The 56,584-nt window shown below is 56.1% G+C and carries 56 protein-coding genes (2 of these 56 only partly in view); 29 read left to right on the forward strand and 27 right to left on the reverse strand.

The window, feature by feature from the left end; translation table 11 throughout:
- The 6 genes in view from AAIE02_RS02675 to sctW are tightly spaced (at most 27 nt apart) and all read right to left on the reverse strand, a layout consistent with a single transcriptional unit that may run on beyond the window.
- Positions 1–458: the 5' portion of a type III secretion system HrpP C-terminal domain-containing protein gene (locus AAIE02_RS02675; protein ID WP_498531926.1), read on the reverse strand. It extends 166 nt beyond the left edge of the window; the window shows 458 of its 624 coding nt (coding positions 1–458); it begins with the start codon at positions 456–458; the stop codon falls past the left edge of the window.
- A complete protein-coding gene (locus tag AAIE02_RS02680; protein WP_498531927.1) occupies positions 455–922 on the reverse strand; it encodes a type III secretion protein in 468 nt (155 codons plus the stop codon). The genes AAIE02_RS02675 and AAIE02_RS02680 overlap by 4 nt, the downstream gene beginning before the upstream one ends.
- Positions 909–2,273, reverse strand: a complete 1,365-nt coding sequence (sctN, locus tag AAIE02_RS02685) for a type III secretion system ATPase SctN (protein ID WP_008460994.1) — start codon at positions 2,271–2,273, stop codon at positions 909–911. Before sctN ends, AAIE02_RS02680 begins: the two co-directional genes overlap by 14 nt.
- Complete coding sequence (locus AAIE02_RS02690) at positions 2,267–3,211, reverse strand: FHA domain-containing protein (protein WP_336982284.1); 945 nt, start codon at positions 3,209–3,211, stop codon at positions 2,267–2,269. The genes sctN and AAIE02_RS02690 overlap by 7 nt, the downstream gene beginning before the upstream one ends.
- 11 nt (positions 3,212–3,222) lie before the next feature.
- Positions 3,223–5,319 (reverse strand): type III secretion system export apparatus subunit SctV, encoded by a 2,097-nt coding sequence (gene sctV, locus AAIE02_RS02695; protein ID WP_213716011.1) that lies wholly within the window; start codon positions 5,317–5,319, stop codon positions 3,223–3,225.
- A gap of 27 nt (positions 5,320–5,346) precedes the next feature.
- Entirely contained in the window at positions 5,347–6,522 is a 1,176-nt protein-coding gene (gene sctW, locus AAIE02_RS02700) for a type III secretion system gatekeeper subunit SctW (RefSeq protein WP_166875588.1), read from the reverse strand.
- 262 nt (positions 6,523–6,784) lie between these two features.
- Between sctW and AAIE02_RS02705 the strand changes: the two genes are divergently transcribed.
- Together AAIE02_RS02705 and AAIE02_RS02710 are read left to right on the forward strand one after the other, a co-directional pair.
- On the forward strand, positions 6,785–7,378 hold the full coding sequence (locus tag AAIE02_RS02705) for an RNA polymerase sigma factor (protein ID WP_008461001.1): 594 nt from the start codon (positions 6,785–6,787) through the stop codon (positions 7,376–7,378).
- 45 nt (positions 7,379–7,423) lie between these two features.
- Positions 7,424–8,911: a histidine kinase gene (locus tag AAIE02_RS02710; RefSeq protein ID WP_008461002.1), complete on the forward strand. Its 1,488-nt coding sequence runs from the start codon at positions 7,424–7,426 to the stop codon at positions 8,909–8,911.
- On the opposite strand, the gene AAIE02_RS02715 is transcribed toward AAIE02_RS02710, so the two are convergent.
- Positions 8,889–9,521 carry a response regulator gene (locus tag AAIE02_RS02715; RefSeq protein WP_008461003.1) on the reverse strand — a complete coding sequence of 211 codons (633 nt, stop codon included), beginning with the start codon at positions 9,519–9,521 and terminating at the stop codon, positions 8,889–8,891. The two genes, AAIE02_RS02710 and AAIE02_RS02715, sit on opposite strands and share 23 nt — an antisense overlap.
- Positions 9,522–9,746: 225 nt before the next feature.
- Here AAIE02_RS02715 and AAIE02_RS02720 point away from each other — a divergent pair, with 225 nt between their 5' ends.
- From AAIE02_RS02720 to ybiB, 6 genes are all read left to right on the forward strand, one after another.
- On the forward strand, positions 9,747–10,229 hold the full coding sequence (locus tag AAIE02_RS02720) for a CesT family type III secretion system chaperone (protein WP_498531928.1): 483 nt from the start codon (positions 9,747–9,749) through the stop codon (positions 10,227–10,229).
- A 20-nt stretch (positions 10,230–10,249) separates the two neighbouring features.
- Positions 10,250–10,885, forward strand: coding sequence for a XopG/HopH/AvrPtoH family type III secretion system effector (xopG, locus tag AAIE02_RS02725; RefSeq protein WP_008461005.1), 636 nt, complete (start codon positions 10,250–10,252; stop codon positions 10,883–10,885).
- Between the two features lie 77 nt (positions 10,886–10,962).
- Positions 10,963–12,342, forward strand: coding sequence for a hypothetical protein (locus tag AAIE02_RS02730; protein WP_498531929.1), 1,380 nt, complete (start codon positions 10,963–10,965; stop codon positions 12,340–12,342).
- Positions 12,343–12,344: 2 nt separating this feature from the next.
- Positions 12,345–12,743: a CesT family type III secretion system chaperone gene (locus AAIE02_RS02735; RefSeq protein WP_008461007.1), complete on the forward strand. Its 399-nt coding sequence runs from the start codon at positions 12,345–12,347 to the stop codon at positions 12,741–12,743.
- A gap of 195 nt (positions 12,744–12,938) precedes the next feature.
- Positions 12,939–15,098: an ATP-dependent DNA helicase DinG gene (dinG, locus tag AAIE02_RS02740; protein WP_498531930.1), complete on the forward strand. Its 2,160-nt coding sequence runs from the start codon at positions 12,939–12,941 to the stop codon at positions 15,096–15,098.
- A gap of 14 nt (positions 15,099–15,112) precedes the next feature.
- Positions 15,113–16,075 (forward strand): DNA-binding protein YbiB, encoded by a 963-nt coding sequence (ybiB, locus tag AAIE02_RS02745; protein ID WP_166995427.1) that lies wholly within the window; start codon positions 15,113–15,115, stop codon positions 16,073–16,075.
- A gap of 129 nt (positions 16,076–16,204) precedes the next feature.
- Here ybiB and ybiJ read toward each other — a convergent pair whose 3' ends face one another.
- Complete coding sequence (gene ybiJ, locus AAIE02_RS02750; protein ID WP_008461011.1) at positions 16,205–16,465, reverse strand: DUF1471 family protein YbiJ; 261 nt, start codon at positions 16,463–16,465, stop codon at positions 16,205–16,207.
- 361 nt (positions 16,466–16,826) lie between these two features.
- Here ybiJ and AAIE02_RS02755 point away from each other — a divergent pair, with 361 nt between their 5' ends.
- Positions 16,827–17,660, forward strand: a complete 834-nt coding sequence (locus AAIE02_RS02755) for a transposase family protein (RefSeq protein ID WP_498531931.1) — start codon at positions 16,827–16,829, stop codon at positions 17,658–17,660.
- A gap of 34 nt (positions 17,661–17,694) precedes the next feature.
- Here AAIE02_RS02755 and AAIE02_RS02760 read toward each other — a convergent pair whose 3' ends face one another.
- The 5 genes from AAIE02_RS02760 to AAIE02_RS02780 all read right to left on the reverse strand — a co-directional run bounded on the left by AAIE02_RS02760 (position 17,695) and on the right by AAIE02_RS02780 (position 22,685).
- Positions 17,695–19,137, reverse strand: a complete 1,443-nt coding sequence (locus AAIE02_RS02760; protein ID WP_166995432.1) for a leucyl aminopeptidase — start codon at positions 19,135–19,137, stop codon at positions 17,695–17,697.
- A complete protein-coding gene (locus tag AAIE02_RS02765; protein WP_336982288.1) occupies positions 19,134–20,102 on the reverse strand; it encodes a glycosylasparaginase in 969 nt (322 codons plus the stop codon). Before AAIE02_RS02765 ends, AAIE02_RS02760 begins: the two co-directional genes overlap by 4 nt.
- A gap of 6 nt (positions 20,103–20,108) precedes the next feature.
- A complete protein-coding gene (celB, locus tag AAIE02_RS02770) occupies positions 20,109–21,416 on the reverse strand; it encodes a PTS cellobiose transporter subunit IIC (protein ID WP_213715999.1) in 1,308 nt (435 codons plus the stop codon).
- A 192-nt stretch (positions 21,417–21,608) separates the two neighbouring features.
- A complete protein-coding gene (gene mcbA / locus AAIE02_RS02775; protein WP_008461021.1) occupies positions 21,609–21,866 on the reverse strand; it encodes a DUF1471 family periplasmic protein McbA in 258 nt (85 codons plus the stop codon).
- A gap of 192 nt (positions 21,867–22,058) precedes the next feature.
- Positions 22,059–22,685: a flavin reductase family protein gene (locus AAIE02_RS02780; protein ID WP_166995436.1), complete on the reverse strand. Its 627-nt coding sequence runs from the start codon at positions 22,683–22,685 to the stop codon at positions 22,059–22,061.
- A 101-nt stretch (positions 22,686–22,786) separates the two neighbouring features.
- Here AAIE02_RS02780 and rlmF point away from each other — a divergent pair, with 101 nt between their 5' ends.
- Entirely contained in the window at positions 22,787–23,728 is a 942-nt protein-coding gene (rlmF, locus tag AAIE02_RS02785) for a 23S rRNA (adenine(1618)-N(6))-methyltransferase RlmF (RefSeq protein ID WP_498531932.1), read from the forward strand.
- On the opposite strand, the gene ybiO is transcribed toward rlmF, so the two are convergent.
- The 6 genes from ybiO to rhtA form a co-directional block, all read right to left on the reverse strand.
- Entirely contained in the window at positions 23,729–25,984 is a 2,256-nt protein-coding gene (gene ybiO / locus AAIE02_RS02790; protein WP_498531933.1) for a mechanosensitive channel protein, read from the reverse strand.
- Positions 25,985–26,111: 127 nt separating this feature from the next.
- Positions 26,112–26,834 carry a glutamine ABC transporter ATP-binding protein GlnQ gene (gene glnQ / locus AAIE02_RS02795; RefSeq protein ID WP_008461025.1) on the reverse strand — a complete coding sequence of 241 codons (723 nt, stop codon included), beginning with the start codon at positions 26,832–26,834 and terminating at the stop codon, positions 26,112–26,114.
- Positions 26,831–27,490, reverse strand: a complete 660-nt coding sequence (glnP, locus tag AAIE02_RS02800) for a glutamine ABC transporter permease GlnP (RefSeq protein ID WP_008461026.1) — start codon at positions 27,488–27,490, stop codon at positions 26,831–26,833. Before glnP ends, glnQ begins: the two co-directional genes overlap by 4 nt.
- Before the next feature lie 127 nt (positions 27,491–27,617).
- Entirely contained in the window at positions 27,618–28,364 is a 747-nt protein-coding gene (gene glnH, locus AAIE02_RS02805) for a glutamine ABC transporter substrate-binding protein GlnH (RefSeq protein WP_008461028.1), read from the reverse strand.
- Positions 28,365–28,725: 361 nt separating this feature from the next.
- Complete coding sequence (gene dps, locus AAIE02_RS02810) at positions 28,726–29,229, reverse strand: DNA starvation/stationary phase protection protein Dps (RefSeq protein ID WP_039301421.1); 504 nt, start codon at positions 29,227–29,229, stop codon at positions 28,726–28,728.
- Positions 29,230–29,538: 309 nt separating this feature from the next.
- A complete protein-coding gene (gene rhtA, locus AAIE02_RS02815; RefSeq protein ID WP_008461030.1) occupies positions 29,539–30,426 on the reverse strand; it encodes a threonine/homoserine exporter RhtA in 888 nt (295 codons plus the stop codon).
- A gap of 371 nt (positions 30,427–30,797) precedes the next feature.
- Here rhtA and ompX point away from each other — a divergent pair, with 371 nt between their 5' ends.
- Entirely contained in the window at positions 30,798–31,307 is a 510-nt protein-coding gene (ompX, locus tag AAIE02_RS02820; protein ID WP_008461031.1) for an outer membrane protein OmpX, read from the forward strand.
- 71 nt (positions 31,308–31,378) lie between these two features.
- Here ompX and AAIE02_RS02825 read toward each other — a convergent pair whose 3' ends face one another.
- Both AAIE02_RS02825 and mntS read right to left on the reverse strand, forming a co-directional pair.
- On the reverse strand, positions 31,379–32,962 hold the full coding sequence (locus AAIE02_RS02825) for a phosphoethanolamine transferase family protein (protein WP_498531934.1): 1,584 nt from the start codon (positions 32,960–32,962) through the stop codon (positions 31,379–31,381).
- Positions 32,963–33,283: 321 nt separating this feature from the next.
- Entirely contained in the window at positions 33,284–33,412 is a 129-nt protein-coding gene (gene mntS / locus AAIE02_RS02830) for a manganase accumulation protein MntS (protein WP_008461033.1), read from the reverse strand.
- Positions 33,413–33,602: 190 nt separating this feature from the next.
- Here mntS and mntR point away from each other — a divergent pair, with 190 nt between their 5' ends.
- The 3 genes from mntR to AAIE02_RS02845 all read left to right on the forward strand — a co-directional run bounded on the left by mntR (position 33,603) and on the right by AAIE02_RS02845 (position 36,352).
- Positions 33,603–34,070, forward strand: a complete 468-nt coding sequence (gene mntR, locus AAIE02_RS02835) for a manganese-binding transcriptional regulator MntR (RefSeq protein ID WP_008461034.1) — start codon at positions 33,603–33,605, stop codon at positions 34,068–34,070.
- Between the two features lie 2 nt (positions 34,071–34,072).
- Complete coding sequence (locus AAIE02_RS02840) at positions 34,073–35,185, forward strand: SLC13 family permease (RefSeq protein WP_498531935.1); 1,113 nt, start codon at positions 34,073–34,075, stop codon at positions 35,183–35,185.
- A 123-nt stretch (positions 35,186–35,308) separates the two neighbouring features.
- Positions 35,309–36,352, forward strand: coding sequence for an aldo/keto reductase (locus AAIE02_RS02845; protein WP_166995444.1), 1,044 nt, complete (start codon positions 35,309–35,311; stop codon positions 36,350–36,352).
- Between the two features lie 60 nt (positions 36,353–36,412).
- Here AAIE02_RS02845 and AAIE02_RS02850 read toward each other — a convergent pair whose 3' ends face one another.
- From AAIE02_RS02850 to AAIE02_RS02860, 3 genes are read right to left on the reverse strand one after another with little or no spacing between them, the layout of a single operon-like run.
- Positions 36,413–36,853 carry an acetyltransferase gene (locus AAIE02_RS02850; RefSeq protein WP_498531936.1) on the reverse strand — a complete coding sequence of 147 codons (441 nt, stop codon included), beginning with the start codon at positions 36,851–36,853 and terminating at the stop codon, positions 36,413–36,415.
- Between the two features lie 17 nt (positions 36,854–36,870).
- The gene (locus AAIE02_RS02855; RefSeq protein WP_336982292.1) at positions 36,871–37,683 is read right to left on the reverse strand and encodes a Cof-type HAD-IIB family hydrolase; all 813 of its coding nucleotides are present in this window, start codon (positions 37,681–37,683) and stop codon (positions 36,871–36,873) included.
- 11 nt (positions 37,684–37,694) lie between these two features.
- Positions 37,695–38,900, reverse strand: a complete 1,206-nt coding sequence (locus AAIE02_RS02860) for an MFS transporter (protein WP_008461044.1) — start codon at positions 38,898–38,900, stop codon at positions 37,695–37,697.
- Positions 38,901–39,010: 110 nt separating this feature from the next.
- Between AAIE02_RS02860 and AAIE02_RS02865 the strand changes: the two genes are divergently transcribed.
- Positions 39,011–39,571, forward strand: coding sequence for a TetR/AcrR family transcriptional regulator (locus tag AAIE02_RS02865; RefSeq protein WP_008461046.1), 561 nt, complete (start codon positions 39,011–39,013; stop codon positions 39,569–39,571).
- A gap of 205 nt (positions 39,572–39,776) precedes the next feature.
- Here AAIE02_RS02865 and AAIE02_RS02870 read toward each other — a convergent pair whose 3' ends face one another.
- Positions 39,777–41,459: an aspartate:alanine antiporter gene (locus AAIE02_RS02870; RefSeq protein WP_008461047.1), complete on the reverse strand. Its 1,683-nt coding sequence runs from the start codon at positions 41,457–41,459 to the stop codon at positions 39,777–39,779.
- A gap of 297 nt (positions 41,460–41,756) precedes the next feature.
- On the opposite strand from AAIE02_RS02870, the gene ybjM reads away from it, so the two are divergent.
- Positions 41,757–42,146: an inner membrane protein YbjM gene (gene ybjM / locus AAIE02_RS02875; RefSeq protein ID WP_166995450.1), complete on the forward strand. Its 390-nt coding sequence runs from the start codon at positions 41,757–41,759 to the stop codon at positions 42,144–42,146.
- A 26-nt stretch (positions 42,147–42,172) separates the two neighbouring features.
- Here the strand turns inward: ybjM and AAIE02_RS02880 are convergent, their stop codons facing one another.
- Complete coding sequence (locus AAIE02_RS02880) at positions 42,173–42,445, reverse strand: GrxA family glutaredoxin (RefSeq protein WP_498531937.1); 273 nt, start codon at positions 42,443–42,445, stop codon at positions 42,173–42,175.
- A gap of 175 nt (positions 42,446–42,620) precedes the next feature.
- Here AAIE02_RS02880 and AAIE02_RS02885 point away from each other — a divergent pair, with 175 nt between their 5' ends.
- From AAIE02_RS02885 to rlmC, 13 genes are all read left to right on the forward strand, one after another.
- A complete protein-coding gene (locus AAIE02_RS02885) occupies positions 42,621–42,920 on the forward strand; it encodes a DUF1418 family protein (RefSeq protein WP_166995451.1) in 300 nt (99 codons plus the stop codon).
- The gene (nfsA, locus tag AAIE02_RS02890) at positions 42,904–43,626 is read left to right on the forward strand and encodes an oxygen-insensitive NADPH nitroreductase (protein WP_498531938.1); all 723 of its coding nucleotides are present in this window, start codon (positions 42,904–42,906) and stop codon (positions 43,624–43,626) included. The genes AAIE02_RS02885 and nfsA overlap by 17 nt, the downstream gene beginning before the upstream one ends.
- 140 nt (positions 43,627–43,766) lie before the next feature.
- The gene (gene xapA, locus AAIE02_RS02895; RefSeq protein WP_336708549.1) at positions 43,767–44,600 is read left to right on the forward strand and encodes a xanthosine phosphorylase; all 834 of its coding nucleotides are present in this window, start codon (positions 43,767–43,769) and stop codon (positions 44,598–44,600) included.
- A gap of 28 nt (positions 44,601–44,628) precedes the next feature.
- Positions 44,629–45,885, forward strand: coding sequence for a nucleoside permease (locus AAIE02_RS02900; RefSeq protein ID WP_336983295.1), 1,257 nt, complete (start codon positions 44,629–44,631; stop codon positions 45,883–45,885).
- Positions 45,886–45,950: 65 nt separating this feature from the next.
- A complete protein-coding gene (locus AAIE02_RS02905) occupies positions 45,951–46,856 on the forward strand; it encodes a LysR family transcriptional regulator (protein ID WP_008461056.1) in 906 nt (301 codons plus the stop codon).
- A gap of 75 nt (positions 46,857–46,931) precedes the next feature.
- The gene (rimK, locus tag AAIE02_RS02910) at positions 46,932–47,834 is read left to right on the forward strand and encodes a 30S ribosomal protein S6--L-glutamate ligase (RefSeq protein ID WP_008461057.1); all 903 of its coding nucleotides are present in this window, start codon (positions 46,932–46,934) and stop codon (positions 47,832–47,834) included.
- A gap of 92 nt (positions 47,835–47,926) precedes the next feature.
- Complete coding sequence (locus AAIE02_RS02915) at positions 47,927–48,406, forward strand: YbjN domain-containing protein (protein ID WP_008461058.1); 480 nt, start codon at positions 47,927–47,929, stop codon at positions 48,404–48,406.
- A 383-nt stretch (positions 48,407–48,789) separates the two neighbouring features.
- Positions 48,790–49,902 carry a spermidine/putrescine ABC transporter substrate-binding protein PotF gene (gene potF, locus AAIE02_RS02920; protein WP_498531939.1) on the forward strand — a complete coding sequence of 371 codons (1,113 nt, stop codon included), beginning with the start codon at positions 48,790–48,792 and terminating at the stop codon, positions 49,900–49,902.
- A 141-nt stretch (positions 49,903–50,043) separates the two neighbouring features.
- A complete protein-coding gene (gene potG, locus AAIE02_RS02925) occupies positions 50,044–51,177 on the forward strand; it encodes a putrescine ABC transporter ATP-binding subunit PotG (protein ID WP_498531940.1) in 1,134 nt (377 codons plus the stop codon).
- Between the two features lie 9 nt (positions 51,178–51,186).
- On the forward strand, positions 51,187–52,149 hold the full coding sequence (gene potH, locus AAIE02_RS02930) for a putrescine ABC transporter permease PotH (protein ID WP_008461062.1): 963 nt from the start codon (positions 51,187–51,189) through the stop codon (positions 52,147–52,149).
- Positions 52,146–52,991: a putrescine ABC transporter permease PotI gene (potI, locus tag AAIE02_RS02935; protein ID WP_008461065.1), complete on the forward strand. Its 846-nt coding sequence runs from the start codon at positions 52,146–52,148 to the stop codon at positions 52,989–52,991. The genes potH and potI overlap by 4 nt, the downstream gene beginning before the upstream one ends.
- A gap of 75 nt (positions 52,992–53,066) precedes the next feature.
- The gene (locus AAIE02_RS02940; protein WP_166995456.1) at positions 53,067–53,540 is read left to right on the forward strand and encodes a YbjO family protein; all 474 of its coding nucleotides are present in this window, start codon (positions 53,067–53,069) and stop codon (positions 53,538–53,540) included.
- Between the two features lie 48 nt (positions 53,541–53,588).
- Positions 53,589–54,716, forward strand: a complete 1,128-nt coding sequence (rlmC, locus tag AAIE02_RS02945) for a 23S rRNA (uracil(747)-C(5))-methyltransferase RlmC (protein WP_498531941.1) — start codon at positions 53,589–53,591, stop codon at positions 54,714–54,716.
- Positions 54,717–54,793: 77 nt separating this feature from the next.
- Here the strand turns inward: rlmC and AAIE02_RS02950 are convergent, their stop codons facing one another.
- Positions 54,794–56,584, reverse strand: the 3' portion of a protein-coding gene (locus AAIE02_RS02950) for a glycosyltransferase family protein (protein WP_498531942.1). The gene runs 63 nt beyond the window's last position; the window shows 1,791 of its 1,854 coding nt (coding positions 64–1,854); its start codon lies off the right edge, out of view; the stop codon is at positions 54,794–54,796.

Here is a 56,584-nt window from a genome sequence, read left to right on the forward strand (position 1 = left end):
ACCACTTCGCCTAAATCCGGCAGCAGCAGGCTAAAGCGGGCGGGCAGGCTTTCCTGCTGTTCAATGCCCTGTATCAGGTGCGATTCCAGCATCGCCCGCAGGGCGGAAGACGGGGATTCACTGGCCTGCTGCGGCTGTTCCGTGCCGCCGAGCGAGCCATCAAACAGGTTAAGCGCCAGAATGGGCATCACCGTGTCGGGCTCATCGTCAGACAGGAGATCGCTGAACTCTTTTTCATCCCGCGACAGCTTCTGGCGATCGCTGGCCCGGCCGGACGAGGACGTGCTGCGAGCGGGCAGCTGCGGCATGAAGGGCGTGTTATTTCCCGGCGTGCGCGGTGCACGAGGCGTGGGTGCCTGCGGGGCGTTCTCGGGCTGGTGATGCGGCTGCGGGGCCGGATGGGCCTGCTGCCAAAGCCTGGGCTGCGGGTGAGCGTTTTTTAGCGCGTGGTGAATCATAAAGCGTTCCCCTGATTTTGGTTGAGCAAATACTCCATTTTTTCGATGTCCCGCTGGCAGCGCTGTACGGCTGACTGCGCGGCGGTCAGCCGCTCCTGCTGCTGTTGCACCTCTTCCTGTAGCTGGTGCGTGTGCTGAATTTGTTGAATCACGCCCGCGCGGCTGGATTTCTCAACGTCCAGCGTCTCCCGCAGGTCGTTAAGCGGCTGCGTGACGCCCGCGTGCTGCGGCACGAAATTATTTCGCAGCTGCAAATAGCCGATTTTCTGCTCTGCCAGCTGCTGCTCGCCCTGCTCGACGGCCTGCCGGCAGCGCCGGAGCTGCTGCTTATGCTGGCGCTGCTCGCTTTCACAGCGGCGTAAGCGTCGCCGCCGGATGGGCAGTAAGAGCGTCAGCACTTGTTCCAGAGCAACCTGCTGCGGGTCCGGTGAGAGCGGCGTTTCCGCCTCGCTATAACGGCGCATAAGCAATCACCTCCTGTAGCTGCTGGCGGGTGTCGACGAAGTCGCTCGGGGCGTGGTTGGCCTGGCGTAAAAACGCGTTGATGGCCGACTGAGATTGCACTGCGGCGTCGGTCATCGGGTCATTTCCCGGCTGATATTCCCCGAGGCGGATCAGCATTTCGACCTGCTGGTAAGCCGACATCATCTGGCGCAGCGCGCTGGCTTCGGCAATGTGTTCTCGTGGGACGACGTTGCTCATGGTTCGGCTCAGGCTGGCCAGCACGTCCACGGCAGGGTAGTGCCCGCGCTCCGCCAGGCGGCGGGTCAAAACGATGTGGCCGTCTATCAGCGAGCGGACTTCATCGGCCACGGGATCGTTCATCGAGTCCTGTTCGATCAGCACCGAATAAAGGGCGGTGATGGAGCCGCGTGAGGTTTTCCCGGCGCGCTCGAGCAGCCCTGGCAGCAGGGTATAGACCGACGGCGGCAGCCCGCCCCGGCCCGGAGGTTCGCCGAGCGCCAGGCCAATTTCACGCTGGGCGCGGGCAAAACGCGTCAGCGAGTCGATAATCAGCAGGACGTTTTTGCCTTTGTTACGGAACGCTTCGGCAATGGCCGTGGCGGTAAACGCCGCGCGGGCGCGTTCCATGCTGCTGCGGTCAGAGGTGGAGCACACCAGGACGGTGCGTGAGCGCAGTTCGGCATCCAGCTCGTGGTCGAGGAATTCGCGGAGTTCGCGGCCACGTTCGCCAATCAGGCCAAACACAATGGCATCGCACGGCGTGTTGCGCGCCATTTCAGCGAGCAGGGTCGTTTTGCCGCAGCCAGCCCCGGCGAAGACGCCCACGCGCTGGCCCACGCCAATCGTCAGCACGCCGTCAATGGAGCGAATGCCCGTCGGCAGCGGAGTATCAATGCGCGGCCTGTCCGTGGGCGGTGGCGCGTCGCCGAGCACGCCCCGGGCGTCCGGTGTTTCGCTGGCCAGCGCAAAAGCCGACAGGCTGTCTTCGTCGATGGCGCGGCCAAAGCCGTCCAGCACGCTGCCAAATAAGCTGTCCGACACGCTAATAGAATGGGGCTGAAACAGCGGCGTGACGCGAGCGCCCTGGGCGATGCCGTCCAGCGGCCCCAGCGCGGAAAGCAAAGTATGGCGGGGGTTAAAGCCGACCACTTCGGCCATCACTTCGGTGTCGCCGCTGCGGCTGATAAGACACAGGTCGCCGATGCGTGCCTGGGGCAAGCTGCTTTCCAGCAGAATGCCGCTGATGCCGGTGATGCGCCCGTAGGCGCTGACGGCGGAAAGCTGGCTCAGGCTGCTATGGCGCTGGGCAAACCAGGCGTTGAGGTCGGACTGATAGTGCCCCATCACCATTTCACCGCGATGTTTTCTTTGCCGCCAAACTGCACGCTGTCGCCGGTAATGCCGGTCAGGCGCAGGCCGTTACGTTCGTCCCCGACAAACAGGCGCTGCCCGTCCTCGGTCACGATGTTGGCGTGCGGCCCGGCGGTAATTTGCACGATGTGGAAGGGCAGCACGGCCTCGCGCACTTTGGTTTGGTTTGTGAGCGCCACCTTGAGCTGATAATCGCTGCGGATGCTGTCCACCATGCGGCTGACAATCGGCAGCTGGTTTTCCTGCAAATCCCCGGTGAGCGTAATCCCCTGCGGCGTGCTGGCCAGCTGCACTTTGTTATAGAGCTCCCGCTCGCGCAGATCCTGTTCCACCAGGCTGCGCAGTTCGTTGCTATTGGTAATCGCCGGTTTAATTTGCGGCTCATCGTCGCTGTTTTGCTGGGCGATGCCGGGCTGCAGCACCCAGCTGAAGATGGTGAAGGTCAGCAGCATCAGGCTGGACAAGGTGAAGATTTGCGCCCAGCGGGGCAGGATCCTTGCCAGCAGTGAACGGCGCGCGGTCGGCGCTGGTTTGCTTTGTGTCCCGCCGACGGGTTCGCGTATGGCTGATTCTGGCTGACTCGGGCTGACAGCAGGCAACGGCGGTGGCGGGCGGTTATCCCATTCGTCGTCAGCGGCGGCAAGCGTCAGCCAGACGCCGCCGACGGCGAAGATTTCACCGGGCTGCCAGAGTTGCTGCGCGCTCAGGCGTTCGCCGTGGCGGTGGCAAACGGTGCCTTCCATCGGCGTGAGCATCCAGCCTTCGGCGCTACGGCTTAGCAGCGCGTGGCTGGCTTTAATACCGCCATCGTTGAGCTGCAAATCGCTGTCGGCGGCGTTGCCCAACTGCCAGCGTTCGCCGCTTAACGGCAGCGCCGCGCCTTCATGTAATCCGTTCAATACTCTCAGCTCATACATGGCAGCACCCTTTATGCAGTGAAGGCGTCAAGCGCGTTTTCGTGAATATCAATGCGCCCCAGCACGTTGACCGGCAGGTTAAATTGCAGCTCGGCGAAGGACAGCACCGGGACGTGATGGAATTCGTCCTGGATAAGCAGGCGCAGCGGGCTACGTAAATCCTGGGCGGACAGCAGCACGCTGGTTTGCCGCTGGAACAGGGGGAACACTTCCCGGAGCTGGTCCAGCAGCAGGGCGTGTTTGTCCTGGCTGAGGGCGAAGAAGGTTTCGTTCTGCGTCTGGCGCAGGCTGTCGCGCAGGATCTCTTCGGTTTCCGGCGTCAGCAGCCAAACCTGTATCCCGCCGTCGTGGCTGTACTGGTGGCAAATGTGTTCTTTGATGTCGATGCGAACCTGGTCGACCAGCAGGCCCACATCGCGCTCGTGCTGGCCGTGCACAATCAGCGATTCGGTGATGCTGCGCACCGAACGCAGCGAAATTCGTTCGGCCACCAGGCGCTGCAGCACGGCGCTCAGACGGGTGATCGGGAAGATGCGCTGGAATTCCTGCGCCAGCTCCGGCAGGTCCATCTCCAGCCACGAGATAATGGCGCGGGTCTCCTGCAGGCCGATAAAGCGCGGGCCGCTGGCAAAGAGCGCTTCTTCCATGCGGGCCAGCAGCAGCTGGTGCGAACTCCAGGACTCCATCTGGAATTTATCCAGCAGAGGATCGTTTTCTTCCAGCCACGCCCAGCCTTTTTCCTGCGGATAGGTTTCCGTGCTGAGTTCTGTCCCGGTTTCTTCCTGGGCCAGCAGGCGGTAGTCCAGCGCCCGCTTGCTTGAGCTGAAGGTGCCAATCACTTTCGGCACTTCGTACACCAGAAAACGAAATTCATCGTCAGGCTGGTACGGCGAGAAGTCGATGTTGAAGACCGGCAGCGTGAAGCCGTACTGGTTCACAATGCGGTTACGCAGGCGGCGAATGTCTTCGATAAGCGCCATGGCCGCCGGGTCACCGGCGCGAGCCGACGAGAAGCTGAGGACAAACAGACGGCTGGGGTTGAAGGTACGAATGTCTTCTTCGCCGTTGGCTTCCGGGGCGACAATTTCGCCGCCGGTGGTGGTGGCCGCCGCGCGTTTGGCGCGCCACAGCTGAAACAGCCCCGAGCCCAGGGTGATTATCCCGAGCACGATAAACACCGCCGTGGGCATGCCCGGCAGCAGGCTGAAGCAGAACATGCCGATGGCGGACATAATCCACGCCTTAGGCTGGTTGGTTAGCTGGTCGCTGATTTCGCGGCCAATGTTGTTGTTGGGAATGTCTTCGTTGGCCGACACGCGGGTGATCATCATCCCGGCGGTCAGGGAGATAAGCATCGCCGGGATCTGGTCAATCAGGCCGTCGCCGATGGTCAGAATGGAGTAGACATTGGCGGCGTCGCCTGCGGCCATGCCCAGCTGCAGCACACCAATACAGAAGCCGCCCACCATGTTGATGCTGAGGATCACAATCCCGGCAATGGCATCGCCTTTCACGAACTTCATGGCGCCGTCCATTGCCCCGAAAAGCTGGCTCTCTTTCGCCAGATCTTCACGTTTGCTTTTGGCCTGCTGGACGTTAATCAGCCCGGCGCGCAGGTCGCTGTCGATAGACATCTGCTTGCCCGGCATGGCATCGAGGGTAAAGCGGGCGGCCACTTCGGCAATACGCTCTGAGCCTTTGGTGATCACCAGGAAGTTCACCACCGTCAGGATCAGGAACACCACCAGCCCCACCGCCAGGTTGCCGCCGACCACAAAGTTGCCGAAGGCGGTGACGATATGCCCGGCGTTTTGCTGCAGCAGGATCTGGCGCGTGGTGGAGATAGACAGCCCGAGGCGGAACATGGTGGTCAGCAGCAGTACCGCCGGGAAGGTGGTGAACGCCAGCGGTTTGGGCAGGTACATCGCCGTCATGATAAGCAGGCATGACACGCTGATGTTGACCGCAATCAGGACGTCAATCAGCCCCAGCGGCAGCGGGATGATCAGCATGAACACCACCGCCAGCGCGATGAAAGCCCCGACGACCTCGGAGCGTTGCATGGCGGTTATTGCCAGCCGGTTAAGAAGGTTAAACAAAGCGTTCATGGGCTATTCAATCCTGATAAAGTCCGTTTACTGCGCCAGCTGGCTGCGTTTTTCCCACGCGGCGTATTCGCCGTTGAGGGTGCGGAGCAGAAGCAGGGCGTTGCTGCGGGTTTCATCGTTCCCGCCCCAAATTTTCTCCGGCAGCGCCTGGAGCAGCGTCAGCAGCCCGTTGAAAAAGAGAGACTGCTGCAGAGGTTTTTCGCCCACCACCTGCAGCCCAAGCTGGGTCAGGTCGCGGGAATAGAAGCCGTTGCGGCACATGCTGAGCAAGGAGCGCGTCATGACATCGGCCCCCATCGTGACGTGGGAATATTTGCTCTTCAGGCGGTCGAGGAACTGGGCGACTTCCGACAGCGTGTGCGTAATGGCGCGGGTGTCGTTCAGCCCGGAAAGCAGGCGGCGCAGGGCCGTCGGCGGGGCGGATGGGGCCAGGGCGGCGATGTCATCGGAAAGCGCGCGCTGCAGCGTACGTAATGCGGGCACGAAGCCATCGACGCCAAACTTGTCCAGCAGCACGTCCATGATGTTGTCGGCAGACTGCTGGTTGATCACGCCGCTGTAATAGAGCTTGCGCATTTCGCGCTTCTGCGCCGGATCGCTGCTGAAGGCGGCAATTGCCGGGGCGGTATTCACCCCGGCGTTAATTTTTTCCGGGTGCTGCTGCTGCAGGTCGGCAAGCATTTGCTCGACGCGTGCCGCCAGCGCCGGGTTGCTGCCGTTGCGCAGGCGCATCGCCATCAGGCTGAGGGTGACAAATGCAGAAGCCGGGTCGTGATTGGCCTGTTCGAGCAAATCATCCAGCGTCGGGGTTTTTCCGTCGCCACCTGACAACATTCGTTCAAAAGCCGATTCCTGCTCGGCCTGCTCTTTCCCCGACGGGCTTTCTAGCAGTTTCCCCAGCTCTACAAGGTGAGTGACCTTGATTGCCGCCACGGAGATACGGCGCAGCTGGGTGGCCTGCGTGCGCTGTTCCTCATGTTTGATTTTCTGTTCGATGCTTTCCGCAAAAGTTGACGCCATCGACTCCTGAGCGGCCCCGGGCCGCTGCGGCGCGGGCGCTGCACGAGTGGCGGACGAGGAACTGCTCGCCGCGCTCTTATCGTTATTAGTGTCGCTGATTAGCTCATCGACCAGGGCGTCCGCCTGTTCGGTTTCAAGACGCAGATTGTGGTGATGGTGGTGCTGGGGGATTCTCATGTTCATTGCGGTGTGCCTTACCCGATTCGCCTGTCAGTGTGTGGGCTAAGGCCTGGGGCGGTTCCCCGACAAATAAAAAATTTCCGCCGCTGGGGATGTGTAAAAAGTTGCACAAACCCGTTTTCGGGCTGTGTGTGTTTTTGCTCATATTTATCTGATTAATAAAAATTAATTGTTATTAATCAATGTGTTGATTTGATATTTTTCGCTGGCACGGCGCTTGCTATAGGACGAACTCCTGAATCTATTCCATAAAAAGGTGTTCACTATGTCAGCAATGTTTGATTTCGAATCACAGGTTTTCCCGGATGCGCAGGCTGCTTTTGAGTCCCACGTTGTGCAGGGCGAGTTTCCGGTGGTTAACTGGGAGCGCGTGATGCGCGACAACGAACAGCGGCTGTACAATTTTATTCGTAAACGCGTGGCAAATTTTGCCGATATAGAAGACCTGGTGCAGAACACCTGGTATGAAGTGATTCGTAACAAGCACAAGTTTTGCGGCACGTCGCGCCCGGAAACCTGGATGTTCGGGATTGCGGTAAACCTGGTGAAAAATCACTATAAATCCGTCAAAGTGAGCTACCTGCACGATGAGTTAAACGATGATGTGCTCGGTACGCTGCTGCATTCGGAGCAGCCGGAAGGGGTGACTGAGGGTAAGGACATCCTGTCGAAAGTGTTGCAGCGCATTGCGCAACTCCCTGAAGATTATCAGCAATTATTACAGCTGATCGTTGATCACGATATCAGTTACCAGGAAGCGGCTGACCGGATGACTATTCCTATCGGCACCGTGCGTTCCCGTCTTTCCCGTCTCCGACAGTCTTTGAAACAGGATCTGGGGTGGGACAGCCTGAACTGAGCGAGCGGTGCTTCGTTACTCCCTGAACGAGAAGAATCACACTCTATGAAACAAGACGGCGGGCCGCACCCACGGCCCAATGATACTCAGGCATTGCTGAGCGCCGCTTTCAATAGCATGCGCGAGCTGGTTTTCATTGTTGACAGGGATTTCAATATTGTTTTTGCCAACCACAAGGCGCTCAGTCTTTGCCTGCCGGAAGGTGCCGGCCAGGCAAGGGCCGGGCATCTGGTGGGTGAAAATATTTTTACCCGGCTGCGGGGCTATGGCGACCTGCCGCTGCTGGCGGTGGTTGAGCAGCAGCTGGATCGGCCAGAACATTCGCCTTACGGCGATAAAATTAACGCCCGGTTTCAGGCGGCAACGCAGGCTATTCCGGTCGAGGTTTGCCCGAGCCGCTTCGAGTTTCAGCGGCAGAACTGGGTGATGATGGTGGTGTGCGATACCCGCTATCGCAATGATATTCATCGTTTTTACTACGATCGTGAAAACGAACTTCGAGACATTCTGGACAATATGCCGGATGCGATTCTGCGCGTGGACAGTGAACAGCGGCTGCTCTATGCCAACGAAACGGCGCTGCAGTGCATGCCCAAGAGCGCGGCGGCCATCGGGCTGAAGATCAACTCGCTTATCGGCGATTCGACGCTGATGGAGCAGATCGGCTGGTCGCTGCAGCTGGTGCTGAGTAAGCATATTCAGCTGGAGGCCGTGCTGCACGGCATGCGATCCGACCTGCGGGTGTCGAGAATCTACCAGGCGCGTTTTATTCCTGAATTTACCCAGCAGCAGACGCTGAAATCCGTGCTGGTGATCGCTCGTCCCGCTTCCCGGCAATATTTTGCCGAACAGCAGGTGCGGCAGACTCACGAACAGCTGCGGCAGATGACCCAAAAGCTGCAAAGCAGCGTCGAAAACGAGCGCAAGCATATGGCGCGGGAAATCCATGATGAGCTGGGCCAGCACCTGACCTCGCTGCGGGTGGGGATTTCGCTGTTGGGCCAGAATCATCCTGCGCTGCAGCATGAAGTTGAACCTTTGACGCAGCTGGTGGATGGCACCATCAAAGTGGTGCGCGATATCGCCACCCAACTGCGCCCGGCGGTGCTGAACATGGGGCTGAAACCCGCGCTTATCTGGCTGCGGGACCAGTTCAACAAGCACCGTTCCGGCGTGTGTACGCTGACGATTCAGCCGCTGCCGGTGTCGCTGTGTGACGATGAGGTCACCGCGATTTTTCGCGTGGTGCAGGAGTCGCTCACCAATGTGCAGCGGCATGCCAAAGCGCGGGAAGTGGAGGTGAAGGTGCTCACAAAGGGCAAAGTCGTGCTGATTTGTATCAATGATGACGGGCAGGGATTTGATCCCGGCCAGGTCTCCGACGGGGCCTTTGGGTTATTGAGTATGCGCGAACGCTGCATGATGAAAGGCTGGACGTTTAACATCCACAGCACGCCGGGCAAAGGGAGCTGCGTGCATATCGAGATCCCTTATGCCCTGCCGGCCCCGGCTAAAGTTTATGATAGCGAATAGCAAACTTGATGATGTCGGCGTTGTTGTCGAACTGCATTTTTTCCATCATCCGGGTCTTGTGGGTGCTGACCGTTTTGTTGCTGATGCTTAGGGTTTCTGCGATGCCATTGATGTTTTCGCCGCTGCTCAGCAGGCGAAGGATCTGCTTCTCACGCTGGGATAGCGTGGCGTAGCGGCGAAGCTGGTCGTTTTCCTGGGTTGAAAAGACGATGGCTTCCGCCAGGGAGGGATCAATGTAGCGCTGGCGGGAGGCGACTCGATGAATGGCGTGCAGCAGCGTTTGCGGGGCCTGGTCTTTAGTAATGAAGCCGTGGGCGCCGCTGGCGAGGACCATTTGGGCGATTTGCGGCTCGTTGTGCATGCTCAGCACCAGCACCGGCAGCATCGGCCACAGGCGGGTGATTTGCTGCACCAGCTCCGGCCCGGAGTCGCCGGGCATGGAGAGATCCAGCAGCAGGACATCGACGTCAATTTCCGTCAGCAGCGACAGCACCGTTTTGCCACAGCCCGCTTCCGCCACCACTTTAATTTTCTTATCCAGTGAAAAAATCTGTTTCAGGCCCTCGCGCATCAAAATGTGATCGTCCGCGAGGAGGAGTCTGATTGCCATACCGTCTGTCATCCATAATTTATAGTTATTAAATCGTTCTTTTTTATAAGAATAATCATCGCGCACGAATTGCAAAGACGCGTGTTAAATGAACATAGCAGCCTCGCTGCGGCGAATCTAGCTTTGCCGGGGGCGATAAGGTTGCAGCTTGTTACAAGTTCCCCCTGGAACCCACTTCGCCTGCCGCTCACTCACGCCCCATGTTCCTGACCGACAGGTGAAATCATGGTGATTGCCGAGCAGCTCTACCACAAACTCCAGCCGCTGTTTAAACAGCTGAATGCGCCTGGCATGGTGTACAACGCCCAGGGCTACTACTCGTTAACCCTCGACGGCGGCCAGCAGGTTTTCCTGGAGCTGACGGAAAACCTGACGCTGGCGATGATGGGCCTGCTGGCGCTGCCGGATAATCCCGGCGAGGCGCTGCTTCTCGAGCTGTTACAGGCCAACCTGAACATTGACCAGCAGCCAGCCATCACCGTTGCCGCCGATAAAGAGCGTGCGCAGCTGGTGGTCTGGGCGGCGTTACCCTTGGACGAACTGCATCTCGACACGCTGCTGCCTTTGTTGGAGCGGTTGAGCTGGACGCTGTCGGTGATTGGCCGCTGGTGCCAGCCTGCCGCGCCGCGTGAGCGCCAGGCTGCACCGGAGACAGAAAAAGATCGGCTTCAGCGCCGCCAGATTGAAGCGCTGCTGCTGCGACGTTAACGTCCAACCAAGGGGAAAAGATGAGTACGATTTCTGCCAGCCATGTGGCGCCACATATCGCCATTGAATATCACCGCCCGGAAGACTATCTCGCTGCCGAAAGCGCTTTGCATAAGCTGCTCAGTCGGCCCAATGGCCGAAGCCTGGTGGGCGAACTGCGTAACCTCAGTACCCAGGGCCGGTACGTTAAGGTGAAAGTCACGGCGATGGCGAATACGGTTGCCCGCCCGGTGCTGACCGACTCTCAGGTCCGCCGGTTTCACCTCTCCGGCAGCGAGTACGATAAGGCGCACAATAAAAAAGCGACGCAATTAGCGCAAAAACAGCCGCTCGGCAAAAAAGGCGAGGGGACCAGCGTCAGCGTCGACTGGAACCCGCGGCAGTCCGTGGCTATCGATGCCCACGGCCGCCCAAGCCTGCTGGACGATCCCTCGCTGGCTTTTGTGTCGCTTGCCCATGAGCTGGTTCACGGCTATCGCATGATGAAAGGGACCTACACCGGAGGGACTTCCGACCGCTACGATACGGGCTCGCCGGCCGGGCAGGAGGAATCCCGCGCGGTGGGTATCGGCAAGTATGCGGGGGAAGCGCTGTCCGAAAACGGTATTCGCCATGAGCACGGCTTGCCGCTGCGCGGGCAGTACGCCGCAGGGTAAATTCTTCCGCAGCAGGAACCACCGCGCCGCTCTCCCCACATAACCTGTTGACGCAACAACTAAAGTGGGGAGATATCATGCCGTTAAACAACGTTGATACCAGCCTGAGGGTCGATCCAGGCCTGATAAGCGGTAACTCAAACCGACGGGTTTCCATGCGCCTCGCGCTGGAGCCTAATAACCCTCAGCATTTCGATTGCACCGTGAACGTGTCGTCGCGCCGGGCTGACGCGCTCTATTACGCCAATAAGGCAATAGATGATACCTGGCGCATTCTGGACATGGGGTCGGGTAACCAAAAGAACCATGTTCGCGCCACGATGGCCGAATCCTATAAGCGAACGCTTCTGTCGCAGAAGGAAACGGGCAACGGGGACTACACCGTGCGCGCCTGGGAGGCCTCTAAGTTTCGAGCGGGAAACTGCGGCGAAATGGCGGCGGTGAATGCGCTACTGCTGGCTAACTCCCGCGTCAAACAGCCGGTTTCCGTGGTGCATAACCGCGATGTCGACCACGCTTTTGTGATCATCGGCGATCCGCGGGAGAACGGGCGGTCTGTGGTGTCCGACCCCTGGCCGGAATTTGGCCGAGCCATGCGGATAGAAGACGCGAAATTCGGCGACAGTTACCACGTACTGCATACGTATCCTGTTGGCCACCGGGACGATGATGTTCGCGAGAAGCTGCTGCGTGGCGAGAAAGCGACGCAGGCGGAAGTGGATAAAGCGTTCCGTAAGGCCGCGCCAAAACTCGCGAAGCTAAGCCCTGAAAAGCTGCGGGACTCGGTGGTGGCGGGGCCAGGATACGTGCAGCGGCACGCCTCCAACAACCTGGGTATTCAGTACGATGGCACCGACAGCCGGGGCGTTGTGCAACATTTTGACCAGTCGCTGTCCGTCGGGCAGATGCGTTCCCGAATGATCGGGCCTCAGGCTGCGGTAGATGCGCAGCAGCGTGGGACACCTGCGCCAACGTTCACCAGTAACGATCGGCCTCGTCAGCGCACGGAATCGTTCGCCGCGGAATCTTCTTCCCGTGGCCGCCGCCCGAGAACGGCATCCAATGCGGTTCCCCCCGCAGCCCCTCGTCGCCGGGCAAACTCCGTCGATATTCGTCCGGCCCCGATGCCCATTTATGCCCCACCGCCTCCCGCGCCTGGAGGGATGTACAGCACGGTTCCGCTGCCGGGTCATGCCCCCGCGTTCAACTACGGCCCGCCGCCAACGGCTGCACCGGTTTATAGCTACGGCCCACCGCCAGCTGCAGCGCCGGTTTACAGCTATGGCCCGCCGCCGGTGCACGCCCATGCGCCTATGCACGCGATGGCAAGCCGACCGGTTTACCGTGAGCCGCCGGTTATTCCGCCGGATGTCTACGGCACTGCACCAGCCCCGGCCCGAACCCGGCCTCGATCTAACTCAGTCACTGCCGCTTTCCGGCGAATCATAGGTAACTAACGATGCCCGCACCTTCAAAATTAGCGCAAGTTTTGCAGCCGCTGTTGACCGATGAGCTGGGGCAAAGAGTCGAGCTTGAGAACGCAGAAGGCTATTCCGTTGAGCTTGGCGAGGGCGTGACGCTGGAGATCAGCGAATCGCCGGTTGGGCACCTGCTGCTGAGCTGCATGCTGCCCGTTCAGCCCACCCGGCTGAGCGATACCGACACGCTGACGGTGCTGCTGCAGGCTAATCTGCTGGGGATGGATTATCCCCCGGTGCTCACCGGGCTGCTGCCCGACCAGCAGCAGGTTGTGCAGTGGAGCAGTCTGCCGTTCCATCAGTTGGAGCCGGAAGTGCTCAAGCGGCTGTTTAACCGCTTTGCGCAGCAGGCCGAAAAGCTGGCCGCGTGGTTGGTTTAACCGCGATCCTCACGTTTTAGCCGCCTTCGTGCGGTTAAAACGTTTTTCTGAATGAACCTCCAGGAAGAGGCAAAAAACGGCAGGGTCAGGGGAGTAAAAGTAAAACAATAGTGGCTGTTTATACAGTATCTCGTCATAATTCGGGCCACAGACGCCGTTCTGTGACTTAAATTATCCAGAGAAAGAAGTGATGTTATGGCTTTGTCGTCGGCGCAAAAAGCGCAAATAGGTGCCTGGTATAAGGCGTTACAGCAGCAGATCCCGGATTTTATTCCGCGAGCGCCTCAGCGGCAGATGATCGCCGAGGTGGCGAAGACCCTTGCCGGTGAAGAAGGGCGGCATCTGGCTATTGAAGCGCCGACCGGCGTCGGCAAAACCCTCTCTTACCTGATCCCCGGCATTGCTATCGCCAGAGGGGATCAAAAAACGCTGGTGGTCAGCACCGCCAACGTGGCGCTGCAGGATCAAATTTACAGCAAAGATCTGCCGCTGCTGCGCAAAATCATTCCTGACCTGAAGTTTACCGCCGCCTTTGGCCGCGGGCGTTACGTGTGCCCGCGCAATCTGGCCGCGCTGGCGACCGATAACTTTACGCAGGGCGATCTGCTGGCGTTTCTGGACGATGACATGTCGCCGACCAGCAAAGCCGAACAGCAGCGCTGCGCCAAACTTAAAGCCAGCCTCGACGGCTATAAATGGGACGGGCTGCGGGATCACACCGATGAGGCGATTGACGACGATCTCTGGCGACGGCTAAGCACCGATAAAGCCAGCTGCCTGGGGCGAAACTGCCACTGGTATAAAGAGTGCCCGTTCTTTGTGGCCCGCCGGGAAATCGACGAGGCGGAAGTGGTCGTGGCCAACCACGCGCTGGTGATGGCGGCGCTGGAAAGCGACGCGGTGCTGCCGGAGGCGAAAAATCTGCTGCTGGTGCTGGACGAAGGCCATCATCTGGCGGACGTTGCTCGCGACGCGCTGGAGATGAGCGCGGAGATAACGCCGGGCTACAGCCGCCTGCAGCTCGACCTGTTCAGCAAGCTGGTGGAAACCTGCATGGCGCAGTTCCGGCCCAAAAGCCCGCCGCCGCTGACCGTGCCTGAACGTCTGACCAATCACTGCGACGAAGTGTACGAGCTGCTGCAGTCGTTTAACGCGATCGTTAGCCTTTGGCTGCCGGGGGAACGGGAAGGCGAACACCGCTTTGAAATGGGCGTCCTGCCCGAAGAGATCATGGTGATTTGCCAGCGCCTCGCGAAGCTGATGGAGGCGCTGCGCGGCCTGTCGGAAGCGTTGCTCAACGATTTGAGCGAAAAAACCGCCAGCCACGATATCGTGCGCCTGCACCGGGCGCTGCTGCAAATGAACCGGGCGCTAGGCTTCTTTGAAGCGCAGAGCAAGCTGTGGAAGCTGGCGGCGATGGAGCAGGCCTCCGGCGCGCCGGTGTCGAAGTGGGTGACGCGTGAAATCCGCGAGGGGCAGCCGCATCTGTTCTTCCACTGCGTGGGGATCCGCGTCAGCGATCAGCTGGAAAAAATGCTGTGGCGCAAAGTGCCGCATGTGATTGTGACCTCCGCCACGCTGCGCTCGCTCAACCGCTTTGATCGCCTGCAGGAGATGAGCGGCCTGCGTGAGAAAGCGGGCGACCGGTTTATCCATCTGGACTCGCCGTTTAATCATATTGAGCAAGGGAAAATCGTTATCCCCAAGATGCGCTTTGAGCCGCTGATGGAGCACGAGGCGCAGCATATTGCCGAGATGGCGGCCTTCTTCCGGGCGCAGCTGGCACAGGGCGAGCATAAAGCGATGCTGGTGCTGTTCGCCAGCGGCCGCGCCTTGCAGCAGTTTTTAACCCACGTCACCGATCTGCGGCTGATGCTGCTGGTGCAGGGCGATCAGCCCCGTTACCGTCTGGTGGAGCTGCATCGCCAGCGCGTTCAGGCCGGGGAAACCAGCGTGTTGATTGGCCTGCAATCTTTTGCCGAAGGGCTGGATCTGAAAGGCGAGCTGCTGACTCAGGTGCACATCCATAAGATTGCCTTCCCGCCGGTAGACAGCCCGGTGGTGGTCACCGAAGGAGAGTGGCTGAAAAGCCTCAACCGCTATCCTTTTGAAGTGCAGAGTTTGCCCAGCGCCTCTTTTAATCTGATTCAACAAGTTGGGCGTTTAATTCGTAGCCACGCCTGCTATGGTGAGATAGTCATTTACGACCGCCGCCTGCTGAGTAAACGCTACGGCGAGCGTCTGCTGGCCGCGCTGCCGGTGTTCCCGATTGAACAGCCCGACGCGCCGGAAGCAAAAGTGATAATAACGACGCCGAAACACACTGTACGGCGCAAACGTGTGAGCAAGAAATAGCAAGGAGAGTCTGGATGGACTATCGCAAAATCATTAAAGAAATTGGCCGCGGGAAAAACCACGCCAGAGATCTCGATTTTGATACGGCGCGCGGGCTGTATAGCCACATGCTGAAGGGCGAAGTGCCTGACCTTGAGCTGGGCGGGGTGCTGATTGCCCTGCGTATTAAGGGCGAAGGCGAAGCGGAGATGCTCGGTTTTTATGAGGCGATGAAGCAGCATGTCATTACGCTCACGCCGCCGCCCGGCAAGCCGATGCCGATTGTCATTCCTTCCTATAACGGCGCCCGCAAGCAGGCTAACCTCACGCCGCTGCTGGCGCTTTTGCTCAACAAACTGGGTTACCCGGTTGTGATCCACGGCGTGAGTGAAGATCCCACCCGAGTGCTGACGGAAACCATCTTTACGCTGCTGGGCATTGAGCCGACCCGCCACGCCGGACAGGCACAGGCGAAGCTTGAATCTCATCATCCCGTCTATCTGCCGATTGGCGCGCTTTGCCCGCCGATGGAAAACCAGCTGGCAATGCGCTGGCGCATGGGGGTGCGTAACAGCGCGCACACGCTGGCGAAGCTGGCCACGCCGTTTGAGGAGGAGGCCGCGCTGCGTTTGGCCAGCGTTTCTCACCCGGAATATGTGCCGAAAGTGGCGAAGTTTTTTGCTGATATCGGCGGGCGGGGGCTGTTAATGCATGGCACCGAAGGTGAAGTGTACGCCAACCCGCTGCGCTGCCCGCAAATAACGCTGATTGATGGACAGGGCACCCGAATCGTGAGCGAACGGCAAGCCGAACACGAAGGCGTCGTGCTGCCATCAGGCAAAGATCCTGAAGTCACTGCCCGCTGGATTGAGCGCTGCGTGGCGGGCGTTGAGCCGGTCCCGCAGTCGCTGAAAATTCAGATGGCCTGTTGCCTGGTTGCTACCGGAGAGGCTGTAACGCTTGAGGCCGGCCTGGCGCGGGTTGCCGACGTATTCTGAATGCTAAACAAAAAAAGCCCGCGACAGGCATCGCGGGCAAACAAGGGTAACATCAGGGTTAAACAAGGGTAGTGCTATCAAGGCCGATGAGGGTACCAGCCTTGATGAGGGTATTACTTGAGCGCGGGATTATTTGTAGATAACCGCGGTGCCGCTCATTTGGCCTTCGGTGTTGGCAGAAGTAATCGCGTAAGAGCTTGCGCCAGCGGCTTCTGCTTTAGCGGCCAGTTTTGCTTCCAGGCCATCCAGAGTTGTTGCGCCAGTGGCGGAAACAACGCCAATTTTATTCAGGTTCTGCGCCTGGGCTTCGTTTACGGATTGGGCAGCGAAAGCACCGAAAGACAGAGTAGAAAGAGCAATTGCAGCTACAGCATATTTGATGGTTTTCATGGCTAAATTCTCGCAGGTTGTTCTGTTAAGGTGACGTTGTTCCGTCGATGTGATTATGGTCACACTTTTCTGTGGAAGAATAAATCGAAGAGAATTGACGACCTTAATCAAAAAAATTGAATTAGTTATAACGTATTGAAATAAATGATAATTACGGAGTAAATAATTTCGTTGCGTGACGTTAACCCTGGAAACACTTAGTTTGCGCACATTTTGCTACTCTTTTTGCCAGCGCTGGTCTTACCTGATGTGCAATCGCTTGCGCCTCTTTTTCAGCCTGACTTTGATGATTTGCGCAGTAAGCTGACAGGGAAGCTTTTATACTGTTCTCTTTCCTTTTTAACCCGACGGATGAGGTTCGATGGAGATAAAGCTGCACTCCAACGCCACAACAACGCCGCGTACGCGAAAGTACATTCAGGAGTCCGCGAAAACGGACGGCGAGCTGGCGGAGGAGCTGAACATTTCGGTCGATACCGTCCGGCGCTGGCGTAAACGCGATGACTGTTACGACAAATCTCACCGGCCGAATACCATTCATCGGGCGTTAAGTCACGAGCAGGAATCGATGCTGATCTTCCTGCGCGTGCGCCTGGCGCTTTCCCTCGATGAACTTCTCGAAGCTGCTCGCTTACTGATTCAGCAGGGGATTTCCCGCGCAAGCGTCAGCCGTATGCTGCAAAACTGGCAGCTGTCGCGCATGGCTAAGCCAACGCTCAGCCAGACGCCGGGCCATTTTACGCTGGATACCTTCTCGCTGCCGGAGACGATTAGCCATAAGCAAGGTGAACTGCTGGTGTTCAGTGAAAGAACCTCCGGCTATATGGCCGTTGCGCTGCGCGAGCGCGGCAGTGAAGAGGTGGCTGAGCCGCTGGTGGGCTTTTTGCGGGAAGGGTTGCCGCTCACCGTACTTTCTTTAACGGCAAAATCTTGCTCTTTTACGCACAAGCTTGCAGGGGAACTGGGCGTGCCTTTACAGGCTGTGGAGCAGGAAGCCTGGCTGGAAAAGGCCGGGCAGGGCAATTACCACCAGGCGCTGGAAGCGCTGCTGAACGGCGAGCGCTTTGATAAGCGGCTGGGGCTGGGGGCGGTGCTGCTGGAGTTTGAAGATCTGCTCAATAAAAGGATTATCCGCAGCAGGCTGAAAAACCTGACGCCCGAGGCGTGGCTGAAAATTCATCATTCCCATCGTTAAAGCGCCCCATTGGGGCGTTTAATTCATGGCAACGCTATTTCCCTTCACACAGCGACAGGAAATACTGCGTCAGCAAATGTGCCGGGCGGCCGCTGGCCTGGGTGAATTTCCCACGCGACAGCGCGGTGCCGCTGACGTCCAGATGTGCCCATGGACGCTGGGGGCAGAACTTACTCAGGAACTGGGCGGCGGACACCGCAATGGCGGCGTTGTTGGGTGGCGTGTTGGTGTAGTCGGCAATGACGCTTTTGACCTGACCGTCAAAGCTTTCGTCCAGCGGCAGCGGCCAGACGCGATCCTGTGTCAGGCTACCTGCCTGCTGCAGGCGCTGGCTTAGGGCTTCATTGTTACTCATTAAGCCCGAAATATCGTAGCCCAGCGCTTTGACCACCGCGCCGGTCAGCGTAGCGACGTCGATCATTTCGACGGGCTTAAAACGCGCTGCGGCGTAGCTGAGCGCGTCGGCGAGAACCAGCCGCCCTTCGGCGTCGGTATTAATAATTTCTACGCTGGCCCCCGAGTAGGAGCGCACGACGTCACCCGGCATCATCGCCGTGCTGCCGGGCATGTTTTCCGCCAGCGCCATAAGGGCCACGACGTTAATAGGCAGCTTAAGACGCTTCACCGTTTCCATCATGCCGAACACCACTGCCGCGCCGCACATGTCATATTTCATGGTGCGCATGCCTTCACCTTCTTTCAGCCACATTCCGCCGGTATCGAAGGTGATCCCTTTCCCGACGAGGGCGTAAACTGGCGCTTCTTCGCTGGCACCCTGCCAGCGCAGCGTCACCAGCCGGGGAGGGTTGACGCTGCCTTTTCCCGTGGCGTGCAGGCAGCCGAGTCCGTGGTCAAAAATGGCCTGCTCGTCCAGAATCTCGCACTGGGTTTGCGGGTGTTGGCGGGCCCAGGTTTCCGCCCGCAGCGCCACATCCTGTGGCCGACAATTCAGCGCGGGTAAATCCGCCAACTGGCGAGAGAGCAGCATGCCCTGCGCGATGGCTTCGGCCTGGGAAGCCAGACGGCGAGCCAGCGCATTATTGGGTTCGGTAATCAACCACAGCTCGCCATTGCTTTGCGGTTCGTCTTCGCGATAGCCCAGCTGCGGCAGCTGATAGAAGCGGTTGAGGAGGGCAATCAGCAGCGTGCGCAGGCGAACAAAGGTGGTTTCATCCGCCAGATTAAAGCCTGCGAGATCCAGCGCCACGGGCTGCAAAACAGGGGAGGGCAGCAGCGCTTCGGCGGCGGAAAGCAGCTGGCGAAGTACGGCTGGCTGAGTGATTTCTGCTGAAGGCAGCAGCGACAGCCGCGCACAGATACCCCGTAAACCAAAGGTGGTGGTTTGCGGTTCATCGTGGGTTGACATCTCTTCCAGCAAGGATTGCAGGGCGTTTGGCCAGCGGCTTAGGGAAGTGTCCCACAAGATAAGATGAGCGTTGTTAAAGGCTGCATCGGGTGAAACGAGTATACATTTCATTGGATTACCTCCGCGGTGATGCGCTGCTTATAGGCGTCCAACCATTCGCTGTCTGCCGGGCGGATGACCGTGCGGTTGCCGTCCCTGGTAGTGAGAAACACCTGGGCGGGCTGCGCTGGAGTGGCAACAGAGAAGGAGAAGTTGTCGATGGTTGTCGCCGCGCCGTATTCGCCCCGGTTGTTCATGCAGACGACGGACAGGTCGCCTGCCCGGCCGTAGCGGGCAATCAGTCGGGCTTCAAGATCGTACACGGCGGACTCAGCCGCGCGCTGGGGAGACATGCCGCGCGCCATGCGGCTGACGATTTCATAGCTGATACAGCCTTTCATCAGGTCTTCCCCGAGGCCGGTCGCCGTCGCGGCACCCACTTCGCTGTCTGCGTAGAAGCCGGAGCCGGAGACCGGGGAATCGCCCACCCGGCCAGGGCGTTTCATAAACAGGCCGCTGGTGGAGGTGGCGACGGACATTCTTTGCTGGCCGTCAAGGGCGATAACCCCCACGGTGTCGTGCCCGGTGTACGGGCTTAAGCCGCGATCCAGTGTTTCGCGCTTGCGCCTCAGGTAATGGTTGTACGCGCGCTCGGTCAGCATGGTTTTGCTTTCAAAACCCCGATCTTTGGCCCACGCTTCGGCACCCTGGCCGACCATAAAACTGTTGAAGCGCTCTTCGCTCAGGGCTTTGGCCACCAGAATCGGATTGGCAATATTTTTTACCCCCGCCACGGCACCGAGCGCGAGGCTGGTACCGTCCATAAAGGCGGCGTCGAGTTCGACTTCGCCTTGTTCATTCGGCAGGCCGCCATAACCGACCGATTTATAGAAGGGGTAATCTTCCACGCATTTAACCGCGTGCACGACGGCATCGCTCGCCGAACTGCCTTGCTGCAGCCGTTCAGCCGCTTCACCTATCCCTTCCCATGCCATACGCCAGGTGGCGATCGTTCCCCAGTTTGCTGCTAACGTCATGTTTAACTACTCCGTGGCGGGTTTACGTTCAGTCACTTGAGCCGGTGATTCATTGGCCCGATATTGCCGGTCGACCACTTTCAGGAACGGCAGATAAATCAGCGCCCCGATGCACAGGTTGATTATCTGGATAACCGCGCCGCTCAGGTGGCCGGTGACGATAAAGCCGCTTAATACCGGCGGCAGCGTCCAGGGGATATACACCCCGGTGGTGGTGGCTACCATGCCAATGGACATCGCGATGTACTGCACGGTGACCAGCACCAGCGGCACAAGGTTGAACGGGATCAGCATGACGGGGTTCATGATGACCGGCAGGCCAAACAGCACCGGCTCGTTAATGTTGAAGATGGAGGAGCCGACGGCCAGGCGCGAAACGTTTTTGATGTGCTGGCTGCGGGCAAACAGCAGCATAGCAATCACCAGAGACAATGTAGCGCCCGCGCCGCCCATCCAGATCATGTCGTAGAACTGTTCCGTCACTACGTGCGGGGGAGGCATCCCGGCCTGCGTGGCGGCCAGGTTATCCATTTGGTTTTCCATCCAGAACGGACGGAGGATGCCGTTGACCATCGAGCCGGAGTTGATCCCCACCGACCACAGGCTGGTGATGCTGAAACAGGTGAACAGTGCGCCAATGTAAGAGGTGCCGAAGTGGCGAATCGGCGTCGCCAGCACTTCATACACGAACTGGTGAATAGTGTGGTAGTCGGTTTTGGCAAACAGCACGCGAACCGCCAGGGCGACAATCAGAATCAGCAGCGAAGGGATGAGGGCGGCAAAGGATTTTTGCACCGCCGGTGGGACGCCGTCCGGCATTTTGATCACCCAGTTCTGGCGCAGCATCCAGGCAAAAAGCTCCGTGCTCGCCAGCGCACCTAGCATCGCCACAAACAGCCCCTTCGATCCCAGCCATTCCATCGGGATCAGGTTGCCGACGTCCGGGTGTTTCGCAAAAGGCGTGAGGATCAGAAAGCAGGAGAGGGACAAAATGCCCGATGACATTCTGTCGATGTCGTAGCGTTCCGCCAGCCGGTAGGCCACCAGAAAACTGATAAACACCGCCATCGTAGAGAAGATGGCGTTAAAAGGGATCTCAACGGTGGTGGACCACCCCTCACCAAAAACAGAAGCCATAAACTGCTGGTAATGGGTACTTGGGAAGGACGAGATCACCAGCAGAATGGAACCAACGATAATAAACGGCATGAACGAGATATAGGCGTCGCGAATGGCGCCGAGGTGGCGCTGCTGCGCCATTTTGGCAGCCAGCGGCATCAGCCGGGCTTCTAATGCGGCCATCAGGTTTTTCATTTTACCGCTCCGTAAGTAATCACAAGAGACAATTCTTGCGTGCTTCTACCTTAGTGGTTGTTCGGGGCTAATAAAGTGAGTTAATTCACAGATGAGCCATATAAGTATCATATGATTGCTTAAATGATTTGAGGGTGAAGGTGCCATAAAAATGCCCCGCAAAGCAGGGCATTATGTTGGCCGGAACGCGGGCTATTTGTAGATAGTGGCGGTGCCGTACAGGCGGTTATCGCCGCCGGCGGAGTTAATTACATAGCCGGTTGCACCCTGTTCCTTCGCTTTTTCAGCCAGTTTAGCCTGGAGATCGTCAAGGTTAGACGCTTTGGCGGTGACGGTACCAAAAGGTTGCATCTGTCCGACGTTTGCGTTACTCATTTCCTGGGCTGCCATGGAGGCAAAAGGCAGTGCAGCAAGAGAGATAACCGCAGAGAAATACAGCAGTTTTTTCATCTTTACATCCTCTTGAGCGTTGAGAGCAAAACACCTTTTTGTTGTCTGACAATTACAGTCTAGTTCCCCTTTGGGCAGGCGATGGCGCAAAAAACTGATGGACTTGTGCGTGTTTTTTGAACGATAAAACTTGACCAAATGCTGACAAAAAAGCTACAACCAGGTGGCTGATTTTATTTGTTTTTTTCTGGTTTAGCGCGCGTCGGGGCGAACCAGGTCAAAACGCTGTGATTCATCAACCGTGTAATAGGCGGTTGGCCCTCCGGCCCGCAGCACGGGTTGCGCCAGCGCGGTCTGGTAGATGCCGTCGATAAGCAGGTGTTCGTCGATGTGTACGGCAACCACTTCCCCCAGCACCAGCCAGCTGTTCAGCTCGTCGCCGTCGGCAGAGGTCAGGCGAATGCACTGCGACAGGCGGCATTCAAAGTTGACCGGGCTTTCAGCCACCAGGCTGGCGCTGACCTTGGTGCCTGCTATTGGAGTCAGGCCCGCTCGCTGGAACTCATCTTCTCCTCTGGGGAGCGTGACGGAGGTTTCATTCATCTGTTCTGCCAGCGGGCGCGTGGCCAGGTTCCAGACGAATTCTTTGGTGTCGAGGATGTTCTGGACGCTGTCTTTCCAGCCGGTGCTGGAAAAACCAATGATCGGTGGACGATAGTTAAAGCAGTTAAAGAAGCTGTACGGCGCGAGATTGCGCTGGCCCTGCAGGTTGCAGGAGGAAATCCAGCCGATTGGGCGCGGCCCGACAATGGCGTTCAGCGGATCGTGTGGTAAACCGTGGCCTTCCGAGGGCTCGTAGTAATAACGTTTTTTACTCATTACGCACCTGAATTCATGTTGGAAAGGTCAAATCGTCAGCGATGTATTTACCCGACGCGGAGAGCAGAGTATCTTACGCGGCCACACAAGGAGAAGCCCCAATGAAAACCCCTGCCGACACCAAACCTGGTTTGCACCCGCGTAACCGTCACCGTAGCCGCTATGACTTTGCCGCATTAACCGCGAGCAGCCCGGCGCTGGCGGAGTTTTTACGCCCGGGGCCGCATGGCGACACAACCGTTGACTTCGCAAATCCACTGGCGGTGAAGGCGCTGAACCAGGCGCTGTTGGCGCATTTTTATCAGGTTAAGCAGTGGGATATCCCCGAAGGGTACCTTTGCCCGCCAGTGCCGGGCCGGGCGGACTATATTCACCATCTGGCCGACCTGCTGGCGGAAGGCAACGGCGGCGTTGTACCTGCCCAGGCTTCCGTCCTGGATATCGGCGTCGGCGCGAACTGCATTTATCCGCTCATCGGGCAGCACGAATACGGCTGGCGCTTTACCGGCTCTGAGCTGGACTGCGATGCGTTTCGCAGCGCGCAGCAAATTGTAGACGGCAATCCTGGGCTTAGCCGCATGATCCGTCTCCGTCGCCAGAAAAATGCTGGCTGCATTCTGGACGGCATCATCCACAAAAATGAAACCTATGATGCCACGCTATGTAATCCGCCATTCCACGATTCAGTCGAGGCGGCCCGCAGCGGCAGCGAGCGTAAGCGCCGCAATCTTGGCCAGGACGCAAGCGCCGCGCTGAACTTTGGTGGTCGTGAGCAGGAGCTGTGGTGCGAGGGGGGCGAAGTGGCCTTCGTCAGCCAGATGATCAAAGAAAGTAAAGCGTTTGGCCGCCAGGTGCTGTGGTTTACGTCGCTGGTTTCAAAAGGTGAAAACCTGCCTGCGCTGTACCGCGTGATGCAGGAAAACGGCGTGGTGAAAGTGGTGAAAAAAGAGATGGCACAGGGGCAAAAACAGAGCCGTTTTATTGCCTGGAGCTTTATGGATGATGCCCAGCGCGCACGCTGGGCGAAAACCCGCGGGAAATAATTAGTTGGCTGTGCTGGTGGGCGGCAGCGCGCCGGCCGCCGCCTCTGTGGCCTGTAGCGCCTGTGCTGCATCGGCACCCGGCTGCATGACCTGCACGGTTTGCACCGGGGGCCTGATGCCCGCTTCATCAAAGTGTTTTTTGACCATTCCGTCGAGCGCGTAGCGCACCGTCCACTGTTTTAGCGGCAGGGTGGTAAAGGTCACGCGTACTGTGAAGGCCTGGTTCGTCAGCCCCACAATGCCTGAGAACAACGGCTCGCCAATGACCAGCAGACGAATATCTTCCTGGCCCATCAGCGCGTCCACGGCTTCTTTCAGTACCCGGTTGGCGTTGTCCACGTCCTCCTGCCTGTCGACGTCGTAGTTCGCGACGAAAGAGCCAATCCCGCGGACAAAGTTGGCGAAGGTCGTTATCGATGACCACGGAATAATATGGTAAGCCCCCGTATCCTGGCGTACGCCCACCGAACGAATCGACATTTTCTCGACTGTGCCTGTAATCGCGCCGATGGTGACGTAGTCGCCGGTATTCATCCCATTTTCAAACTGAATGAATATCCCGGTAATAATATCCTTCACCAGGGTTTGCGAACCAAAGCTTATCGCTAGCCCCAGCGCCCCCGCCCCCGCCAGCAGAGGTGCGATGTTCACGCCGATTTCAGAAAGCAAGATCATGATGGTGATGGTGCTGATCACCACGGCCAGCGCGTTACGGAACAGCGTTAGCAGCGTGCGGGCTCGCGCGCTTGGCATCGGGCGGCCGTGGATATCCGACGCAAGGCGGTTTTCGATCAGGCTTGCCAGCAGCGTCCAGCCTACCGCCGAGAAGAAAAGGATCAGTACAATGCGGATCAGTATATCGACGGTTTTTTCTCCGGCACCCTCAGTGAGCCATTGCCAGACATCGAAAAGCCCCCAGGCGTCCAGCAGCAGCATGACTGCGACGCAAACGGTAAGAATACGTGCCAGCTTCAGCGAGACGGAGATCCAGCCATTAAGACGCTTTTGCAGCTCGGGGTAATTGCGCTGCACCTGTGGAGAAAGGGTGATGGTTTTTGCTATCCAGCGCGAAAGCATGCCGGAGATAAACGCCGCCACGCCGATGATGGTCAGGCTGTGCAGTGAGGCGCCCATCATAAATTTCAGGCTGTTGCCCGGATCGAAAAGCGAAAGGAAAAACAGCACCACAAAATAGAGACAAGCGAGCCAGTGCCAGATGAGCGCAAAAGCACGAATAAACAGGCTAAAGAAGCTCATTGAGCGATCTGCCAGGTGAATCAGGCTTTGCTGGATGGCGCGTTTGTTGTGAAAAATCAGATATAGCGCCCAGACGGTAATCAGTAGCATGACCACCACGTTAACCATGGCGCTAATCTGGGCGTTGACCTGATTGGCGAGAATCGGCACCACCACCAATAACCCGTAGCCGATGATGGTACTTAGCCAGGAAAGGCGAATACTCCAGTAGCGGGCGCCCTGGTCGCCGATGGGGAAGGGGCGTAGCGCCGGGAAACGCGGGCTGAAAATGAGGCGCAGAACAGCCTTGAAGAACTCGATAAGCCCAAAGGCATTAAGAAATAGCCCCTGCTGGCGCGCGATAGTGGCGTTGCCGGCGTTCATTTTGTCACTCAGGAGCTGCCCGACGAATAGCGTTAACGCCAGCAGCAGGATGTCCACCGCAAAGGCGCCGAGGATGGTCACCGGCAGGTGAAGCCAGTTGGTATGATCGCGGTTTTTTCTTCGTCCCCAGTCGCCCATTTTGGCCCACAGCGGCCTGACGCCGGCGCGAAGCAAGAAATAGAACACAAAAACGGCGCTGGCGAGCATCGCGAAGTGGCTCAGCGCATTGAAGAAAGTCTGCTGGTTAAAGGCTTTCCTCGGTGCGCTGGCGATATTTTGCTGGAGCAGCTCAAAACGCTGCGTAAGTTCTCCCCCATAGCGGCGGCTGACGTCGGTGACGTTTTCGAGCACGGTTTTATCTTCAGTGAGCGTATCCGGTGGGGCAATAACCGGCATGGTCTGTGAGGTGCCGTCAGCGGCGACTTTGCGAAGCTGCTCGATGAGTTCACTCCGGGACTTTGGGTTGTCCAGCACGTCGGCGAGCGCCGAGTACGCTTTTTTCTTTTCTTCTACGCTGGGTTCTGTTTGTGCGGCGCTGCCCTGGGATGTCGAGGCGGCAACGGCGGCAGCGGGTAAGGTGACTGCATGGCCGGGCAGGCTCATCAGGTTAAACAGTAATATCAGGATCCATCGCACAGCGCTCCTCCGGACTGAGAAAATCTGACAAAGGAGTAAGTATAGTGGCTGAGATTTTGGCGAGGAGAAAAGCGGGATGATTCCAGAAAAATCAGGGCGGCTGGAATTTGCCGCCCTGAGTCAGGCGTTATGCGACGTGCTGCAGAAACTCGCGCAGACGCGGGCTCGGCGGGTTGTCGATAAGTTCTTGTGGGTTGCCGTCTTCCGCCACGCGACCTTTGTCGATAAAGATCAGGCGAGAAGCCACTTTCGCGGCAAAGCCGACTTCGTGGGTCACGATCACCATGGTCATGCCTTCTTCGGCCAGGTCCTGCATCACTTTCAACACTTCATGACGCAGTTCCGGGTCGAGGGCCGACGTTGGTTCATCAAACAGCATCATCTTCGGCTTTACGGCAAGGGCACGGGCAATAGCCACACGCTGCTGCTGGCCGCCAGAAAGCTCTGACGGATAGTGATGCGCGCGTTCCGCCAGGCCAACCTTCGCCAGCAGCTCTTTCGCCAGCTTCTCAGCGGCGTCTTTTTTCATGCCGCGGACGCGAATCGGGCCGAAGGCGACGTTTTCCAGCGCCGTCAGGTGCGGGAACAGGTAGAACTGCTGGAACACCATGCCAGCTTCCTGACGGATCAGGCGATCGTCTACCTTCGGATCGTTCACTTTCAGGCCGTCAACAATCAGGTCGCCGCTGGTGATCTCTTCCAGCTTGTTGATGCAGCGCAGCAGGGTTGATTTGCCGGAGCCGCTTGGCCCGATAATCACCACCACTTCACCCTGTTTGATGTTCAGGTCAATGTTGTGCAGCACCTGGGTTTGGCCAAAGTGCTTGGAGACATTTTTAAATTCAATCACAGGATTTTCATCCTTCTTTCAAGGCGACGCAGCACGAAGCTCAGCACCAGGGTAATAATCAGATAGAAGACCGCAACGGCGCTCCAAATCTCCAGCGCGCGGAAGTTACCGGCGATAATTTCCTGACCCTGACGAGTCAGCTCTGCTACACCGATAACGATGAACAGCGAGGTGTCTTTGATGCTGATGATCCACTGGTTACCCAGCGGCGGCAGCATACGGCGCAGCGCCAGCGGCATAATCACGTGACGGATGGTTTCACGTTTTGACAGCCCAAGCGCAAGGCCCGCTTCCTGGAAGCCTTTATGAATTGAGAGCACAGCCCCACGGGTGATTTCCGCGATGTAGGCTCCGGAGTTGATCATGATGGTGACGACCGCCGCGCTGAACGGATCGATACGCAGATCGGTAAAGGCCATCGGCAGGGCGAAGTAGATAAACATCACCTGCACCACAATTGGCGTGCCGCGAATCACTTCGATGAAAACAAGCGCTACGTGGTTGGCAATCCAGCCGCCGTAGGTACGAGCAAAGCCCGCCACTAAACCAATTACTAAACCGCCGCAAAGACCCAGGATAGAAATCCATAGGGTCATCTTAGCGCCTTCAAACAAGATGGGAATTGCAGGCCAAATGGCGCTCCAGTCAAACTGCATGATGTGTTCCTGTTGTCTACCGTGGTTCACCTCTTCGGGCTTCAGGCCGGGGCCTTGTAGCGTGAGAGGCGTTTAATAATAAGAGGGGCGAAAGGCGCCCCTCAGGTCTTACTCATACTTAGAATTATTATTTAGGCTCGGTACCGAACCATTTTTTGTAGATTTCGTTGTACGTGCCGTTCTCTTTCAGGGTTTTCAGCGCGCCGTTGATTTTGGTGCGCAGTTCGTCGCTGCCTTTAGGCAGGGCGATACCGTACTGCTGAGCTTCCAGAGACTCACCTACCGCTTTGAACTGACCGTTACCGGCGGTTTTGATGAAGTACAGGATGTTTGGCGTGTCGTGCAGAACCGCGTCAGCGCGGTTGGTGCCCAGTTCCATGTAGGCGTTATCGATGTTCGGGAACTGACGCAGGTCTTTGGTTTTGATGTTAGCTTTTGCGTAATCAACGGAGCCGGTGCCGCCTTTAACAGCAACCACTTTACCGTCCAGATCTTTCACGCTTTTGATGTCGTTGTTATTGGCTTTGACCATCACCAGCAGGCCGCTTTTGTAGTAGCCGTCGGAGAAGTCGATCGCTTTTTCGCGCTCAGGAGTGATGGTGATCCCGGCCAGTGCCAGGTCCACGTTTTTGGTTTGCAGGGCAGGGATGATGCCGCTGAAGTCCATTGGCTTCAGGGTATAGTCCAGCTTCAATTCTTTGGCGATAGCCGCCCACAGATCCACGTCAAAGCCGACATACTGATCGCCTTGTTTAAATTCAAAAGGAACGAACGCGGTGTCGGTCGCAACGACCAGTTTTTTATCAGCGGCATGGGAAGATACAGCGAAAGCCAGGGTAAGTGCAGCCAGTGAAACTTTCAAAATCGACTTCATAGCATTTCCTTTGTTAATCCACGGGGCGATCCCCTGCGTCAGCGGTGACTCATGAAAGAATCGTGCCAAATTTGCAACTTACTGTTTTGCAAGGATGTGATTATTTAACATTGCACATTGAGCGTTGCAAGCAGGTCATAACGCACCGTTATGGTGCACCATTTTGGTGCGCAAAATGAGCCGGCAGGGTAGGGGTTAGTTTTACCGCGAAATCAGTGGACAAAACAATCATTCGTTAACGATTGTGTGAGGTGATTATTACATTTGATTAACTTTGGGCTATGAATTAATCGATGGTCTGCGCTGTTTTGGTGCAGGCTCCGCCCCCGGGCGGAGGAGGAGCCATAGGAAAATGCTCTGGTTACTCGATATTGGACTCAATGAACCACAGGAATTTGTCCAGATCGCGGGAAGCGGCGGTGAAAATATCTGCGGTATCTTCGTCTTTTGCTTCACCAATGGCTTTACGCACATCGTTCGCCACGATGGCATAGCGATCGGCCAGCTCTTTCAGGTGCTCCTGAACGGTGTGAATGTCCAGCGGATAGCTTTTCAGCGGAGTTTTGCTGTTGATCACCTGAGTGGTGCCCAACGCCACGCCGCCAAGCTGCACGGCACGTTCTGCCATGGTGTCCAGGTGCTCGGTCAGCGCCGTACGGAAGCCGTCCAGCATTTCGTGCACGGCAATAAAGTTAGCTCCGCGCATATTCCAGTGAGCCTGCTTGGTAATCAGCGACAAGTCGATGAACTGGACGACCTGGCGATTCAGCAGCTCGATAGTGGCTTTTTTCTCGCTGTCTTTTACATCATTGCGGGTATATAGCAGGTTTGTAGATTTAGTTTTTACCAGTTTAGCGGTACTCATAATCTTTCATCCTCTTGATGTTGGTGTCCCAATGAATTACCGGAGATAAGTATAGCACCACTTTTTTACTTTGCTGGTGAGGGTAATACCTATCAAACCGATAGTAAGAGAAAAATGGAAAAGATTAATTTGTTATTTAACAGCTGGTTATTGAGTGTTCTTAATTTATGTCAAAAATCATGAATAAATATGACGGCGAAAAGAAAATAATTCTTATTGAGTATTACAGTTGACGGGAATATAAGTGCTTGATTACGGATACATCATTTAATGCGGCAATTATCACCGCATTAAATGCAGGGCAACAGATTAATTTATGTCGACGTTTTTAATCTGTGCTTCGCGTTTCATGGTCAGCGTTGATCCCACCGATGCTGCGATGATGGAGAGCAGAGCCAGCCATTGTACCAGGGTCAGGTGCTCCCCGAGGAACAGCATACCTGACAGGGCCGCAAGGCCAGGCTCAAGGCTCATGAGTGTGCCAAAGGTGCGGGTAGGGAGTCGGGTTAACGCAATCATCTCCAGCGAATAAGGCAGCGCCGTGGAAAGCACGGCAATGGCCAGGCCGACGGGCAGCAGCGACCACTGCAGCAGCGAGCTGGTGGCTTCCCAGGCGCCCAGGGGGACAAAGATAATGGCAGCAATCAGAGAACCAAACGCGACCGTGGCGGGGCCGTGCTCAGCGCCCGCTTTTTGCCCGGCAATAATGTAGATAGCCCAGCAGGCACCGGCCCCGAGGGCGCAGGCAGCACCGGTCAAATCTACCTGGGAGATGTCCTGGCCGAGGGGAAGCAGGAACCACAGTCCGGCCACCGCCAGCACCACCCAGATAAAGTCTACGGCACGGCGTGAGCCAAAAAGCGCCACGGCAAGCGGCCCGGTAAACTCCAGCGCCACCGCGATGCCCAGCGGTACCGTGCGCAGAGAGACATAAAAGAGGTAATTCATGCTGCCCAGCGCCAGCCCATAAAACAGTAAAGGCAGGCGTTGCTCTGGCTTAAAACGCAGGCGCCAGGGTTTAAAAATCACCGCGAGAATAAGAGTGCCTAAAAACAGGCGCAGCGAAGTGACGCCCTGGGGACCGATTAGCGGGAATAATGATTTCGCCAGCGAGGCGCCGCTTTGAATCGAGGTCATGGCGATAAGTAAAACTACGATCGGCAGCCAGCGCGGCATATTACGGGAGGTTTGCGGCATCCTGTACCTTGTCAGTATTTGTCTATGTTTGGTCAAGAAAATAAAAGTCTGCCCAGTCTAAAGGATTAAGTTATGGCTGGTTGAACTTTCATTAAGAAAAATTCTCATGGCGTGGAGTACGATCCGGGGACTTTTGTCAGTTTGTGTCAAAAATAATTCCAGAATTATCTGAATGACGATGTTATTAAAGGGATTAAAATTTGCCGTCGCAAAGCGGTATTTTCCTGATTTTTTAGTGATTTAGCATGTAGTGGAAATGTTATGTTACAGGAAAAAGATCGTTAGACAACACAATTGGCGAAGAGTTTCTGTCATGGTTTTGTTATATTTAAAACTTAGGACTTACTTGAAGCACATTTGAGGTGGATATTATGAAAAAAATTGCATGTCTTTCAGCACTGGCCTGTGTTCTGGCCGTCTCCGTAGGTACCGCATCTGCAGCAACCAGCACCGTAACCGGTGGTTATGCTCAGAGCGATATGCAGGGCGTTGCTAACAAAGCTGGCGGTTTCAACCTGAAATACCGCTACGAAAATGATACCCCGCTGGGCTACATCGGCTCCTTCACCTACACCCAGAAAAGTGACACTTCTAACGACGTGTACACCAAAGGCCAGTACTACGGCATCACCGCTGGTCCTGCTTACCGCATCAACGACTGGGCAAGCATCTACGGTGTAGTGGGTGTTGGCTACGGTAAATTCCAGGCGACTCAATTCCCAGGCGCTCACGATTCCGTTAGCGACTACGGCTTCTCCTACGGTGCTGGCCTGCAGTTCAACCCAATCGAAAACGTTGCTCTGGACTTCTCCTACGAGCAGAGCCGTATTCGTAGCGTTGACGTTGGCACCTGGATCGCTGGCGTAGGCTACCGCTTCTAATATCCCTTTCGGGATAGAAATAAAAAATCCGCCCAAGTGGCGGATTTTTTTTATCGGTTAACCGGCAAAAGTTAACGTGTCCTGGTCTCAAACATATCCGTCTGCAGATGAGTATAGTCCACTTTCTTCAGGTTGAAGTTGGTTATCCAGACGGGCCCGGCCTTTTGCTCGGAAATAAATTTGTACTTCGGCGTAAGCTCTTTCGCCTTAATCCCCGTCCACGCAGAGAAGAAGTTGAGGAAATCATTGGCGCTGCGGCGTGCTTTGATTAGCCGGTGCGTGGTGTCATCGCTCGACAACACCATAAATGGCACCTGGAAATTTTGCTGGAACTTATCGTCGTGCGCCAGATATTGCACGTCGGTGCCGCGCTCTTTGAACGCCAGGCCGTGGTCGGAGAAATAGACCATTGAGAAGCTGTTCCCGGTGTTTTGTAACTGCAGATAAAGCTGTTTTAGCAAGTCGTCGGTTTGCGTCATGCTGTAGAGATAGCAGGATGTCTCTTTAGACTGCACAAAATCTTTGTATTTCCCCTGAGTGCGATCGCAGGCCTGTGGGTGCGAACCCATCAAATGCAGCACAATCAGCTGCGGCGTGTTGCGCTGAGTAGCAAACACCTGGGCCGTCATTTTTAACAAAGCTTCATCGCGAGTGTTTTTATCCGCCTCAAAATCCCCATTTTTCAAAAACTGCACTTCGTCAGCGCGTTTGGCGATGCTGGCGATGGCGGTATCGTATTCGCCGATTTGGCCCTGGTTTGAGAACCACCAGGTCTGGAAGCCCGCGCGGTTTGCCAGGGTAACAAAATTGTCCTGATACTGGGGTTTGCCGTCCACGACCCGGTTCAGCGTCAGCCCCAGCGATTTTTGCGTTGAGCCGCTGGCGGAGACGTAGTCCATAAACAGATTGCCTTTGACCTGGCTTGCAAAGGGCGTGTTGTCCCAGTGGCCGCCAAAGGCTCCCAGCGCATCGCGGCGGGCGCTCTCGCCAATCACTACGACGTAGGTATGGTATTTAGGCTGCACCGACACTACGTTCCAGGAATCTTTTTGCTGCGACAGTTCTTTCATGCGCGCCTGCTCCTCGATAACTTCGTGGTTGTTGACCACGACATCTTTCACGAAGCGCACCACCGGGTAGCCAGTATCTTTAAATTTAAACACGCCGCCGTAGGCAAGGTTGGTTACCGGTGTGACAAAAAAACAGACCACGCTGACGGCGAGACATAAGCTATCGAAATGACCCCAGGCGCGTTTTTCTTCACGTTTGCGGCGCAGCGCCATCACCCCAAGGGCGAGAATAAAGAGAGACACCACGTAGCTGTACCACGGGAAGATGGTCATGATTTCCGTGGATTCTTCAAAGTTGGTTGAATGCAGCGCCAGCAGAGTATTGAAGTTGGGCGAGCCGTAGGCCTGGCCGAACGGGAAGTACATGGCTGCCACGAGGCTGCAAAGCCCAAGCAGGATTTTCTGGACGCTGGGAGCGGTGCGCCACAGCAGCATAAGGACGCAGCTAAAGGCAATGGCGTAAAGCAGGCTGAAGGCATAGCCCAGCGCGAAGTTTATCAGCAGAGACTGCAGAAAATAGAAACCTGCCCACGGATTCAGCGCGATTCCGCGCGCAGTCAGGGTATCTTTAACCGTTACATTCATCTTTATTATGGTCTTGCAAAACGCCATGCGGTGACCCTGGCGATAAGGGCAGAGCCTGCCTGACAGACGGAAACGAAGGGGAATTGCACCGCATCTGCGAGCCGCTTCATGTGCAGGGCTGCAAGAAGATAGAGCCGTAAGATAAGAATATCAACTGATAACAGAGCGAGGTTTTGCGAAGCTGATTGCAAATCCGACAAATGATGGGGTTAAAGCTCGGCCAGAGTAGCCATTAACGGGGATTTTGCAGGGGAATTGTGACAAAAGGATGATCGTTCGCGCGGAACGCTGAACAAAGTCGCCAGGCGGCGTGGCCTGGCGTTATTGTTGTTTTTCTTCTTTCTGCTGGGGTTTACCGGCAACCCAATCACAAATCATGTTCAGCAGCATTAAGCGTACCTGGAAGGGAGATTGTGTAAACACGTTGATGCACCTCTTAAATTCGTTCATAGCGTCCTCCTGTTAGCCGTGCGACCGTTTTTCCGTAAACAAGCCTGACTGCATTACATACAGGTATAGCACAGGCTATATTTTATAGCCATGGCTATTTCGTTAATTTTTTGTGGATGAGCAATGCTGGTTTACAATAAAGCCTTCCGTCGTCAGATGACGACGCCGCGCCACTGGAAGAGGAAGCACTATGAGCCGTCGGGCAGGGCAAAAGAACAGCGAAAAAGTGACGCCATTACCGAATATTGAAGAGCATGTTGAGGGCTTCAGGCAGGTACGCGAGGCGCACCGCCGCGAGTTAATTGATGATTATGTTGAGCTGATTTCGGATTTGATTCATGAAGTGGGTGAAGTTCGCCAGGTAGATATGGCAGCCCGGCTCGGCGTTTCCCAGCCGACGGTTGCCAAGATGCTAAAACGCCTGGCGTCCGTCGGGCTGATTGAGCAGATCCCATGGCGCGGCGTCTTTTTAACGCCGGAAGGTGAAAAACTGGCGCAGCAGAGCCGGGAACGGCACCAGATTGTTGAAAACTTCTTCCTCGCACTGGGCATCAGCCCGGAGACCGCGCGTATTGATGCCGAAGGTGTGGAACACCACGTCAGCGAAGAGACGCTGGAGGCTTTCCGCAAATTCAGCGCAGAGCGAGGCATCGGTTAAACATGCTGCTGCGTCTTGCGCAGCCGTTCCTGCGCGATCGATTCCTGCATTTATTGTTGTTAATCGGCGTCGCCCTGAGCCTGGCGGTGCCGTTCCGCCCGGCTTTATGGCCCGCCGCCATAGACTGGCACACCATTATTACCCTGGCCGGGCTGATGATGTTGACCAAGGGCGCCGAGCTGAGCGGTTATTTCGAGGTGCTGGGGCGCAAGATGGTGGCGCGGTTTGCCAACGAGCGGCAGCTGGCGCTGTTTATGGTTACGGCAGCGGCAGCGCTGTCGACCTTCCTGACTAACGATGTCGCGCTGTTCATCATTGTGCCTCTCACCATCACGCTGAAAAAACTCTGCTCGGTGCCGGGCAGTAAGCTGATTATTTTTGAGGCGCTGGCGGTCAACGCCGGCTCTTTGCTCACGCCTGTCGGTAACCCGCAGAACATCTTACTGTGGGGGCATTCCGGGCTCTCTTTCGGCGCTTTCACCTGGCAGATGATGCCGCTGGCGCTGGCCATGACCGCCAGCTTGCTGGTGTTGGCGTGGCTTTGTTTCAAGCCAAAACCGCTGCGTTACCACGGCGAAGTGAATGACAGCCGCTGGCAGCCTAAGCTGGTCTGGTGCTGCCTGGCGTTTTACATCGTCTTTATTCTGGCCCTGGAGCTTAAGCTTGAATTTTGGGGGCTGGGGCTGATTGCGCTTGGGTTCCTGGGGTTGGCGCGCAAAGTGCTGCTCAGTATCGACTGGAGCCTGCTGGTGGTATTTATGGTGATGTTTATTGATGTTCACCTCATCACCCAACTTCCGGTGCTGCAGCACTCGCTTCAGGGCGTGGCGCAACTCTCTCTTGGCGAGTTGTTTGGCCTGGGTATTTTGCTGTCACAATTCATCAGCAATGTGCCTGCCACCATTTTACTGCTGAACTATGTGCCAGCTTCGCTGCTGTTGGCCTTCGCGGTCAATATCGGCGGTTTTGGCCTGTTGCCGGGTTCGCTGGCGAACTTGATTGCCCTTCGTATGGCCAACGACCGTCGGATCTGGTGGCGGTTCCATCTCTATTCTCTCCCTATGTTGCTTTGGGCCGCGCTGGTCGGCTACGGCTTATTACTGCTTTTACGCTAGCGCCCACTCAGGCAGAAACAGGCAAGGAATGAGCAGAAATCCCCCATTCCAGAATCGTGCGCGACGCGTATAACTGGCAGTCCGCACTCTTCCTTCCTGAAATCCTGAACATGAGGTACCGCTATGCGTTATAAAAAATTAGGAAATACCGGCCTGTTTGTTTCAGAGCTTTGCCTGGGCACCATGACTTTTGGTGGTGAAGACGGTATATGGGGAAAAATAGGCCAGCTCGCGCAAAATGATGCCGACAAGCTGGTTGGACGCGCGCTGGAAGCCGGGATTAACTTTATTGATACCGCCAATGTTTACTCCGGCGGGCGTTCGGAAATCATCACTGGCCAGGCGCTGAAAAACCTTAATGTGCCGCGTGAGAATGTGGTGGTGGCCACCAAAGCATTCGGCGAAACAGGCACCGCCGGGCCGAACTCTCGAGGTTCATCGCGTTTTCATCTGCTAAATAGCGTCAAAGAGAGCCTGCAGCGGCTGCAGCTCGACTATATCGACCTGTACCAACTGCACGGTTTTGACCCCGCGACGCCGATAGAGGAAACGCTGCGGGCGCTGGATTCGCTGGTACAGCAGGGGCTGGTTCGCTACATAGGCGTTTCCAACTGGGCGGCCTGGCAAATCATGAAGGCACTCGGGATTTCCGAACGCCTGGGACTGGCACGTTTTGCCTCTCTGCAGGCTTATTACACCCTTGCCGGGCGCGATCTGGAGCGGGAGCTGGTGCCGATGATGCAAAGTGAAGGCGTCGGCCTGATGGTGTGGAGTCCGCTCGCGGGCGGGCTGCTCAGCGGCAAGTACGACCGCGACGGGAAAGCCGAAACCGGCAGCCGCCGCCTGGAGTTTGATTTTCCACCGGTAAACAGGGATCGCGCGTTTGATTGCGTGGATGTGATGCGTGACATCGCCGATGCCAAAGGCGTTTCCGTGGCGCAGATTGCGCTGGCCTGGCTGCTGCATCAGCAGGCAGTGACGACGGTCATCGTGGGGGCGAAGCGCATTGAGCAGCTTGAGGATAATATCGCTGCGACGGGGGTTCAGCTTAGCGCGGACGAGCTTGACAGGCTGAATGCGGTAAGTGAGTTGCCGCGAGAATATCCGGGCTGGATGCTTGAGCGGCAGGGTGAGTATCGCCGGGAACAGCTGAAGAATCAGTCATAAATCGGGAATAATTTAGCCCTCTCCCGGAGGGAGAGGGGGAAAACAAGCGATGCGATAAAACTATCGTTTCAGCTTCAAATGCAGCAAAGGGAAAGGATTCCCTTCACCGTCGAGTTCAGACCGCCCGGTCCGGGCAAATCCCATATGCAGATAGAAGCCCACGCCCTGCGGATTCTGCTCATTCACATCCACCTCATCGACCTGCAAATGTTCAATGGCATACTGCAGAAGCTGCTTGCCCACGCCCATGCCACGGCTTTCAGGCGAAACAAACAGCATTTCAATCCGATTTTCGTGGCAGCCGATAAAGCCCAGAGGCTCACCGGTTTTGCCGGCTGCCAGCAGCATCGGGATCTGTGGCATGTAGAGTTCGCGCACCTGGGGCTTTAACGCCCTGATATTTTCTTCAGGTAAAAAGTCATGCGTGGCGCGAACGGACGCCTCCCAGATTTCCGCCAGCGCATCAAAATCCGCCGGGTTTGCTTGTCTTATCGTTAACATTCTTGTTCCAGAGGTCGTTAGTTAAACGGCGCTTCTTTCTTCAGGATCTTGTCGATCACATCCAGCACGCCTTGTTGATTGCAGTGCCCTGCCTGGTAGCTGGCAATGCGTTTGATTTTGTCCGGGGCGTTGGCCATCGCAAACCCGTATTGCGCCTGAGTCAGCATCTCGATGTCGTTGCCGCCGTCGCCAAAGGTCACCACTTCGCTGTCCTGGATGCCCCATTTTTCCTGCAGGATCCGCAGGCCGTTAGCCTTATGAATCCCCGGAATAATCAGGTCGATAGAGCCGTGCCCGCTGGTGACCGGCACCATAATGCCTTCCAGCGCTGCGCCCAGGGCGTCCATAGTTTCATCGAGCTGGCTGTCCGGCAGGTTCAGGGCAAACTTGAAGAACACGTCGTCGAGGCCGGAGAAGTTTTCCACGTGCTCAAGGCGGTGATAGTACTTCGCCGCCAGCGCTTTAAAATCGTCACTATAGCCGTTGAGGGTATAACCGTTATGCTTGCCGCAGGCGATGATCTCCACGTGCGGCAGGGTCAGCAGGTGATCGACCACCGTGTTGAACTCTTGTCTGGTCAGCTCGCCGTTGAACAGATCTTCGCCTTCGCTGACCACCCAGCCGCCGTTATCGGCGACAAAAGAGATCTCGTGGGCAATCTCCGGGAAGAAGGAGATAAGCTGGAAATACTGGTTCCCGCTGGCCACCACAAAGCGGATGCCTTGCTCTTTCATCTGCTGATATTGCGCGGCAAAGCGTTCGCGGTTGTAGGTTTTTTCATCATTAAGAAAAGTGCCGTCCATGTCTACTGCAATCAGTTTGATGCTCATTGAACTCTCCATTATTCAGTTTCTAAAGTCTGGCCGGAAGATTGCCCCGGTTTGGCCACGGCGCGGGCGACCAGCGCCGCAATCACCATTAGCGTCAGCACAACTAGCATGGCCTGGCGCAGCCCATAATGCTCGCCGAGGAAGCCCAGCAGCGGCGGCCCGACTAAAAAGGCGACATAGCCCGAAGCGGCAACGACGCTGACGCGGCTGGCCGGATCGGGGCCGGTATCACCCGCCGCTGAAATGGTCAGCGGGAAGCCTAAAGAGGTGCCCAACCCCCACAGAATCACCGACACGCCGGCAAGGAAGGCGTTGTCGACAAACACAATGGTACCGATGCCAATAATGCCCATGATCGCACAGGCGCGGACCACAATAACGCGGCTGTAGCGGTCAATAAACCAGCCGCCGGTGAAGCGCCCGACCGTCATGCCGAGGGTAAAGCCTACGTAGATAAGCGACCCGGAAGTTGGGCTAAAGCCGTGCCCGTCCACCATCAGCAGCGGCAGCCAGTCGTTGGCCGAGCCTTCGGCAAAGGCCATCGCCAGCACGACAAAACCAATCAGCAATAGCTGAATATCTTTGTAAAACGGTCGGTGCGGCTCGTGGGCTTCGGTGTTCTCCGGGTTATCTTTGCCCACGCCGTGCGGCACGGCGATAAGCGCGATGGCAATCGGCGCAATGGTCAACAGACCAATCAGCAGCAGGTGCCCCCAGGACACGACGTTCCACGCGGTTAACGTCAGGCCAATCCCGGCGCCAACGAGCGTGCCGAGGCTAAAGAAGCCGTGCATCATCGGCAGCACAGTTTTCTTCATCAGGCTCTCGATAATGGCCCCTTCGACGTTCATAGCCACTTCTGATGAACCCATCCCGCTGCCGAGCAGCGCCAGGCCGAAGGCAAACAGCACCGGGGAGGCGAGGTACAGCGCGAAGCTCATCATTAACATTCCGGCGACCATCAGCGTCATGCCGCTGCGAATAATGGTACGGGTGCCAAAGCGTTTCACCAGCCAGCCGGAACAGAGAATACCGCCCATCGAGCCTATCGACAGGCCAAATAATACGATGCCCATTCCGGCCGTCGAGACGCTGAGCGTATCGCGGATCGCGGGCGTGCGTGTGGCCCAGGATGCCATCACCAGGCCCGGAAGGAAGAAGAAGGTGAATAATGCCCAGGTACGGAGCTGCAGGGCTTTTCTCTGTGAAACAGACATGAACAACAACCAGTGAAAGAGAAACAGGGGAGCAGACTAGCAAGCTTGTGTACATTTGTACACATCCCGGTATAGACTCTTTGTCATACTCTAAATTCAGGTAGGTAATGATGAGCAAAGCCCCGCGCCGGAATGACCCTGAACGTCGCTCGCGTATTTTGCAGGCGACGCTGGATATGGTGGTAAAGCACGGCATCAGCGATATCACGCACCGCAAAATTGCCGCTGAGGCTGGCGTTTCGCTGGGGTCAATGACCTACTATTTTGCCGGGATTGAATCGCTGCTTTGCGAAGCGTTTACCCTGTTTGCCCACCAGATGTCGGACAGCTACCGGGAGCGCATGCAGCAGGCCACCAATCGCGATGAGGCCTGCGAAGCGATTGTCGATATGATTTGCGGCGGCTGCGTGGCCACGCCGTATAACATGCAGGTGATGTACCAGCTTTATGCTTATGCCAGCTGTAATCCGCAGCTAAAAGATATCATGCAGGAGTGGATGATTCGCAGCCAACAGGCGCTGGAGCCGTTTTTCGATCCGCTAACCGCCCGGGCGCTGGATGCTTTCCTGGAAGGCATGACGCTGCACTACGTCACCGATCGCGAACCGATGGGGCGCGATGATATGCGGGTGATGGTGCGCAGGATTGTAGGGACAGGGGATGCAAAATAAAGCGAGTGGAGGGGTTAGTAAGCGTTTGTTATTGAAGCCCTAAAAAATAAAAACCCATCAACCTTGAACCGAAAGCGGCGGGGTTGATGGGCTCCACAAATTGGGGACATCAAAGAAAAGCAGTGGCACTAATTCAGACTGACGTCCCGAAAGAAAGTTCGCTCAGGCATAAAAAAAAAGTATTTTTCTTTGTCTGTGGTTGCGATCACAAACCTGGCCATATCACGACAATTAATGTACCGGCCAGTGTTAACAACACGTTAGCGATAGCGTAGGTGCCGGCGTACCCCAGCGCAGGAATGTTGCTGCGGGCGGTATCGCTGATGATTTCCATCGCTGGCGCACAGGTTCTTGCCCCCATCATCGCGCCGAACAGCAGGGCGCGGTTCATTCGCAGCACATAGGCGCCGAACAGGAAGCAGATAATCACCGGCACCAGGCTCACGATAAGCCCGGAAATCAGCATCTGGCCGCCTACCGCACCGAGGCCGTTGCTGATGCCACTGCCGGCGCTCAGCCCAACCCCCGCCATAAACACCATCAGGCCGAACTCTTTCACCATATTTAGCGCCCCCTGCGGAATGTAGCCGAAGGTGGGGTGGTTGGCGCGCAGGAAGCCAAGCATGATGCCCGCAAACAACAGGCCAGCGGCGTTCCCGATGCCGAAGCTGAACGAGCTGAACTGGAAGGTGACCATGCCCACCATCAGGCCAATAACAAAGAAGGCGCAGAAGGCCAGCAGGTCGGTTATCTGGCTGTGAATGGAGATAAAGCCGATGCGCTCGGCAACGGTTTTCACGCGTCTGGCATCGCCGCTGACCTGCAGGACATCGCCTTTGTTCAGCACGATATTGTCGTCGATGGGCATTTCAATCTGGCTGCGGATTACGCGGTTCAGGAAGCAGCCGTGGTCGGTGAGCTTGAGCTGCGCCAGGCGACGGCCCACGGCATTGTGGTTTTTCACCACAATTTCTTCGGTGACGATGCGCATGTCCAGCAGATCGCGATCGAAAACCTCTTTGCCGTTTCTGAAGCTTGGGTCGAGGCGCGAGTGAGAATCCGGGTAGCCCACCAGCGAGATTTCATCGCCCATTTGCAGCACGGCATCGCCGTCCGGGTTAGCCAGAATGCCGTTGCGGCGAATACGTTCGATGTAGCAGCCGGTCTGGCGATAAATACCCAGTTCGCGCAGATTTTTACCGTCGGCCCAGGCAACCAGCTCAGGCCCGACGCGATAGGCGCGGATCACCGGGAGATAAACTTTGCGGCTCGCGTCGGTATCCAGACCGCGCTCGCGGGCAATTTGCTGGGCGCTGGTCTGCAGATCCTGATGCTGCAGCTTCGGCAAATAGCGAGCCCCCACGATCAGGCTGACCAGGCCAATCAGGTAGGTCAGGGCATAGCCGAGGCTCAGATTATCCAGCGAGGTCGCAAGCTGCGCGGCGGGGATGCTTGAATGGCGCAGGGTATCGCCCGCGCCGACCAGCACGGGCGTGGAGGTCATGGCGCCGGCGAGCATACCGGCCGTCAGGCCAATGTCCCAGCCAAACAGTTTGCCCAGCCCCAGCGCAATCAGCAGGGCGCTGCCAACCATCACCAGGGCCAGCATCAGATAATTTTTGCCGTCGCGGAAGAAAATAGAAAAAAAGTTTGGCCCGGCTTCGACGCCTACGCAGAAAATGAACAGCATAAAACCCAGATTTAGCGCGTCGGTATTGATCGAGAAATGCTGTTGCCCGAGTAATAAAGAGACCACTAAAACACCAATGGAATTACCCAGTTGCACCGGACCGAGGCGTAATTTCCCCAGGCAGAGTCCGAGCGTTAGTACAACAAATAACAAAAGGATGTAATTCCCGTTTAACAAATCTGCGACGTTTATATTCACGAAGGCTAACTTCTTGTTTACCAGTAAGCTGTTGAAAGAGATAGAGTTATGCGCTAAGGTTTTGACGGTTCCGTCAGCGGCGACCGGCAAATTATCACGCATATAAATATCTCACGCGACGACCGAATTTCTGCCGCTAGTTTAATCTTTCTCTGTATCAGCGGCTAGTAAGAATATTGTGCTAAATGTGGCAATGCTTTATCGGCACGGATGGCCAGGCATTATCAAATCGGGTAAAGACGCTGCTGAATTTTCCGGCAGGGTATTTTCGAGCAAAAGCAGATGTCAGGAGGTAAAATGCACAGACGTGCGCAAAAGTGGTTAGGAATTACCTGCTGCTTCGTGCTCTTTATTCTGGTTTTTCTTTCTCTGCGCCTGAACGTGATGGGGCGGTTTATTGCCACCGGGCACTATGAGCTTGGGCTGCTGTTTTTCCTTCTCCCGGGTGCTGTGGCCAGCTTCTTTTCCCAAGGCGATCGAGTGGTCAAACCGCTGGTGGGAGCGATGCTTGCTTCGCCGTTCTGCCTGTTGATTGCCCACCTGTTTTTCCCCGTCACACGCTCGTTCTGGCAAGAAATGGCCTGGCTACTGAGCGCTGTCTTCTGGTCGTCCCTCGGTTCGCTGTGTTATCTGCTATTTTTTATGTGTAAGAACCGGAGTCGCGCGCATAAAAAAACCGACTACTGAGAGTCGGTTTTCTGCATTCGTAAAGTTTACTGCGCGGTCTGGAACAGGTTCAGATGTTCTTTCGCGTAAGCTTCAAAATCGGTGCAGCCACCAATGTGCTTCTGATCCAGGAAGATCTGCGGCACGGTTTCAACCGGTTTACCCACGGTTTTTTCCAGGTCAGCTTTGGTGATGCCTTCTGCGTGGATGTCAATATAGCGGAAGTTGAAGTCATCACGCTCGGCGGTCAGTTTCTCAGCCAGTTCTTTAGCGCGAACACAATATGGGCAGCCAGGGCGTCCAAAAATTACTGCAAACATGCTCTCTCCTCAGTTTTTATGGCCGATACGAACCGGCGAATGCGCTTATAATGCCGATATCCGTCACATTTTTAAAGAAGGTCGTGCCTGTTAGTTCGATGCCCGTAGGCTATCTCCTTTCAGTGGGAGGGGCGCGGACTCGATGATAGCTGGCCTGAACACAGGAGGTGCCGCTATGCGCGCGGTCGGATCGTTACCCAAATCGGTGATTGTGCTGGAAGCGGTGGGGATAGGTTTTTTGGCGCTAGCTTTTCTCTCGCTGCAGGGATACCTGACGCTGCCCGCACCTGTGGCCACTGCAACGGCGGCCATAGTCATGGTATTTATTGGCCTTGGGCTGATGCTGCCGGCGGCAATCATCATGACGTGGCATATTGCTAAACGTCTTGCCCCGCAGCTGATGCCGCCTGATTCTGCTTCAAAACTCTCTGATATAAAAAAGCCAAAGGAAAATCGCGATGACGCCGACCATTGATCTGCTTCGTTCCCACCGTTCCATTCGTCATTTTACCGGGGAACCTATTACCGACGAGCAGCGCGAAGCCATTATTGCCAGCGCACAGGCAGCTTCTACTTCCAGCTTCCTTCAGTGCAGTTCAATCATTCGCATCACGGATAAAGCGCTGCGCGAGCAGCTGGTGCCGCTGACCGGCGGGCAAAAGCATGTGGCGGAAGCCGCCGAGTTTTGGGTGTTCTGCGCCGACTTTAACCGCAATCTTCAAATCTGCCCGGACGCCCAGCTTGGGCTGGCGGAACAGCTGCTGCTTGGTGCGGTCGATACCGCGATTCTGGCGCAGAATGCGTTTACCGCCGCAGAATCGCTGGGGTTAGGCGGGGTCTATATCGGCGGTATCCGCAACAACATTGAAGCGGTGGGAGAGCTGTTGGGCGTGCCGAAATACGTGTTACCGCTGTTTGGCCTTTGCCTGGGCTGGCCTGCTACCACGCCGGATATCAAGCCGCGTATGCCCGCTGCGATGCTGGTGCATGAAAACCGCTATCAGCCGCTGAACAGGCCGCTGCTGGACGAGTACGACGAGCAGCTGGCGCAGTATTATTTGAGCCGGGACAGTAATACACGGCGCGACACCTGGAGCGACCACATCAGCCGTACCATCATTAAAGAAAGCCGGCCTTTCATTCTGGATTACCTGCACAAGCAGGGCTGGGCGACACGCTAATTCACGCGGCTGCCAGGTCATCAAAACGGCGATTGATACATTTTCAGTATTAATCGTGGCCTCAAACGGTATTGGTTTCATCCGTCGGTGAGTCGTTATAACTGCTGAAGTTATAACGACAATCTGACAAGGAACCTTCTATGCCAACCTCTGCTTTTGATAATTCGCCTTTCTACGCCGCCGACATTATTCGCGCCCGCATTAACGGTCTGGTACCCCGCATCGCTTTTATTCTGGGCTCCGGGCTGGGGGAGCTGGCGGAAAAAATCGACTCCCCTGTAACATTTTCCTACGAAGAGCTGCCCGGGTTTCCCGTCAGCACCGTCCACGGCCATGCGGGCGAACTGGTTGTCGGCACGCTGGCTGGCGTGCCTGTAGCCTGTATGAAAGGGCGGGGGCACTTTTATGAAGGGCGTGGAATGTCGGTGATGACCAGCGCAATTCGCACTTTTAAGCTGCTGGGATGCGAAATTCTGTTTTCTACCAACGCCGCCGGTTCTCTGCGCCCGGAAGTGGAACCTGGAAGCCTGGTGGCACTCAGCGATCATATTAATACGATGCCGGGCACACCGACCGTTGGGCCAAATGATGAGCGGTTTGGTGAGCGCTTTTTCTCGCTGGCAAACGCCTATGATGCCGACTATCGCGCTGTACTCCAACAGGTTGCACATGAGCAGGGGTTCCCGCTGCACGAGGGAGTATTTGTTTCTTATCCAGGGCCAAACTTCGAAACCGCAGCGGAAATTCGCATGATGCAAATCATTGGCGGCCACGTGGTGGGGATGTCGGTTGTGCCGGAGGTGATCAGCGCCCGCCATTGCGGCCTGAAGGTGGTTGCCGTCTCGGCGATTACCAACCTTGCCGAAGGGCTGGGGAGTATTCAGCTTTCCCATGAACAGACGCTGAAAGCGGCTGCGCTGTCGCGGCAGAACTTCATTAACCTGATTTGCGGCTTCCTCGGCAAACTGGCCTGATCCTCACTGACCAAGGCAGGGAAAACAGATGGCGATTAAACTCCGCTTAAAAATCATGCTGTTTTTACAGTACTTCATCTGGGGGGCGTGGCTGGTCACTTTGGGATCTTACATGATCAATACGCTCGGCTTTAAGGGGGCAGATGTTGGCATGGTTTACAGTACCAAAGGGCTTGCGGCGCTGCTGATGCCGGGTCTTATCGGCATTGTGGCCGATAAATGGCTCCCGGCTAATCGGGTGTACTCTCTCTGCCATCTGGTGGGGGCGGGGATGCTGGTCTGGGCGGCCAGCATCGACCAGCCGGGGTTGATGTTTTGGGCAATGCTGGGTAATGCCCTGGCCTTTATGCCGACCATTGCGCTATCCAATACGGTGTCTTACGCCTGCCTGGAAAAAAACGGACTGGATACGGTGACGCATTTCCCGCCTGTGAGGGTGTTCGGTACCGTGGGCTTTATTGCGGCGATGTGGACCGTTAGCCTGATGCGCATAGAGCTGAGCAGCATGCAGCTCTATATTGCCGCAGGGGCTTCCGGTCTGCTGGCGCTGTATGCGCTCACATTGCCGACTATCCCGGTGATAAAAAGCCAGGCCACGCGCAGCTGGGTGAGCCGCCTGGGGCTGGACGCGTTTGTGCTGTTCAAAAAGCCACAAATGGCGGTTTTTTTCCTGTTCGCCATGCTGCTTGGGGCGGTGCTGCAAATCACCAATACTTTCGGTAACCCTTTCCTGCATGATTTTGCCCGTCAGCCTGAGTTTGCCAGCAGCTTTGTGGTGCAGTATCCCTCGATTTTGCTGTCCGTCTCGCAGATGTCGGAAGTGGTCTTTATTTTGACGATCCCTTTCTTCCTGCGGCGTTTTGGCATTAAACAGGTCATGCTGATGAGCATGGTCGCCTGGGTGCTGCGCTTTGCGCTGTTCGCCTGGGGCGATCCTTCTGTCTTTGGTTTTGTGCTGCTGTTGCTGTCGATGGTGGTGTACGGCTGCGCCTTTGATTTCTTTAATATCTCCGGCTCGGTGTTTGTTGAGCAAGAGGTGGAGTCACGTATTCGCGCCAGCGCTCAAGGGCTGTTTATGACGATGGTTAACGGGGTTGGGGCGTATTTCGGGGCGATTGTCAGCGGTTATGTGGTGGATTATTTCACCACCGATGGCACCAAAGACTGGCCGACTATCTGGCTGGTTTTTGCTGGCTATGCGCTGGTGCTTGCCGTCGTCTTCCACTTTAGCTTCCACTATCACCACCGCCAGCAGAGTGATTCTTCGGCATCGCTCGCACATTAAGGCTCCTGGCCTTACAGCGAGCGTAAGCGATGGTAATTTATGAGGCTTGCCACTCAGGGAGCCTCATGAATACATCTCAGCGTATCTATCGCACCGATCTTAAGCTGCTGCGCTATTTTCAGGCCGTAGCCGAGGAACTGCACTTTGGCCGGGCCGCCGCGCGGCTGAACATGTCGCAGCCTCCCCTGAGCTTTCATATCAAAGAACTGGAAGCTCAGCTGGGGACGGTACTGTTTATCCGCCATTCCCGGCACGTGGCGCTGACTCACGCAGGCGAAGTCCTGCTGGAAGAGACAAAACAGCTGCTGAACAACGCAAGCCTTGCGCTGGCCAGGGTTGAGCAGATTGGCCGTGGTGAAGGCGGTCGAATTCAGCTAGGGATTGTTGGCACCGCCATTTGGGGTGGGCTGCGGCTTGGGCTACAGCGGTTTATTGCTGACTATCCCGCCATTGATGTGACCTTCCGCGAAAAGTCCCCGGGGGATCAGCTTGCTTTGCTTGAACGTCACGAGATTGATGCCGGGATCTGGCGGATGGAAACCAGCCCGCCCGGTGGCCTTAAGAGCGAAAAGCTGCATGAGGCGACATTTATGGTCGCGCTGCCGGAGCAGCACCCGCTAGCCCGGCAGCAAACGGTGGACATTACCCAACTGCGGCATGAAGCGTTCGTGACGATGACCGCCATTCACTCTGACTGGACTTTCCTGCAACGTGTTTGCCGTGAAGCTGGTTTTACCCCGAGGGTTGTCCGTGAGGCGGTGGAGCCGCAAACCGTCCTGGCGCTGGTGAGCATTGGTTTCGGGCTAACCATCATCGCCGACAGCTACGCACAGATGAACTGGCCTGGCGTGGTGTTTCGCCCCCCGGCGAGGCCGATACCCGCCGACCTGTATGCCGTTTTTGATCCCGTCCATCTCACCTCGACCACAAAGCAATTAATTGAGGCACTTAAGATGTCTCCCACCGATTAGTCCGTCGTTGAAAGGTGAAGGCAGTGGTATGATTAGCGGGCGGTTAATTTTGGTCTGGTTGCTCAGAGGTGCAGGTTGAAAATCGCTATTTTATCCCGGGATGGAACGCTCTACTCATGCAAGCGCCTGCGCGAGGCGGCAACGCGTCGTGGTCATCAGGTGGAGATCATTGATCCCCTTTCTTGTTATATGAACATTAATCCGGCCGCGCCTTCCGTGCATTACAAGGGGCGTCAACTGCCGCATTATGACGCGGTTATCCCGCGTATTGGCTCGGCTATCACCTTTTACGGCACGGCGGTGCTGCGCCAGTTCGAAATGCTGGGAAGCTATCCGCTGAATGAGTCGGTGGCGATCACCCGCGCGCGGGACAAGCTGCGCTCGCTGCAATTGCTGGCGAAGCAGGGGATTGATTTGCCGGTGACGGGGTTTGCCCACTCGCCGGACGACACCAGCGATCTTATTGATATGGTGGGTGGCGCGCCGCTGGTGGTGAAGCTCGTTGAAGGTACGCAAGGAATTGGCGTGGTGCTGGCTGAAACGCGGCAGGCGGCGGAAAGCGTGATTGATGCGTTTCGCGGTCTTAACGCCCATATTCTGGTGCAGGAATACATCAAAGAAGCGAAGGGCAGAGATATTCGCTGTCTGGTGGTGGGGGATGAGGTTGTGGCCGCCATTGAACGGCAGGCCAAGCCCGGCGATTTCCGCTCAAACCTGCACCGTGGCGGCGTCGCGCATCAGGTCACAATTACCGACCTTGAGCGAGAAGTGGCGCTAAAAGCGGCCAGCACGCTGGGGCTGGATATTGCCGGGGTGGACATTTTACGCGCCGAACGCGGGCCGCTGGTGATGGAAGTGAACGCCTCGCCGGGGCTGGAAGGCATTGAAAACACGAGCGGGGTCGATATCGCCGGGCTGATGATCAAATGGATAGAGCGGCAGGCCCGCCCTGGGTACTGTCTTAAAACCGGGGGATAATTACCAAATCGGCGCTAATGCATAGTATGACGTGTCATTTTTGCGTAAGATGGCACGTTAATTTTTGAACAGGTAATGAGGTTTTTGCGTTTATGGATTCACTCGTGGTCCCGACTCTGGACACTTTACGCCGCTGGCTGGATGAAACTGGCGTAACCTTTTTCGAGTGCGATACCTGCCAGGCATTGCATTTGCCCCATATGCAGAACTTCGATGGCGTATACGACGCGAAAATCGATCTCGTGGACAACATTATTCTGTTTTCCGCATTGGCAGAAGTTAAGCCGTCGGCGCTGCTGCCGTTGGCGTCCGATCTCTCCTCGATCAACGCCAGCTCGCTGACGGTGAAAGCGTTTCTCGACATCCAGGATGATAACCTGCCCAAGCTGGTGGTGTGTCAGTCGTTGTCTGCCTCCGTGGGCATTACCCGCGAGCAGTTTGCCGCCTTTGTTCAGCAGAGCGAAGAGCAGGTTTCGATGGTGATCCTCGAGGCTTGCGCTAATCAGCTGCTTTTTGTGGCCGAAGAAGAAGAGCGCGACGGCACAATTATTCACACCCACTCTCTGCACTGATCCTTTCTTTTTTTAACGCAGCGGCCACCAGCGCCGCTGCGTTCTGCATGTTTTTATTCTGTCATAAAGCCGTCACAGCCAGACAAATCCCTGCCATAAGGCGCGTTTTTGCCGCCTGAATAGACGAAAGATGTCTAAAAAGTTGATAAAAGGCGTTTTTTCATCCGGGCTATAGTCGCCGACCCTGGCTACAGTTATTCTTGCTTGGCCGTAAAAACGAGCAACGTCTGCGTGAAGATTACCCAAATTCTTTTTCAGCAGAATGAATAGAGATGCATGAATTTTGCATGCTAAAAAAGCGTGCGGCGAATGCGGATAAGCCACATTGCGTAAATTCGGCTCATTCGAGCCTGGTTTGGCCTTTATTCAGAAGGAATGAAATTATGCTCTACCTACGTAAAAAAGGGTTGTTGGGGATGGTTGCTGGCGCGCTGATGGTGGCTTCTGCCGCCAGCTCTGCCGCCGAACAAAAGACGCTGCACGTTTATAACTGGTCTGACTATATAGCCCCGGATACCCTGGCAAACTTCACGAAAGAGACCGGCATCAAAGTGGTCTACGACGTGTTTGATTCCAACGAAGTGCTGGAAGGGAAGCTGATGGCGGGCAGCACGGGCTATGACCTGGTGGTGCCGTCTTCGCAGTTCCTTGAGCGCCAGGCGCAGGCCGGCATCTTCGAGCCGCTGGATAAAAGCAAACTGCCGAACTACAAAAACCTCGACCCGGAAATGCTCAAGCTGGTGGCGCAAAACGACCACGACAACAAATACGGCATTCCGTACATGATGGTGACGACCGGCATCGGCTACAACGTCGATAAAGTGAAAGCCGTGCTGGGGAAAGACGCGCCGGTGGACAGCTGGGATCTGATCTTCAAGCCGGAAAACCTTGAAAAACTGAAAAGCTGCGGCGTGTCGTTCCTGGACGCGCCAAGTGAAATTTACGCGACCGTGTTGCACTACCTGGGCAAAGATCCGAACAGCACCAACGCCGCGGACTACACCGGGGCGACTAACGATCTGCTGATGAAGCTGCGGCCAAATATTCGTTACTTCCATTCGTCGCAGTACATCAACGACCTTGCCAACGGTGACATCTGCGTGGCGATTGGCTGGTCCGGGGATATTCTGCAGGCGGCAAACCGCGCCAAAGAAGCTAAAAATGGCGTGAATGTTGCTTATTCCATTCCTAAGGAAGGCGCGATGGTCTACTTCGATATGTTTGCCCTGCCGGTAGATGCGAAGAATAAAGACGAAGCGTACCAGTTCCTGAACTACCTGATGAAGCCGGACGTTATCGCCAACATCAGTAATCATATTTACTACGCGAACGCCAACAAAGAAGCTACGCCGTTACTGAGCGAAGAGGTCCGCAGCAATCCGGGAATTTACCCGCCGGCGGATATTCGTGCCAAGTTGTTCACACAAACGGTGATGCCAGCGAAGATTGACCGGGTTATCACCCGCGCGTGGACTAAGGTTAAAACAGGCAAATAGTCCTGTGACACCCTGCACCGGGCGGTTGCACCAGAGTTGTGCAATCGCCCCAGCCTGAACGGAAGCCCTTGTTTCCAGAATGGCGAAAAGTACGGCAACCGGGCCGTATCTTCTTTTTGCTTTTGCCGGAGAGCAACAGAATTGAACGACGCAATCCCTCGCCCGCAGTCCAAAACACCCAAAGCGCTGACGCCGCTGCTGGAAATTCGTAACCTCACTAAATCGTTTGATGGTCAACATGCCGTGGATGACGTCAGTCTGACCATCTACAAAGGCGAAATTTTTGCTTTGCTGGGCGCCTCGGGCTGCGGCAAATCCACGCTGCTGCGCATGCTGGCGGGGTTTGAACAGCCAAGTGCCGGGCAAATCATGCTTGATGGCGTCGATTTGTCGCATGTGCCGCCTTACCAGCGCCCAATCAATATGATGTTCCAGTCCTACGCGCTGTTCCCGCACATGACCGTGGAGCAAAACATCGCCTTTGGCCTGAAGCAGGACAAACTGCCGAAGGCGGAAATTACCAGCCGGGTGGCAGAAATGCTGACCCTGGTACACATGCAGGAGTTCGCCAGGCGCAAGCCTCACCAGCTGTCCGGCGGCCAGCGTCAGCGCGTGGCGTTAGCCCGAAGCCTGGCCAAGCGTCCCAAATTATTGCTGCTCGACGAGCCGATGGGGGCGCTGGATAAAAAGCTCCGTGACCGGATGCAGCTGGAAGTAGTGGACATCCTTGAACGCGTCGGCGTGACCTGCGTGATGGTGACCCACGATCAGGAAGAAGCGATGACCATGGCCGGGCGAATAGCCATCATGAATCGCGGCAAGTTCGTGCAAATTGGCGAGCCGGAAGAGATTTATGAGCACCCAACCACCCGCTATAGCGCAGAGTTTATCGGGTCGGTAAACGTCTTCGAAGGGCTGCTGAAAGAGCGTCAGGACGACGGGCTGGTGATAGACAGCCCCGGACTTGTGCATCCGCTGAAGGTGGATCCTGATGCTTCCGTGGTGGACGGCGTACCGGTCTTCGTTGCGTTGCGCCCGGAAAAGGTGACGCTTTGCGAGGAGCCGCCCGCCGATGGCTATAACTTTGCCGTCGGAGAAGTGGTGCATATCGCCTACCTCGGCGATCTCTCCATCTACCACGTTCGGCTGAAAAGCGGGCAGATGATCAGCGCCCAGCTGCAAAATGAGTACCGCTACCGTAAAGGAGCGCCCACCTGGGGGGATGAAGTTCGCCTGTGCTGGGATGCCGACAGCTGCGTGGTTCTGACGGTTTAAGGGGGCAAGATGACAACACTTTCTGAAGGCCCGGCAGAGACGGCGGTTCCTCAGCCCTCGGGCGTGAAGCGTTTGCTTGCCCGTTTGCAGATGGCGCACGGGCGCAAGCTGGCGATCGCGCTGCCCTATTTGTGGCTGATCCTGCTGTTTATGCTGCCGTTCCTGATCGTCTTTAAGATCAGTTTTTCGGAAATAGCCCGGGCGATCCCGCCTTACAGCGACCTGGTGAGCTGGGCCGATGGCCAGCTGTCGATCACCCTGAATCTGGCGAACTACTTCCAGCTGACGGACGATCCGCTCTACTTCGAGGCTTATCTGCAATCTTTGCAGGTCGCGGCGGTGTCAACGCTGTGCTGCCTGGCGCTGGGCTATCCGCTCGCGTGGGCGGTGGCACACAGTAAACCCTCAACGCGAAACATCCTGCTGTTGCTGGTGATCCTGCCTTCATGGACCTCGTTCCTGATCCGCGTGTATGCGTGGATGGGCATCCTGAAAAACAACGGCATATTGAATAACGTGCTGCTTTGGCTCGGAGTTATCGACCAGCCGCTGACGATCCTGCACACCAACCTTGCGGTCTACATCGGGGTAGTTTATGCCTACCTGCCGTTCATGGTGCTGCCGATTTATACCGCGCTAACGCGCATAGATTATTCGCTGGTGGAGGCTTCGTTAGATCTCGGCGCGCGGCCGCTGAAAACGTTCTTCAGCGTGATTGTGCCGTTGACCAAAGGCGGGATTATTGCCGGTTCGATGCTGGTGTTTATTCCGGCGGTAGGGGAGTTTGTTATCCCGGAACTGCTCGGCGGGCCGGACAGCATCATGATTGGCCGCGTCCTGTGGCAGGAATTCTTTAATAACCGCGACTGGCCTGTGGCCTCAGCCGTGGCGATTATCATGCTTCTGCTGCTGATCGTGCCGATCATGTGGTTCCACAAATACCAGAACAAAGCGGGGGAGGACCACGCATGAACAACTTACCGGTTGTGCGCTCTCCGTGGCGTATTTTGATTCTGGTGATTGGCTTTACCTTCCTGTATGCGCCCATGCTGATGCTGGTTATCTACTCGTTTAACAGCTCTAAGCTGGTGACGGTGTGGGCCGGCTGGTCAACGCGCTGGTACGGGGAGCTGTTCCGGGATTCGGCGATGATGAACGCCGTTGGCCTGAGCCTGACCATTGCTGCGGCGGCCGCCACGATGGCCGTTATCCTGGGGACGATTGCTGCCGTGGTGATGGTGCGTTTTGGTCGCTTTCGTGGCTCAACCGGCTTTGCCTTTATGCTAACGGCTCCGCTGGTGATGCCGGATGTGATCACCGGGCTTTCGCTACTGCTGTTGTTCGTGGCGCTGGCGCACGCGATTGGCTGGCCGAGCGACAGGGGAATGCTTACCATCTGGCTGGCGCATGTGACGTTCTGCACCGCCTATGTTGCGGTTGTCATTAGCTCACGCCTGCGGGAGCTGGACCGCTCCATTGAAGAAGCGGCGATGGATCTGGGGGCGACGCCGCTGAAAGTGTTCTTTGTGATCACCGTGCCGATGATCTCGCCCGCCATTATCTCCGGCTGGCTGCTGGCGTTCACGCTTTCGCTTGATGACCTGGTTATCGCCAGCTTCGTGTCCGGGCCGGGTGCGACCACGCTGCCGATGCTGGTGTTCTCGAACGTGCGCATGGGGGTTAACCCGGAAATTAACGCCCTGGCGTCCATTATTCTCGGCGTTGTGGGCGTTATCGGCTTGATTGCATGGTGGTTTATGGCGCGGGCAGAAAAGCAGCGGCTGCGCGATATCCAGAGTGCAAGACGTGGTTAAAACGCCTAAAATCTGCAATGATGTGCCTCCGGTGCCGCGCTTGTCGCGGCACCGTGACGTAAGGAACGCGAGGTTGTGGAAATTATCAGGAAACAGCGGTCATCCCATGCAAAATTAAACGTCCCCACGCTGGTGATGGTGGCGGCTATCGGCATCGTCACTACCCGATGCCTCGACCTGCTGCTGCTGTTTAATATGCTCGGGGTTAGCGGGGTGATGGATTTTGTCCATCGCAGCGTGCAAACCTGGCCCCTGACGCTGGTTTTTCTCGGCAGCCTGTTGATGCTGTTTGTCGAACTGCGTTGCGCGTTCGTCATCGTCAAAGGGCGTAACTGGGGACGCTGGCTGTTCCTGCTGACCCAAATTATTTCCGTGACCTGGTTGTCTCTGTCCTCCCTGGGCTGGGGATACCCTGAATTATTCAGCGTTGCAGGGGGCACTAAGCGCGAGATCTTCCGTTCGCTGTTTACCCAAAAGCTGCCCGATATTCTGGTGCTGATTTTGCTGTTTGTCCCCGCTCGCAGCCGGCTTTTTTTCAGACTTCAGTAAGCGCGGAGTGCTACAATCTGCGCCCTCGTTTTTTCTCAGGGTTTTTCTATGCAATGCGCGCTCTATGATGCCGGCCGCTGTCGTTCCTGCCAGTGGATTGAACAACCGGTGGAAGACCAGCTTCTCGCTAAAATGACCGATCTCCGGCAGCTGCTGGAAGGCATTGCCGTGGGCGAGTGGTGCCAGCCGGTCAGCGGCCCTGAGCAGGCATTTCGCAACAAAGCTAAAATGGTGGTTAGCGGCAGCGTGGAAAAACCGCTGCTGGGGATGTTACACCGCGACGGCACGCCCGAGGATTTAACCGACTGCCCGCTTTATCCTGTTTCATTTGGGCCTGTTTTTGCGGCATTGAAGCCCTTTATTGCCCGTGCGGGATTAACGCCCTACAACGTGGCGCGTAAGCGTGGAGAGCTAAAGTATCTCCTGCTGACCGAAAGCCTGGCGGATGGCGGCATGATGCTGCGCTTTGTGCTGCGTTCGGAAAGCAAGCTGGGGCAGTTGCGAGCGGCGCTGCCGTGGTTACAGCAGCAACTCCCTCAGCTCAAGGTGATTTCGGCCAACATTCAGCCCGTACACATGGCGATTATGGAAGGTGAGCAGGAAATTCTGCTGACCGAACAGCGTGCGCTCGAAGAGGTTTTCAACGGCGTACCGCTCTATATTCGTCCGCAAAGTTTCTTCCAGACTAACCCTCAGGTTGCTTCCCGGTTGTATGCCGCCGCCCGTGACTGGGTGCGCGCGCTACCCGTCAACCATATGTGGGATCTGTTCTGCGGCGTGGGAGGTTTTGGCCTGCACTGCGCCACGCCGGAGATGAAGCTTACCGGGATTGAAATTGCCCCGGAGGCGATAGCCAGCGCACAGCAGTCGGCTGAAAAACTGGGCCTGCATAATATTCATTTTCAGGCGCTGGATTCCACTCAGTTTGCCGTCGCCCAGCAGGATATCCCGCAGCTGGTTTTGGTGAACCCGCCGCGCCGTGGGATCGGTAAAGCGCTGTGCGATTATCTGACGCAGATGGCTCCGGCGTTTATCGTCTACTCAAGCTGCAACGCGCAGACCATGGCGAAGGATATTCAGATGCTGCCGGGTTATCGCGTGGTGCGTACCCAGCTGTTTGATATGTTCCCGCATACTTCGCATTACGAAGTGTTGACGCTGCTGGTCCGGGACTAACATTTGGGAAGCGGAAGCCGCCGGGTTGGTGCCGTCACGATGCGTGTTTCCGCTTTTATATGTAGCCGTTAAGACTGTCAGAAGCCAGTGATCATGATATCACCCAGCCTGTGTTTAATGACGTTCATCTCGTTGATAAATAATGTGTTCCAATTTTTTGAACCATCTTTAAACAACTTAGCAACTTGCTGACGTAAGGGCAGCTCAGGCATTTCCGTTTCAGAAATCTCAATAGCGTTGCTGAGCATTTTGTTATTTTCAAGCATCAGTCCCAGTTCCCATGGGCTGGCGAAATGAACGGGATTGGTCGCTTTGTCGCTATACCAGATGCTAATGCTGCCTGTGGGTGAGGAGGCCAGAGCCTGCATGCCCTGAAGCACAATTTTTAGATAACGGCGGGTAGCTTTTAATACCACCGACTGATTCATTTTTTCCTCTAAATTTTTCAATCGCAGGGAATCATTGGCGAGTGGAAGCTGCCTGAACAAAATGTCGTGTGCCTTTGAAACATAAGTTTCCTGCGAGGATATGGCTTCAATCAATGCGGCCAGCGTTAAAGATGTATCGATAACGTCAGGTTCAGTAGAAACATATTTGTCGAGCGCCGCGTCAAGTTTTTCATTTACTTCCAACTGGTAGATAAAGTCTCTTGTAGCGGCATGACTGCTGAGATATTTGGTGTTGGCCAACTGTTCGTTGTGCCCTTCAATAGGCAGTACCAGCAGACGGGATTTACATGGAGTATTACGATGTAAGTAACTGAATTCTCCGTTGGTACCAGCCCCTGCGGTGGTAATGCCATCAGCATCGGCCAGGTAGGCCAGATGCAGTGCGTTATAGTTTCCAACTGCTTTTGCACCGCAGAATAAAAATATGCGCCGGGAATAATGCTCATCGTTCTGACTGATTTTAGACAGAACATGCTGGGCAATGAGATTGCTTTTCTTATGCGCGTAAACATAAACAATGTTGCGTAGAGCCATGTTTGCCATGCATCTGCTCCCTGCTATCACTCCCGCAAAGAGAGCACCGCTCCCTAAGGCACTCGCGACCGCATTCAAGGGGAGAGCGTGAGCCTGCAGCAATTGAATAATTTTCGTATGTGCTTCTCTTATTCCGCTGGCGGAGGTGATCCGCAGCATGTCGGCGGTAGATTTGACCGAACTTAGCGTATTTTTTTCGCCAAGGGATATATGAGAAATATTTTCGAAAGTACCGCCCAATACCTTTGCTAACAACGCATATTTTGGCAGTAAGTTCATTGCCGAATTTTGGGGATCCAGCAGAATGGCGTGATTTTGCTGATCCAGACGGTGTATAGCCGGCACGCCAGCTTTGGCGGCTGATTTTTGCAGGGAATAATCCATATCAGTAAGTACATAGATACGTTTTTGAAACGCTTTTATGTCGAGATATTTTTTCAGATGGCTAAAAAGATCGGCGCTTTCAATAACGGGAAGTTTATTGATGTCGAGGATATTGCTAAGAAACGTTTCCGGGGATAGGGTTCGCGTACGATGAGATATATCAGGTAGTAAGGCGGGACGATTGTTGCGATATCGTAAAGGGTTACTGGCCAATCTTTCAAGTATTTTTGCATCGTCTGACCCTCCAGTTTTATCATCCAGATAACCGTAGACGGGCTTAGTTGACTCTGTCAGTAAGACGTGAATTCCTCGGCTTGCCAGCTTATTTGCAAGCGTCTGGAGTTCTCCCCGGCGCTGGACATTCTCCCAGGCGGGAGGTGCATGAAATATTACTATGGAGTCTTTAGGTAGCGTGTCTTGCTGAAGGGCATGATCGATTATTTGTAATAGTCGACCGGTATGCCCTCCACCCGTAGGCGAATAGCCGACGATTAGGAGCTT

It is taken from the genome of Cedecea sp. Ae19-4 (genome assembly GCF_059801165.1).

Bases quoted from the DNA above. Each gene is read 5' to 3' on its own strand.
- AAIE02_RS02680 (WP_498531927.1), bottom strand. From the start codon at position 922: ATGCGCCGTTATAGCGAGGCGGAAACGCCGCTCTCACCGGACCCGCAG.
- sctN (WP_008460994.1), bottom strand. From the start codon at position 2,273: ATGGTGATGGGGCACTATCAGTCCGACCTCAACGCCTGGTTTGCCCAG.
- AAIE02_RS02690 (WP_336982284.1), bottom strand. From the start codon at position 3,211: ATGTATGAGCTGAGAGTATTGAACGGATTACATGAAGGCGCGGCGCTG.
- sctV (WP_213716011.1), bottom strand. From the start codon at position 5,319: ATGAACGCTTTGTTTAACCTTCTTAACCGGCTGGCAATAACCGCCATG.
- sctW (WP_166875588.1), bottom strand. From the start codon at position 6,522: ATGAACATGAGAATCCCCCAGCACCACCATCACCACAATCTGCGTCTT.
- AAIE02_RS02705 (WP_008461001.1), top strand. From the start codon at position 6,785: ATGTCAGCAATGTTTGATTTCGAATCACAGGTTTTCCCGGATGCGCAG.
- AAIE02_RS02710 (WP_008461002.1), top strand. From the start codon at position 7,424: ATGAAACAAGACGGCGGGCCGCACCCACGGCCCAATGATACTCAGGCA.
- AAIE02_RS02715 (WP_008461003.1), bottom strand. From the start codon at position 9,521: ATGGCAATCAGACTCCTCCTCGCGGACGATCACATTTTGATGCGCGAG.
- AAIE02_RS02720 (WP_498531928.1), top strand. From the start codon at position 9,747: ATGGTGATTGCCGAGCAGCTCTACCACAAACTCCAGCCGCTGTTTAAA.
- xopG (WP_008461005.1), top strand. From the start codon at position 10,250: ATGAGTACGATTTCTGCCAGCCATGTGGCGCCACATATCGCCATTGAA.
- AAIE02_RS02730 (WP_498531929.1), top strand. From the start codon at position 10,963: ATGCCGTTAAACAACGTTGATACCAGCCTGAGGGTCGATCCAGGCCTG.
- AAIE02_RS02735 (WP_008461007.1), top strand. From the start codon at position 12,345: ATGCCCGCACCTTCAAAATTAGCGCAAGTTTTGCAGCCGCTGTTGACC.
- dinG (WP_498531930.1), top strand. From the start codon at position 12,939: ATGGCTTTGTCGTCGGCGCAAAAAGCGCAAATAGGTGCCTGGTATAAG.
- ybiB (WP_166995427.1), top strand. From the start codon at position 15,113: ATGGACTATCGCAAAATCATTAAAGAAATTGGCCGCGGGAAAAACCAC.
- ybiJ (WP_008461011.1), bottom strand. From the start codon at position 16,465: ATGAAAACCATCAAATATGCTGTAGCTGCAATTGCTCTTTCTACTCTG.
- AAIE02_RS02755 (WP_498531931.1), top strand. From the start codon at position 16,827: ATGGAGATAAAGCTGCACTCCAACGCCACAACAACGCCGCGTACGCGA.
- AAIE02_RS02760 (WP_166995432.1), bottom strand. From the start codon at position 19,137: ATGAAATGTATACTCGTTTCACCCGATGCAGCCTTTAACAACGCTCAT.
- AAIE02_RS02765 (WP_336982288.1), bottom strand. From the start codon at position 20,102: ATGACGTTAGCAGCAAACTGGGGAACGATCGCCACCTGGCGTATGGCA.
- celB (WP_213715999.1), bottom strand. From the start codon at position 21,416: ATGAAAAACCTGATGGCCGCATTAGAAGCCCGGCTGATGCCGCTGGCT.
- mcbA (WP_008461021.1), bottom strand. From the start codon at position 21,866: ATGAAAAAACTGCTGTATTTCTCTGCGGTTATCTCTCTTGCTGCACTG.
- AAIE02_RS02780 (WP_166995436.1), bottom strand. From the start codon at position 22,685: ATGAGTAAAAAACGTTATTACTACGAGCCCTCGGAAGGCCACGGTTTA.
- rlmF (WP_498531932.1), top strand. From the start codon at position 22,787: ATGAAAACCCCTGCCGACACCAAACCTGGTTTGCACCCGCGTAACCGT.
- glnP (WP_008461026.1), bottom strand. From the start codon at position 27,490: ATGCAGTTTGACTGGAGCGCCATTTGGCCTGCAATTCCCATCTTGTTT.
- glnH (WP_008461028.1), bottom strand. From the start codon at position 28,364: ATGAAGTCGATTTTGAAAGTTTCACTGGCTGCACTTACCCTGGCTTTC.
- dps (WP_039301421.1), bottom strand. From the start codon at position 29,229: ATGAGTACCGCTAAACTGGTAAAAACTAAATCTACAAACCTGCTATAT.
- rhtA (WP_008461030.1), bottom strand. From the start codon at position 30,426: ATGCCGCAAACCTCCCGTAATATGCCGCGCTGGCTGCCGATCGTAGTT.
- ompX (WP_008461031.1), top strand. From the start codon at position 30,798: ATGAAAAAAATTGCATGTCTTTCAGCACTGGCCTGTGTTCTGGCCGTC.
- AAIE02_RS02825 (WP_498531934.1), bottom strand. From the start codon at position 32,962: ATGAATGTAACGGTTAAAGATACCCTGACTGCGCGCGGAATCGCGCTG.
- mntS (WP_008461033.1), bottom strand. From the start codon at position 33,412: ATGAACGAATTTAAGAGGTGCATCAACGTGTTTACACAATCTCCCTTC.
- mntR (WP_008461034.1), top strand. From the start codon at position 33,603: ATGAGCCGTCGGGCAGGGCAAAAGAACAGCGAAAAAGTGACGCCATTA.
- AAIE02_RS02840 (WP_498531935.1), top strand. From the start codon at position 34,073: ATGCTGCTGCGTCTTGCGCAGCCGTTCCTGCGCGATCGATTCCTGCAT.
- AAIE02_RS02845 (WP_166995444.1), top strand. From the start codon at position 35,309: ATGCGTTATAAAAAATTAGGAAATACCGGCCTGTTTGTTTCAGAGCTT.
- AAIE02_RS02850 (WP_498531936.1), bottom strand. From the start codon at position 36,853: ATGTTAACGATAAGACAAGCAAACCCGGCGGATTTTGATGCGCTGGCG.
- AAIE02_RS02855 (WP_336982292.1), bottom strand. From the start codon at position 37,683: ATGAGCATCAAACTGATTGCAGTAGACATGGACGGCACTTTTCTTAAT.
- AAIE02_RS02860 (WP_008461044.1), bottom strand. From the start codon at position 38,900: ATGTCTGTTTCACAGAGAAAAGCCCTGCAGCTCCGTACCTGGGCATTA.
- AAIE02_RS02865 (WP_008461046.1), top strand. From the start codon at position 39,011: ATGAGCAAAGCCCCGCGCCGGAATGACCCTGAACGTCGCTCGCGTATT.
- ybjM (WP_166995450.1), top strand. From the start codon at position 41,757: ATGCACAGACGTGCGCAAAAGTGGTTAGGAATTACCTGCTGCTTCGTG.
- AAIE02_RS02880 (WP_498531937.1), bottom strand. From the start codon at position 42,445: ATGTTTGCAGTAATTTTTGGACGCCCTGGCTGCCCATATTGTGTTCGC.
- AAIE02_RS02885 (WP_166995451.1), top strand. From the start codon at position 42,621: ATGCGCGCGGTCGGATCGTTACCCAAATCGGTGATTGTGCTGGAAGCG.
- nfsA (WP_498531938.1), top strand. From the start codon at position 42,904: ATGACGCCGACCATTGATCTGCTTCGTTCCCACCGTTCCATTCGTCAT.
- xapA (WP_336708549.1), top strand. From the start codon at position 43,767: ATGCCAACCTCTGCTTTTGATAATTCGCCTTTCTACGCCGCCGACATT.
- AAIE02_RS02900 (WP_336983295.1), top strand. From the start codon at position 44,629: ATGGCGATTAAACTCCGCTTAAAAATCATGCTGTTTTTACAGTACTTC.
- AAIE02_RS02905 (WP_008461056.1), top strand. From the start codon at position 45,951: ATGAATACATCTCAGCGTATCTATCGCACCGATCTTAAGCTGCTGCGC.
- AAIE02_RS02915 (WP_008461058.1), top strand. From the start codon at position 47,927: ATGGATTCACTCGTGGTCCCGACTCTGGACACTTTACGCCGCTGGCTG.
- potF (WP_498531939.1), top strand. From the start codon at position 48,790: ATGCTCTACCTACGTAAAAAAGGGTTGTTGGGGATGGTTGCTGGCGCG.
- potH (WP_008461062.1), top strand. From the start codon at position 51,187: ATGACAACACTTTCTGAAGGCCCGGCAGAGACGGCGGTTCCTCAGCCC.
- potI (WP_008461065.1), top strand. From the start codon at position 52,146: ATGAACAACTTACCGGTTGTGCGCTCTCCGTGGCGTATTTTGATTCTG.
- rlmC (WP_498531941.1), top strand. From the start codon at position 53,589: ATGCAATGCGCGCTCTATGATGCCGGCCGCTGTCGTTCCTGCCAGTGG.